The 56,479-nt window shown below is 39.8% G+C and carries 64 protein-coding genes and 2 pseudogenes (2 of these 66 running past the window's edge); 11 read left to right on the top strand and 55 right to left on the bottom strand.

Features of this window, described 5'->3' with window-relative positions:
- The 4 genes in view from VS868_RS12005 to VS868_RS11990 are tightly spaced (at most 14 nt apart) and all read right to left on the bottom strand, a layout consistent with a single transcriptional unit that may run on beyond the window.
- On the bottom strand, positions 1 to 199 hold the 5' portion of the coding sequence (locus VS868_RS12005) for a hypothetical protein (protein ID WP_345597788.1). Its footprint begins 110 nt before the window's first position; only the first 199 of its 309 coding nucleotides appear in the window; it begins with the start codon at positions 197 to 199; its stop codon lies off the left edge, out of view.
- 14 nt (positions 200 to 213) lie between these two features.
- A complete protein-coding gene (locus tag VS868_RS12000; RefSeq protein WP_345597786.1) occupies positions 214 to 1,218 on the bottom strand; it encodes a DUF6712 family protein in 1,005 nt (334 codons plus the stop codon).
- Between the two features lie 3 nt (positions 1,219 to 1,221).
- Positions 1,222 to 2,595 carry a hypothetical protein gene (locus tag VS868_RS11995; RefSeq protein ID WP_345597784.1) on the bottom strand — a complete coding sequence of 458 codons (1,374 nt, stop codon included), beginning with the start codon at positions 2,593 to 2,595 and terminating at the stop codon, positions 1,222 to 1,224.
- A complete protein-coding gene (locus tag VS868_RS11990; protein WP_345597782.1) occupies positions 2,585 to 2,869 on the bottom strand; it encodes a hypothetical protein in 285 nt (94 codons plus the stop codon). The genes VS868_RS11995 and VS868_RS11990 overlap by 11 nt, the downstream gene beginning before the upstream one ends.
- Before the next feature lie 515 nt (positions 2,870 to 3,384).
- Between VS868_RS11990 and VS868_RS11985 the strand changes: the two genes are divergently transcribed.
- From VS868_RS11985 to VS868_RS11975, 3 genes are read left to right on the top strand one after another with little or no spacing between them, the layout of a single operon-like run.
- Complete coding sequence (locus VS868_RS11985; protein ID WP_345597780.1) at positions 3,385 to 3,768, top strand: hypothetical protein; 384 nt, start codon at positions 3,385 to 3,387, stop codon at positions 3,766 to 3,768.
- Between the two features lie 59 nt (positions 3,769 to 3,827).
- Positions 3,828 to 4,049: a hypothetical protein gene (locus tag VS868_RS11980; RefSeq protein ID WP_345597779.1), complete on the top strand. Its 222-nt coding sequence runs from the start codon at positions 3,828 to 3,830 to the stop codon at positions 4,047 to 4,049.
- Positions 4,050 to 4,061: 12 nt separating this feature from the next.
- Complete coding sequence (locus tag VS868_RS11975; RefSeq protein ID WP_345597777.1) at positions 4,062 to 4,520, top strand: JAB domain-containing protein; 459 nt, start codon at positions 4,062 to 4,064, stop codon at positions 4,518 to 4,520.
- Positions 4,521 to 4,608: 88 nt separating this feature from the next.
- Here VS868_RS11975 and VS868_RS11970 read toward each other — a convergent pair whose 3' ends face one another.
- From VS868_RS11970 to VS868_RS11810, 33 genes are all read right to left on the bottom strand, one after another.
- On the bottom strand, positions 4,609 to 4,761 hold the full coding sequence (locus VS868_RS11970; protein ID WP_345597775.1) for a hypothetical protein: 153 nt from the start codon (positions 4,759 to 4,761) through the stop codon (positions 4,609 to 4,611).
- 11 nt (positions 4,762 to 4,772) lie between these two features.
- On the bottom strand, positions 4,773 to 4,964 hold the full coding sequence (locus tag VS868_RS11965) for a hypothetical protein (protein ID WP_345597773.1): 192 nt from the start codon (positions 4,962 to 4,964) through the stop codon (positions 4,773 to 4,775).
- A 70-nt stretch (positions 4,965 to 5,034) separates the two neighbouring features.
- Complete coding sequence (locus VS868_RS11960) at positions 5,035 to 6,741, bottom strand: hypothetical protein (RefSeq protein ID WP_345597771.1); 1,707 nt, start codon at positions 6,739 to 6,741, stop codon at positions 5,035 to 5,037.
- Entirely contained in the window at positions 6,719 to 7,372 is a 654-nt protein-coding gene (locus VS868_RS11955; RefSeq protein ID WP_345597769.1) for a hypothetical protein, read from the bottom strand. Before VS868_RS11955 ends, VS868_RS11960 begins: the two co-directional genes overlap by 23 nt.
- Positions 7,369 to 7,704, bottom strand: a complete 336-nt coding sequence (locus VS868_RS11950; RefSeq protein ID WP_345597767.1) for a hypothetical protein — start codon at positions 7,702 to 7,704, stop codon at positions 7,369 to 7,371. Before VS868_RS11950 ends, VS868_RS11955 begins: the two co-directional genes overlap by 4 nt.
- Positions 7,697 to 8,086 carry a hypothetical protein gene (locus tag VS868_RS11945; RefSeq protein ID WP_345597765.1) on the bottom strand — a complete coding sequence of 130 codons (390 nt, stop codon included), beginning with the start codon at positions 8,084 to 8,086 and terminating at the stop codon, positions 7,697 to 7,699. Before VS868_RS11945 ends, VS868_RS11950 begins: the two co-directional genes overlap by 8 nt.
- A 269-nt stretch (positions 8,087 to 8,355) precedes the next feature.
- Positions 8,356 to 8,991 (bottom strand): hypothetical protein, encoded by a 636-nt coding sequence (locus tag VS868_RS11940; protein WP_345597763.1) that lies wholly within the window; start codon positions 8,989 to 8,991, stop codon positions 8,356 to 8,358.
- Complete coding sequence (locus VS868_RS11935; RefSeq protein ID WP_345597761.1) at positions 8,991 to 9,194, bottom strand: hypothetical protein; 204 nt, start codon at positions 9,192 to 9,194, stop codon at positions 8,991 to 8,993. The genes VS868_RS11940 and VS868_RS11935 overlap by 1 nt, the downstream gene beginning before the upstream one ends.
- Positions 9,195 to 9,487: 293 nt before the next feature.
- Entirely contained in the window at positions 9,488 to 10,393 is a 906-nt protein-coding gene (locus VS868_RS11930) for a hypothetical protein (RefSeq protein ID WP_345597759.1), read from the bottom strand.
- 128 nt (positions 10,394 to 10,521) lie between these two features.
- On the bottom strand, positions 10,522 to 11,358 hold the full coding sequence (locus VS868_RS11925; protein ID WP_345597757.1) for a hypothetical protein: 837 nt from the start codon (positions 11,356 to 11,358) through the stop codon (positions 10,522 to 10,524).
- 19 nt (positions 11,359 to 11,377) lie between these two features.
- Entirely contained in the window at positions 11,378 to 13,564 is a 2,187-nt protein-coding gene (locus tag VS868_RS11920; RefSeq protein WP_345597755.1) for a hypothetical protein, read from the bottom strand.
- Positions 13,565 to 13,594: 30 nt separating this feature from the next.
- Complete coding sequence (locus tag VS868_RS11915) at positions 13,595 to 14,530, bottom strand: S49 family peptidase (protein WP_345597753.1); 936 nt, start codon at positions 14,528 to 14,530, stop codon at positions 13,595 to 13,597.
- Positions 14,531 to 14,596: 66 nt separating this feature from the next.
- Positions 14,597 to 15,112 carry a hypothetical protein gene (locus tag VS868_RS11910; protein ID WP_345597751.1) on the bottom strand — a complete coding sequence of 172 codons (516 nt, stop codon included), beginning with the start codon at positions 15,110 to 15,112 and terminating at the stop codon, positions 14,597 to 14,599.
- Positions 15,113 to 15,381: 269 nt separating this feature from the next.
- A complete protein-coding gene (locus VS868_RS11905; protein ID WP_345597749.1) occupies positions 15,382 to 15,882 on the bottom strand; it encodes a glycosyl hydrolase 108 family protein in 501 nt (166 codons plus the stop codon).
- On the bottom strand, positions 15,879 to 16,424 hold the full coding sequence (locus VS868_RS11900) for a hypothetical protein (protein ID WP_345597748.1): 546 nt from the start codon (positions 16,422 to 16,424) through the stop codon (positions 15,879 to 15,881). The genes VS868_RS11905 and VS868_RS11900 overlap by 4 nt, the downstream gene beginning before the upstream one ends.
- A gap of 502 nt (positions 16,425 to 16,926) precedes the next feature.
- Positions 16,927 to 17,442 carry a hypothetical protein gene (locus tag VS868_RS11895; protein ID WP_345597746.1) on the bottom strand — a complete coding sequence of 172 codons (516 nt, stop codon included), beginning with the start codon at positions 17,440 to 17,442 and terminating at the stop codon, positions 16,927 to 16,929.
- A gap of 34 nt (positions 17,443 to 17,476) precedes the next feature.
- Positions 17,477 to 18,055, bottom strand: coding sequence for a UvrB/UvrC motif-containing protein (locus VS868_RS11890; protein WP_345597744.1), 579 nt, complete (start codon positions 18,053 to 18,055; stop codon positions 17,477 to 17,479).
- A 6-nt stretch (positions 18,056 to 18,061) separates the two neighbouring features.
- Positions 18,062 to 18,301 carry a hypothetical protein gene (locus VS868_RS11885; protein ID WP_345597742.1) on the bottom strand — a complete coding sequence of 80 codons (240 nt, stop codon included), beginning with the start codon at positions 18,299 to 18,301 and terminating at the stop codon, positions 18,062 to 18,064.
- Between the two features lie 11 nt (positions 18,302 to 18,312).
- Entirely contained in the window at positions 18,313 to 18,579 is a 267-nt protein-coding gene (locus VS868_RS11880) for a hypothetical protein (RefSeq protein WP_345597740.1), read from the bottom strand.
- Positions 18,576 to 18,950: a hypothetical protein gene (locus VS868_RS11875; RefSeq protein ID WP_345597738.1), complete on the bottom strand. Its 375-nt coding sequence runs from the start codon at positions 18,948 to 18,950 to the stop codon at positions 18,576 to 18,578. Before VS868_RS11875 ends, VS868_RS11880 begins: the two co-directional genes overlap by 4 nt.
- Before the next feature lie 2 nt (positions 18,951 to 18,952).
- Entirely contained in the window at positions 18,953 to 19,126 is a 174-nt protein-coding gene (locus VS868_RS11870) for a hypothetical protein (RefSeq protein WP_345597736.1), read from the bottom strand.
- A 19-nt stretch (positions 19,127 to 19,145) separates the two neighbouring features.
- Entirely contained in the window at positions 19,146 to 19,634 is a 489-nt protein-coding gene (locus VS868_RS11865) for a hypothetical protein (protein WP_345597734.1), read from the bottom strand.
- A 2-nt stretch (positions 19,635 to 19,636) separates the two neighbouring features.
- Positions 19,637 to 20,143 carry a hypothetical protein gene (locus VS868_RS11860; RefSeq protein ID WP_345597732.1) on the bottom strand — a complete coding sequence of 169 codons (507 nt, stop codon included), beginning with the start codon at positions 20,141 to 20,143 and terminating at the stop codon, positions 19,637 to 19,639.
- 1 nt (position 20,144) lies between these two features.
- Positions 20,145 to 20,360: a hypothetical protein gene (locus VS868_RS11855; RefSeq protein ID WP_345597730.1), complete on the bottom strand. Its 216-nt coding sequence runs from the start codon at positions 20,358 to 20,360 to the stop codon at positions 20,145 to 20,147.
- A gap of 26 nt (positions 20,361 to 20,386) precedes the next feature.
- Positions 20,387 to 20,533, bottom strand: a complete 147-nt coding sequence (locus VS868_RS11850; RefSeq protein WP_345597728.1) for a hypothetical protein — start codon at positions 20,531 to 20,533, stop codon at positions 20,387 to 20,389.
- Positions 20,533 to 20,712, bottom strand: coding sequence for a hypothetical protein (locus tag VS868_RS11845; protein ID WP_345597726.1), 180 nt, complete (start codon positions 20,710 to 20,712; stop codon positions 20,533 to 20,535). The genes VS868_RS11850 and VS868_RS11845 overlap by 1 nt, the downstream gene beginning before the upstream one ends.
- Before the next feature lie 15 nt (positions 20,713 to 20,727).
- Positions 20,728 to 21,024, bottom strand: coding sequence for a hypothetical protein (locus tag VS868_RS11840; RefSeq protein WP_345597724.1), 297 nt, complete (start codon positions 21,022 to 21,024; stop codon positions 20,728 to 20,730).
- Positions 21,025 to 21,251: 227 nt separating this feature from the next.
- Positions 21,252 to 24,476, bottom strand: a complete 3,225-nt coding sequence (dnaG, locus tag VS868_RS11835) for a DNA primase (RefSeq protein WP_345597722.1) — start codon at positions 24,474 to 24,476, stop codon at positions 21,252 to 21,254.
- On the bottom strand, positions 24,477 to 24,689 hold the full coding sequence (locus VS868_RS11830; protein WP_345597720.1) for a hypothetical protein: 213 nt from the start codon (positions 24,687 to 24,689) through the stop codon (positions 24,477 to 24,479). It abuts the gene before it with no gap.
- A gap of 157 nt (positions 24,690 to 24,846) precedes the next feature.
- A complete protein-coding gene (locus VS868_RS11825) occupies positions 24,847 to 25,083 on the bottom strand; it encodes a hypothetical protein (protein WP_345597718.1) in 237 nt (78 codons plus the stop codon).
- Between the two features lie 67 nt (positions 25,084 to 25,150).
- Positions 25,151 to 25,435, bottom strand: coding sequence for a hypothetical protein (locus tag VS868_RS11820; protein WP_345597716.1), 285 nt, complete (start codon positions 25,433 to 25,435; stop codon positions 25,151 to 25,153).
- A 122-nt stretch (positions 25,436 to 25,557) separates the two neighbouring features.
- Entirely contained in the window at positions 25,558 to 26,136 is a 579-nt protein-coding gene (locus VS868_RS11815; RefSeq protein WP_345597714.1) for a hypothetical protein, read from the bottom strand.
- Positions 26,137 to 26,152: 16 nt separating this feature from the next.
- Complete coding sequence (locus tag VS868_RS11810; protein WP_345597712.1) at positions 26,153 to 26,431, bottom strand: hypothetical protein; 279 nt, start codon at positions 26,429 to 26,431, stop codon at positions 26,153 to 26,155.
- A gap of 123 nt (positions 26,432 to 26,554) precedes the next feature.
- Between VS868_RS11810 and VS868_RS11805 the strand changes: the two genes are divergently transcribed.
- From VS868_RS11805 to VS868_RS11795, 3 genes are all read left to right on the top strand, one after another.
- Entirely contained in the window at positions 26,555 to 26,848 is a 294-nt protein-coding gene (locus VS868_RS11805) for a helix-turn-helix transcriptional regulator (protein WP_345597710.1), read from the top strand.
- Between the two features lie 374 nt (positions 26,849 to 27,222).
- A complete protein-coding gene (locus VS868_RS11800; RefSeq protein WP_345597708.1) occupies positions 27,223 to 29,223 on the top strand; it encodes an ATP-binding domain-containing protein in 2,001 nt (666 codons plus the stop codon).
- The gene (locus VS868_RS11795) at positions 29,223 to 29,888 is read left to right on the top strand and encodes a hypothetical protein (protein WP_345597707.1); all 666 of its coding nucleotides are present in this window, start codon (positions 29,223 to 29,225) and stop codon (positions 29,886 to 29,888) included. The genes VS868_RS11800 and VS868_RS11795 overlap by 1 nt, the downstream gene beginning before the upstream one ends.
- Positions 29,889 to 29,924: 36 nt before the next feature.
- Here the strand turns inward: VS868_RS11795 and VS868_RS11790 are convergent, their stop codons facing one another.
- The 7 genes from VS868_RS11790 to VS868_RS11760 all read right to left on the bottom strand — a co-directional run bounded on the left by VS868_RS11790 (position 29,925) and on the right by VS868_RS11760 (position 40,059).
- Positions 29,925 to 30,872 (bottom strand): DUF6371 domain-containing protein, encoded by a 948-nt coding sequence (locus tag VS868_RS11790; RefSeq protein WP_345597705.1) that lies wholly within the window; start codon positions 30,870 to 30,872, stop codon positions 29,925 to 29,927.
- A 68-nt stretch (positions 30,873 to 30,940) separates the two neighbouring features.
- The gene (locus VS868_RS11785; RefSeq protein ID WP_345597703.1) at positions 30,941 to 32,590 is read right to left on the bottom strand and encodes a phage/plasmid primase, P4 family; all 1,650 of its coding nucleotides are present in this window, start codon (positions 32,588 to 32,590) and stop codon (positions 30,941 to 30,943) included.
- A 68-nt stretch (positions 32,591 to 32,658) separates the two neighbouring features.
- On the bottom strand, positions 32,659 to 32,955 hold the full coding sequence (locus VS868_RS11780) for a helix-turn-helix domain-containing protein (protein ID WP_345597701.1): 297 nt from the start codon (positions 32,953 to 32,955) through the stop codon (positions 32,659 to 32,661).
- Between the two features lie 157 nt (positions 32,956 to 33,112).
- A complete protein-coding gene (locus VS868_RS11775; RefSeq protein WP_345597699.1) occupies positions 33,113 to 34,039 on the bottom strand; it encodes a hypothetical protein in 927 nt (308 codons plus the stop codon).
- Positions 34,040 to 34,196: 157 nt separating this feature from the next.
- Positions 34,197 to 37,301 carry a type I restriction endonuclease subunit R gene (locus VS868_RS11770; RefSeq protein ID WP_345597697.1) on the bottom strand — a complete coding sequence of 1,035 codons (3,105 nt, stop codon included), beginning with the start codon at positions 37,299 to 37,301 and terminating at the stop codon, positions 34,197 to 34,199.
- Entirely contained in the window at positions 37,298 to 38,515 is a 1,218-nt protein-coding gene (locus VS868_RS11765) for a restriction endonuclease subunit S (RefSeq protein WP_345597695.1), read from the bottom strand. Before VS868_RS11765 ends, VS868_RS11770 begins: the two co-directional genes overlap by 4 nt.
- On the bottom strand, positions 38,512 to 40,059 hold the full coding sequence (locus tag VS868_RS11760; protein ID WP_345597693.1) for a type I restriction-modification system subunit M: 1,548 nt from the start codon (positions 40,057 to 40,059) through the stop codon (positions 38,512 to 38,514). Before VS868_RS11760 ends, VS868_RS11765 begins: the two co-directional genes overlap by 4 nt.
- A 591-nt stretch (positions 40,060 to 40,650) precedes the next feature.
- Between VS868_RS11760 and istA the strand changes: the two genes are divergently transcribed.
- Positions 40,651 to 42,204, top strand: coding sequence for an IS21 family transposase (gene istA / locus VS868_RS11755; RefSeq protein WP_345597691.1), 1,554 nt, complete (start codon positions 40,651 to 40,653; stop codon positions 42,202 to 42,204).
- Positions 42,205 to 42,223: 19 nt separating this feature from the next.
- Positions 42,224 to 42,961 carry an IS21-like element helper ATPase IstB gene (istB, locus tag VS868_RS11750; protein ID WP_345597689.1) on the top strand — a complete coding sequence of 246 codons (738 nt, stop codon included), beginning with the start codon at positions 42,224 to 42,226 and terminating at the stop codon, positions 42,959 to 42,961.
- 483 nt (positions 42,962 to 43,444) lie between these two features.
- Here the strand turns inward: istB and VS868_RS11745 are convergent, their stop codons facing one another.
- The 9 genes and pseudogenes from VS868_RS11745 to VS868_RS11705 form a co-directional block, all read right to left on the bottom strand.
- A complete protein-coding gene (locus tag VS868_RS11745; protein ID WP_345597687.1) occupies positions 43,445 to 44,224 on the bottom strand; it encodes an endonuclease/exonuclease/phosphatase family protein in 780 nt (259 codons plus the stop codon).
- Positions 44,224 to 44,607 (bottom strand): hypothetical protein, encoded by a 384-nt coding sequence (locus tag VS868_RS11740; RefSeq protein ID WP_345597685.1) that lies wholly within the window; start codon positions 44,605 to 44,607, stop codon positions 44,224 to 44,226. The genes VS868_RS11745 and VS868_RS11740 overlap by 1 nt, the downstream gene beginning before the upstream one ends.
- Before the next feature lie 113 nt (positions 44,608 to 44,720).
- Positions 44,721 to 45,284: a hypothetical protein gene (locus VS868_RS11735; RefSeq protein WP_345597683.1), complete on the bottom strand. Its 564-nt coding sequence runs from the start codon at positions 45,282 to 45,284 to the stop codon at positions 44,721 to 44,723.
- Between the two features lie 88 nt (positions 45,285 to 45,372).
- Positions 45,373 to 45,975: a tetratricopeptide repeat protein gene (locus VS868_RS11730; protein ID WP_345597681.1), complete on the bottom strand. Its 603-nt coding sequence runs from the start codon at positions 45,973 to 45,975 to the stop codon at positions 45,373 to 45,375.
- Positions 45,976 to 45,984: 9 nt separating this feature from the next.
- Positions 45,985 to 46,470 (bottom strand): hypothetical protein, encoded by a 486-nt coding sequence (locus VS868_RS11725; protein WP_345597680.1) that lies wholly within the window; start codon positions 46,468 to 46,470, stop codon positions 45,985 to 45,987.
- A gap of 11 nt (positions 46,471 to 46,481) precedes the next feature.
- Entirely contained in the window at positions 46,482 to 47,039 is a 558-nt protein-coding gene (locus VS868_RS11720) for a hypothetical protein (protein WP_345597678.1), read from the bottom strand.
- 1,627 nt (positions 47,040 to 48,666) lie between these two features.
- Positions 48,667 to 49,245, bottom strand: a pseudogene (locus VS868_RS11715) (helicase-related protein); the annotation flags it as partial.
- A gap of 72 nt (positions 49,246 to 49,317) precedes the next feature.
- A pseudogene (locus tag VS868_RS11710) lies at positions 49,318 to 51,276 on the bottom strand (DEAD/DEAH box helicase); the annotation flags it as partial.
- A gap of 7 nt (positions 51,277 to 51,283) precedes the next feature.
- A complete protein-coding gene (locus VS868_RS11705; protein WP_345597676.1) occupies positions 51,284 to 51,541 on the bottom strand; it encodes a hypothetical protein in 258 nt (85 codons plus the stop codon).
- Between the two features lie 319 nt (positions 51,542 to 51,860).
- On the opposite strand from VS868_RS11705, the gene VS868_RS11700 reads away from it, so the two are divergent.
- Positions 51,861 to 52,916, top strand: a complete 1,056-nt coding sequence (locus VS868_RS11700) for an FKBP-type peptidyl-prolyl cis-trans isomerase (RefSeq protein ID WP_345597674.1) — start codon at positions 51,861 to 51,863, stop codon at positions 52,914 to 52,916.
- Between the two features lie 54 nt (positions 52,917 to 52,970).
- Positions 52,971 to 53,672: a hypothetical protein gene (locus VS868_RS11695; protein WP_345597672.1), complete on the top strand. Its 702-nt coding sequence runs from the start codon at positions 52,971 to 52,973 to the stop codon at positions 53,670 to 53,672.
- 124 nt (positions 53,673 to 53,796) lie between these two features.
- Here the strand turns inward: VS868_RS11695 and VS868_RS11690 are convergent, their stop codons facing one another.
- A complete protein-coding gene (locus VS868_RS11690; RefSeq protein WP_345597670.1) occupies positions 53,797 to 55,062 on the bottom strand; it encodes a phage integrase SAM-like domain-containing protein in 1,266 nt (421 codons plus the stop codon).
- Between the two features lie 556 nt (positions 55,063 to 55,618).
- Between VS868_RS11690 and VS868_RS11685 the strand changes: the two genes are divergently transcribed.
- The gene (locus tag VS868_RS11685) at positions 55,619 to 56,200 is read left to right on the top strand and encodes a phage integrase SAM-like domain-containing protein (protein ID WP_345599832.1); all 582 of its coding nucleotides are present in this window, start codon (positions 55,619 to 55,621) and stop codon (positions 56,198 to 56,200) included.
- Positions 56,201 to 56,345: 145 nt separating this feature from the next.
- On the opposite strand, the gene VS868_RS11680 is transcribed toward VS868_RS11685, so the two are convergent.
- Positions 56,346 to 56,479, bottom strand: the end of a protein-coding gene (locus tag VS868_RS11680) for an amidohydrolase family protein (RefSeq protein ID WP_345597668.1). The gene runs 1,300 nt beyond the window's last position; the window shows 134 of its 1,434 coding nt (coding positions 1,301-1,434); its start codon lies beyond the right edge, outside the window — the gene reads right to left on this strand; its stop codon occupies positions 56,346 to 56,348.

Raw genomic sequence — 56,479 nt, 5'->3', positions numbered from 1 at the left:
TGGGAATGTATTTTCCGGAGGCATCTTTACGAAGATATTTGCGAAGGTAGAACCTGAACTCCTGGAGGAACTCAACGCGCTCTTTTTCCTGTTCAACCACGGCCTGTTGTAGGGTTTTATTTATTTTTTTGAACTTCCTTTCCCTGCTCCATGGCCAGAGGTTAATAAGAAATTGCCCGATTGTTTTTAAGATTTTCATTTTATGTGTGGTGTTTACGTTGATACAAAATTATCGTCATCATCAAATTCGAAGTTGGGATCTGTGGTGAACTCAGTGGCCGGTTCATCGATTGTATTAAGAGCCTTGATGTGGATCTCAATAGCCTGAAGCACTTTTTCCGCATCAGCTTCAAATGACTGGGCGGTAAGTTCTGCTTCCATCTTTTCCGGCACTTTACTGTTTTTAGAGTTGACACGTTCGCCGCTATACCGCTGCAAAATACCTTCAGGCAGGATCGACACCCGAAGCCTGCGTACTGCCCATGCCAGGGCGTAGAAGACGCAAGCTTCTTTGATAAGCGCAAGTAAATCCTCATCCAGGCCTTCTTCAGAATTTGATTTAAGTGCCTCCTTTAATGCCGTGTCTCTGGTTTTTCCTATCCTTGGCACTATATGAACCCGCTCACATTGTGCCAGCCCCGGTTGAAGCTTAAGCAATAAAAGTCGGGAGTTGATTGGGAAATACTCATCAAAATCTTTAGTACTGCGCACGTACAAGCGGTGCGTTTGGAGATAAGCATCTGTAGCTTTCCATTTCACCTCTGCGGTTTCGCCATTTAGGGGCTGGATTACAGGATTAATCTCATCAAGCACATCCAGTAAAGCATCTACGGCCCTGTAGTAATCTTTCTCCAGGGCTTCGTCGCTCCTGTTGATCATCCACTCCCATGCTGCGGTCTGGTTGTTTTCATTGCGCATCTTTCGGCCATTCTTCGTAAAATTCACATCCCCGGAAGGAGCATAATGACGAATGGCATCCAGCATGATAGCATACCTGGCATTGTACAGCAAATAAGCCTCCTCTTCGTTTAAGGGGTTTTCCTCTCCCTTTGAGTATAGCGTGTGGAAATAATCGTAGGTAGGTTCGCCAATGATCAGCTTAATTTCCCTGGTTGCAGTGAACAGCTGACTTTTAATCTTTTTGATCTCCATATCGGCATCCAAAAAGCCCAGAAGCTCCTTAGGCTCCCCTTTACCGTCTGTAAATAGTAGTTTCATAGCTTAGATCTGGTTTTTTTCGCGGTCGCGTTCACTTTTATCCTGTTGCCTTTCGATAGGAGTACGGTAAAAGCCGAGCTTGAGTTTTTTATCGGGGAAATTTGCCTTTAAGGCGTAATTGATAGGCTTCATCACGATCATTTCGGCAATGTTTACGCCAGTCTTCAGGTAGTTGAGCAAAGCATACAGCTGCTCGCTACCGGAGTCTGATCTTCCGGAGACACCGGTACCGCCAATGGAGGTATGCACCCCAACACTGGCAGATGCATTTTGATCTGCAGTCTCCCCAATCTTGATCTGGGTATCTACAAATTCCTTAATGTTCTGGTCAATTGCTTTGATCTCCCATCCTTCTTCTATGATGTTAGATCCATCAACGTTCAAAGTTTTAACGGTATGCCAGTACTTCCCACTCTGGATCTCTCCTGAGAGTACCTTGGATATCTTCCGGAGAAATTTGGTCTTGTAATCACTGAGCATCTTAGGCTCATAATCCTTATTCTTATCTGTACACTGCGTTTGCAAATCACGCTCTACTTTATCCCAAAAGCTTTGAGGTGAGGTGATGTGATACTTGGCATTGATAGAATTTTTGGAAAGTGCCTTGAGGATTAGCGGTACTGCAGTAGATCTTCTTATCCACTCCAGGGAACCATAGATGTCGGGCACCGTATAATAGTCTGTACAAAAGCTGTACATGTTTGAATAGTAGATACTGTTTGGATGCTTAAAAGGATCCATGAAGTCAAAAAGGTCATAGACTTTAAAATTTGTAAGGTGATCAATGTGGGAAATGGTAAAATCATTGATCATTACATGGGTAGGATCTGGCCTGCCACTGTCTAACCTATATGCAAGACGTGCTTTTTCTGAAGACACATGCTCCAGTTTGGCAACCTTCGCCGAGCCAAAACGGCCTCCTTTATTGCGATAGTATTTGGTGAAGGCCCCCTGGATGTGCGAGACATCGGTAACGCACTTCTGAATGTATTTTTCACAATCCCAGCTGTCGAGCCATGCCTGTGCCTCGGGGTCATCCTGCCAGCTGCGCACAAGGATATTATCTTGAAACTTCTCGGTGTACAGCTTTGGGCCTTCTCCCCAAAGCATACCCTCCTTCTTACGCATGATACCCGGCACCTTAGGGTTGTTCTGGATGACATCCTTAATTACCTTAGGTATGTTGTCATTGTTACCGTATGGGTGGATTCCCCAACCGTCTATATGATGGTTGATTACCGTATTGCTCCAGTCCAATGATTCACCATTTCTTACCTTACTTTCATGCAGGTCTCGTGGGCTCTCGGCCACCTCAAATGAAAAGACATTGTCTTCTGCCTCGACCAGGGCATTCTGCCCAAAGAATTCAATATTCATCAATAAACTTGTTATTAAACTTGATTAGTAGTGGTAAGTAGAACCAGCGGTTCTTTCCGTCCCTGATATATCCTACCAGGACATCGGCTTTATCACTGTGGGCTTTGCTCATACCGGTTCGCAACTGGATACCCTGTACTTTCTTCACCCCTTCGGTGACACCTGCTTTTTCCTGGTACGAGATGTACTCTATATCAAAGGGCACACCTGCTTTGGTTAGTTCCCTCATTCGCTTAAGGACAGCATAGAGCCTGGCAGTTCTGGTTGCTTTCATATTACAAGTGTAACCATAGCAACTGGTTGAGGGTGTGACAGCGGAAACCACCTGTAAATACTGGTGGTTGCAGGCTATTGGTTGGACGTGCCACCACAGGCCACAAGAGTCGATTTAAGGCGGGATCTCCTCCAGGGGCACAGGTAAACAAATGGTCTTAAAATAACCTAAAATGACCTGAAAACACCCGCAGGGCGCGGGCTGCGGAGGGGTCAAGGGGTCATATATCTCACCTTTTGAGGGGTTTGCAACTGCCCCCACGGGAGAGAGCGGGACGGGGTCAATCGTCAGACAAACCCTTTTGCACTTTTAGTGCAAAGGGTTTGTTGACTGATTCACAGCATTTTAAAATTTTCACTTTTAAACGGAGGCCGTTTTGAGGTCATTTTTTCCGCTTTTGAGGTCAAAAAAAGTGATTTTTTTTAGTGTAAAACGCTAAAAATCAGGTTAAAAAGTCGTTTATTAAGCGACTTTTTTGTATCTTTAAGTATGTTTAACAATCAAATCTTTGAGTTATGAAAGACTTAAAAATTGCAGCAAAAAAAGAAGCTGCCAAAGTGGAAAAGGCGCAGGAGAAAAAAACCGCCGAAGTACAAAAAGCATCTACCACGGTAGACGAAATTTTGAACCCTTCCGCAGACGGAAGAATCAAAAAACTGGAAACCCTTAACCGCCTTGCGGAAAAGAAAACCAAAATTGACAGGAAACTGGATGAACTGGTAAACTTCAACGCCAGTAACGACTGCACATTGTCAAGAATGGAGTTTACAGGGGATAGCTCTTACAGGTTTACCATAAGCAACCCTGTAACAATCGGGAAACTTTTGGGGCAGGTAGAGCAGGAACTACGGCAGCTTAAGGAGCAGACCGAAAAAGAAATAATCGATTTTCAAATTTAATTAATCAAAATACCCCTGAAGCTCGCACGCAACAGGGGTATTAATCAAATCTTTGAGCTATGACTAAACAACTCAACACAAGCAAAAGTAATTCTTTAAAGACTAGCGACCAAGTAAAATTAATTCTACAGGAGCAAGGACTTTCAAAGGTTTTTAATTTCAACGAATACCGACTTTTCAGAAAGAGAGCAAAAAGAGCATTTAACAAAGCGCAGGCAGTTGCGCAAATGTTTATCGAGGAATACCAGAACGAAAGCGACCTTTTAGAATACGAATTTTAAAACCTCTCAAAAATGACAAATACACATCCCCTTTTTGATATCGCTGAAGTATCTATCTCCTACAAGTTTGGAAAGTACACAGCCGACCGCAAAAAAATTTCTTCTTCCGCCTGTGTTTTTGAAGTAGGCATGGAAATAGCAAAAGACCACATTGAGCACCACGAATGTTTTTATATTTTGATGCTCAACAACAGTAACAGGATTTTAGGAGTCTCCAAACTTTCACAGGGAGGCATTACCGGCACTTTGGTAGATATGCGCATTATGTTTCAAAATCTCATTAAAGCGAACGCCACCGCTTTTATTATGCTGCACAACCACCCAAGCGGCACCCTGCGCCCTTCGGAAGCTGATAAAAGCCTCACAGCAAAAGCAAAGAAAGCAGCCGAAACACTGGATATAAAATTATTAGACCACGTGATCATTACCTCTGAAAGCTATTTCAGCTTTGCAGATGAAGGAATAATTTAATTGTACGAATTTTCCCTGAATGGTGATTTTGAAATAAAAATCGCCCTTCGGGCGATGGCCTGTAACTTACTTCACCAGTAAGTTTTTTTTATTCATCATTTTTCTTCACCCATTTATGGTTTACATACTCAACCGGGAAAACTTTGGCACCTGGATAAAGCGGTAGCATCTCTTCAGCCTTTTCCTTACTCCCACAAACTATCTGGAGATTTTCACCTCTAAAAATTGCATGATCTTCCATTTATAAAATCATCACTCCCATATCCCCTGGCTTAAGAATTTCCCATTTTGATCAAAGTAAATTTTAGTATAAAAACCGTGATAACCATCAACACCTTCAATATTATTATCCAGTTTGATCCAGGTATTATCTCCCCTCTTTTCAACTTCCGGTTCAACGCCTACAGATCTGTAGAGCTCCAGGAATTTGTCAAGATCAGTCATAGTCTTAATTTGATTCTACCAAATATAATCAATTTACTGCCTACTGAGCACTGAGCACTGCTCACTGATTTTAAACCACTTCCGGCAACACCAGTGCGCCCCCGCCTCTTTTATCTGCAATACGAAGCCAGTCCGGCCGCATGACCAGGTATTTAAAAGCGTCAGAAAAGTTTGTCGAGAACATTGGAAGATTCTTCAGCTGCAGGTTCTTTTCAGAACTCTTGTCTTTCTCAAGCTTACTGGATCCATTCCTGTCCTTGGACATTTTTGTCTTGGTAAGCTCGAGAGAGCTCTTCAAGTGTTTGCATTGGTACTTATCAATCTTCATCATTGGAAGACCCGGATAATACTCTCCAAAAAGCTTTTTTACGAAGGTATATTCAGCTTCCTGGCTAAGCGTTTTTTGGTTACGGGACTTCAGGTTGACCGTCCAGCCAGTAGAAAAACCATCATATTTCTCGATGTGATCTTTGATCTCTGTGGCCCAGTCTCTTTTCACCTGCTGGTATTGGTTCCCCGAGCGATCGTAATACATATCGAGCACTTTCTTTTTATGGCCTTTAAAAAAGTCAAGGAACTGTTTTGCGAGTTCTTTTGAAGATTCCGGGGCCAATGTGTGCAGATCTTTTAAAAGATAGTAATACCTGCCGTTGGGCTGCCCCAAAACCATAGAACACTGGTTCCCGAAATCCACCCCGCACTCCAATGGCTTATTGTGCTGGATGTACCGAAGCCCCTGCGAGCTGCCAATTCCAATTTTATCGGTAAGCTTGTAATTGTCCTGGTAATATTCAATTAACAGTCCGTCATCATAGTAATGGTGCTCACCTAGGTTGATGTAAAATTTTTCGCCGGCACGCAGCTCTGCCTTCAGGGAAAGAATTGCGCTCTTAAATTCTTCGATTCCCAGGGAAACAAGTGCATTTTCAAAATAAACCTTCCGAAGGATCTCTGCATTGGCAAATGTGGAAACGGTAAGGAACATGGTAAGATCCATTCGCGAACGCACCCACAGTTCATACCACATCACGTATTGGTTGGTAAGACTTTTTATCCTGGCTTTGTTCCTCTGCTTCCTGGCTTTGATCAGTTTTATTTTGATCTGGTTGAGCTCCATTCCCGCCTGCAGGGCAGCAAGAACCCGCTCTTTATCCATTTCTTTTTCATAATTCAGGATCCAATCATGTTCGCCATCTCCCACGCGAGGCATGTCACTGGTGATGGTCATGCCCAGGAAATATGGAGAATGACCAAAAGCAGTAAAATCCCCCCTCAGCGCCGGGAATAATTTCTTCAGCTTATCAAAGTTGCAGTTCTTGGCTTCATCCACAAAGATGTGCTGGTAAGAGTTACCTGCAAGGGAGGAAGGCTGCATTAAACTTCCTATGTTGAAAAAATGCCCGGTATATGTAGAAATAGTGTGCTTATACGTCATGGGCGGCTTAAACGGCTGGTCCCACTTCTTAGGCGGCCGCTCATCGGTCACGTAATGCAGCCCTTCTTTCCAGCCTTTCCTTATCCATCCCTCGATCATCGAAGGGGCGATGTTCCTCACGGCATCATCATAAGTGTTAGCCACAAAGGCAGAATAAGCCCTGGGCATTTCCCTAACCACATCCATTGCCCTCTCGGCAACAATATCTGTGGTTTTAGCGGTACCACGCCCGGCCAGGGCAATAAGCACTTTAGGGGAAACCAGGTCTATGGTCTGTTTTGCCCAGCTTCCAAACCTTAGTTCTGTATCTTTTGACTGTTTAAGACTTTCGGGGATCCTCATTCTCTTCCGGGAATATTACATAATGATCTTCCAAACCTGCTTCCTGACAGGCCATCAGTTTTACTTTTTCTGAAACTTCAGGCAGTTTCATAATGAAATCCCGAAGCTCTCTTTTAGGCAGTGGCACCTTGCCCAGGTCTTCCATAGAAAGCGTGTAGATCTTGTACGGCTTATCATAAGCCCCCTCAGGTACCGGCTCAGGATCTGGAAGGTGAAGACCGAGCGCCTGGGCCATCTCGATATACATTTTGTTTACCTTCGATGAATCGGCAACATCTTTTACCAGCTGCTGAGCCAGGGCAATGTTTTTCTCCATGCGCTGCGCCAGGATATTTCTCCAGGCTTCCTTGGAAATATCATTATCGGCATAGAAATATTCCATGGACTGGTTGTAAGCCTTATTTGCCAGGTAGCGGCTAAGGCCTTCCACTTTCATCAAATGGTTTACGATCGCATCTTTGCTGCCGTAACGGTCAATGCGCAGATGCATTGCCCTTATTTTGTCCATGAGATCCAGGTAATCGACTACTTCCTGAGGTGCCCGACTACGGTCGCCATTGTCTATAAAATCATAGATTGCGTCAAGGTCGATGTCCTGAATATTTTTGTATTTCTGCAGTGCTTTTTTCATTCGTCATCATCAAGATTTTCACCGGCAAAAAGGATCTGTTTTTTTAAATTCTCTACGTGAACAGTCTCCCTGTTTTTCTGGTACACCTGCATGGCGGTAAGGTTCCCGGCTTTTGCAGTCTCCAGCGCCTTTTGATTGATCTCCACATCTGCGACCAGCTGGCCACGATCATAGTGATGCCGCACCGGGTGCCGGTGATTGTACCAGGCAGCCATAAAATCTTCTTTCCTTATATCCAGGTATTTTGCAATTTGCTCGGGAGAGTAATTGCATGCGGCCAGATCTTCTATCTGCTCAAATTCCTCTTGGGAAAGTCTTACTTCTTCAGGCATACTTTTTTGATTTTTCAGCAGGGAATTCAGGGAGTTCATGATCATCCGCATCACATCCAAAACCGTGATCGTAACACAGTTCGGTCTCTTTCAAAAAGGCCTTAAACTCTCCATTATGGTACATCGAAAGAACATGATACACCTCGTTGATATTGATGTATAAAGGAAAGGCTTCATTTTTATGGCAGTCCTGAATAGTCTCGTAATTCTGTGCCCTGGTCTCCAGGAACTCATAAACATCCTTAATCGAAATTTTCTTCTCCGGAGACGGCGGCGGATTCCGCATTTTTGGCACCCTAGAAGGTCTATTTGCCAGGGCGTAAAGCCTTACAAGGATATATCCCACGGCAATTAATAAAAAGATTATTACATAAAATTTCATAAATTTTTCCACAGCTCTAATCTTGAAATCGTTTATAGGATTGCCACATTCTGAAGAATGCAACAAATAGAATTACCCCGGGAATCATTGCCAGTTTGTACTCCTGGAGAGTTAGAAGACTAACCAAAACAATTGAGGCACAGACAAGGAAAAGGCAAAACAGGAGTAGTCCTCCTCCTTTTGCGAACTTGAATGCTAGTAAGGCCAGGAGGCCAATGATTGAAACTAAAATGACTGTATGCATAGTTTTAAAATTTACTGCCCACTGATCACTGATCACTGCGAACTGTTTTCAAATAACCGCCCGCAGCAACCTGCCTGGCTTTTTCCGGAGCGAATATGTCCATCCTAAAATCATAGAGTCCCCTGCAGTTTGCAAAGGTGTATTGCTCCATTTGTGCATTATCTGCCCAGTTCCCCGATCCTTCAATTACAAAATATCCGGAGGCGGTCTCGAGAAGGCAGACTTTAGAATGGTTCCAGCCGAATAACACTTTAAGATTTCCATTCGTGGCCGCTACAGCCAATAACACATCAATGGTCATCGGGTTTCGCTTTACCATGGAATCTGAAATCAAAAGAGTTATTTCACCCACAAGGCCCGTGCGCTGCAATTCCATTAATGCTTCTATCACCTTACGGCTAATACTGTACGTGCTGGCAAAAAGCCGGCGCACTGTTACGTATTTACAGACGAAGGGGATAAAAGTGAAAGCATTAAACGAATTGTTTGTTTGCAGGAAGAAAAACTCCTCCTCACTGGGGAGTCGCTTGAGATTTCCCTCCAGCTTATTTACATTCTCAAAATGGGCAAGCAGGAACTTCGATTTGTAATGACGCCCGGGATCTTCCACAGGGGTAGGATCCTTAATAGCCGAAAGATCAAAAAACCTGTTTTTTGCCATTATTTTGAGCGCTTAAAATCAAAATTCCTCTCTATGATTTCTTTTTCCAGTTCATACTGCTCCAGCTTTTGAAGAAATTTTACCTTGGTAGGTCCTTCCGGCATTTTCTTCAGCTTGGCATTATCTCTCGATATGTTAGCTCTTAATGTATTTCTTCGGCGATACGCCTTGAGCTCATCATATGTTTTTACTTCCTGCTCCATTTTTAATTTCCACAGCTTAGGATGTTTTCCTAAAACTTCCCCATTTTCATTGTAGAAGTTCAGCTCATCAAAAATTGCCTGGTTAAGCTGGAAACTTTTCGCAGCTGCTTCGATTTGCGGGAAATCCTTCTGGGTAACTGGCTGCCCGTTTTTTATACGCTCTGTGAGCTCTTCATGAAGTTTCTCGAATTTCCTGTGGGCCGAAAGTTTATCGGCTACCAGGATCTTGAATTCATCGGGGCAGTCTTCTTTGTCCAGGAAAGGGAATTCCTCCCTAAAGGAGGAACTCTTAACTAGCTCTCCAGATACTTTTTTTTTGCATCCAGAATAAAAGCCTTCAGGGTTTCGCTTTTTTGGTCCTTAGGATCCTCATTGATGTAATCTGAAAGCACGGCAGCAAAAGATTTGATGGCATTGTATTTTTCAGCTTCCACATCAAAATCGGCAAGATCCTGCTTCAGGAATTTTTCCTTCTCTGCAGCAGCTTTTTTCTCCTGGTAATATTCATCGCTACCAAAATCCACTGGTGAAGTTGCTTCTAAAGTGTTCTGTGTTGCTTCTGAACTTTCCAATGTTTTCTGGGAAGGAACTTCATTAGTATTTTCAAGGGTTACCGCCTTACTTTCATTACTTGCTTCTGAAGCCTCCTGTGTTGCTTCTGAAGTTTCTTTTACAGGATCCACAGGAGCTTTATCTATATCATTTACAGGAACCAGTACAACAGGCGCTTTTAGATCCTGGTTATCGGCATTTTTTACAAAATGGTCTTTGATAATCGCTGCAGCTACTTTATAGTCAATATCTTCAGGTTTTTCTCCTTCAAATAATTCATGAAAGCACTCTACTATAGCTTTGAGTTCATCTTCGCTACGCTCCTCCAGGTTTTCAGCTACGATGTTTTTTGCGAATTCAGCAATTAACTCCTCCCGCGGTGTAGGAACCGGTTCAATAGCTTGCTTAAAGGCCGCTTTTTTTGCATTTCTTGCCTTCGCCACTTCAAGATCTGTGATGCTGTGAAGTTTCTTGAGCTCGTAAAGAAGGATCTCCAGGCGTTCTTTAGAATAGCCCTGCTCATTTAAAAATCTCACCTGCGAAGCAGAATGATTTTTGGATTTGCGGTAAAGTTCCAGGGCTTTGTTGAACTGCTCCGAACCCGATTTCGGGAGGTTCCCCAGGAATGCTGTGACTTTTTCTTTCATTTTAATAAGTGTTAGTTATTTATGTGATTGTAAATATTGCAATTGCAGTTTATTAAGCGTGTGACAACAAAAAAACCCTGCTTTCCGGGGGCAGGAAAGCAGGGTTTACCAACACATAAATGAAAGACCTAACTTCGGGATCTCTCTATCAAGTAGGTTGTTGCACCGGCCACAAATACCTCGAGGGAAATTGTAGCATTTTGAAGTGCAGTCCAGTTGGTTCCTTCTTTAAGGATCACTTCCACATTCGCAGCTCCTGTGGCAGCACCACCTGAAAGTACTGCAGGCTCATCGCCACCGCCTCCAATGATACTTACTACACTTCCATGAGCAAGGTCAAGGGATGCAACATCAAGCGCAGTTCCAAGTTCGTCTGCAAAAGCAGGAAGCTGGTAGGCCGTACCATTAGCCTCAAGCAATGGAAGGTTGTTATCTGCCACCGCAAAAGGAGCATCAAAGGTCATGGCACCTGTATAGTTGTAAGGTACCTGGTCTGTCCTCATATACTGCTCAAAAACGAAGGTGTGCGTAGTGCCGTCTGAATTATCTGCAAATGTTGGCTTCAGCTTCATTGGCGAACATTTGGTTCCATATACCGTTTTATTATCATCCCTGCAGGTTCCCTGCAAAATGATAAAGCTTTCACCTAAAGCGGCAAGAATGAATTCGCGGATTTCCACGCTGTTACCAGGGTGGCTGGCATCAACTTTTTGCATTACGCCTACTGCATCCTCGTCTCCTTCAGATTCAAAACCTGATCCTATTTTTGAAGGAGTTGAATATAATTTGTGCATTGTGGCACCAGGCTTCGTCACGTAGTTTCCAAGCAGGTTCACGCCGCCGGCATCTGGCGCAGGCCAGGCTAATATGTCACTGGTTTTAATAAGTACCAGATCGGGATCTTTTGGGGTAGGTGCCCCCGCAGATCTTCTCTGCGGTGCGGGCACACTTTTTATTCCTCTCATTTTCTTTTTAGAATTTTAATTAAACTGCAGCTATGGTTCTGCTTACCTCGGTCCATACGCCGTCAATTCTCACCAGCTCGATAAAATCGGCTTTCGTGGCCAGTACTGCATCTGCAGTAACATCAATGTTGTTTGCTACATCTGTAACAGTAAAGCTCACACCGGCAGCATCATTTCCGTAGATCTTGATGGCCTTGTTATCAACCCCGTTGATGATCTCATCAAGCGTGTCGCTGGCAGCACCTACATAGTAGAATTCATTTGAAGACTTGGCATCAATGATTGGATCTGCAAACTGTCCTTCGGCCTGGGCAGAAGAAACTTCAGGCTGGGTAGTTCTCTTCAATTCCTTCAATTTGCCATCTGGCTGCACATAAAGGGTAAGGGTACCTCCGGTTTTCAAATTGAAGTCGGCACCACCGGCAAGAACAATGTTCTCATTATTCTTGATGTTAGTGGCAGCTGCCAGCTTGGTATTACCGGTAATTCTCAATACCTGCCCCTGCTTGGCTCCTTCAATCGCAGCGATGTCTGTTTTGAAATCTTCGTCAATTTTGATGTTGGTGTAGTTCACCTCAAGGATTCCGTTTCCTAGATCGAACCCGGGAACGGTAACAGAAGAATCAAAGATTGGCACATCATTACTCCAAACCACCTGCTTTTCAAAACCTGCAGGTTCACCAGGTAACAATTTTGTTCCTACGAACTGTAGACGGATCCCCAGCCTGTAGTCTGCAAAAATGTTGGTTTCCCTCTTGTCATGAGTAAGGGTGAACCTTGTCTTTTCAGAAGTCTTGTAGTCCATGATCTCCACGTTCTTAGACTGGGTAACAGCCATGAAAGAAGTGTTGGTCATATCCACGATCTCCTGGAAGATGATGTTCGGGAAGTTCACCGGGTGGTTCCTGTTGTAGATAGTTCTTCCTTCATCGTCGCTCAAATGCATTTGGTAAAGGATCCCCGCTTTTTTACGGTACCATCCAAGTTTCTCTGTAGAGATTTGCAGCTCCAGTCCCGGACGCTTTCTGTCAACCTCTGGGATGGACTTGATAAGGGTATCAACATAATCCACAATGTTAGCCTCAGTCACCTCTCCTAAATGGAATGGACGGTATTTTTTCAATACGTCACGGTACATCCAGTACAGATATAAAAGACCGTTTTGGGAGTTTACTGCAGCACCGGCTTTACCAGGTCCATCTGGAGTCTTGGCATAGATCCCATTGATCTGGGCAATTCTATCGTCCAACTTCTGTTGCTTTACAAGCTCTGTAAGAAGGAAGCCGATAAATGACATTTTCCATGGGTGAGATCCATCTTTGTTGTAGATCTGTCCAACCCAGGTAGTTTCTGCCTGCTGAAGTTCGTAACCATCAAAGGTGATATCTATTTTCTTAGGGTAAACACGACCTTCTTCGGCAGCGATCTTAAAGTTGTTCTTAGGAGCCCAACCTTTTTTTCTACCCTGTACGATCTCATCTGGAATGATTCTTCCGGAAGAAGTCCTGTCAAGAACACCAGTTTTTCTAGACCATTGCTTTGGCAGCTCGGCGAAATCATTAAAAAGACTTTCAATAACCTGCGGGTTTTCGCGCACAAAATGATCCATGTCATCCTGAAGCAATGGAATAGCACCAGACTCATTAAAATCTGTGGCTTTCATGCCACCATCTTTTAACCTGGCGTTCCATGGGCGGTTTTCAAAAGCATCCCACTGTTTCCCGGTACCAAAAAGGTGTGTAGCACTGTGCTTCATATCCAAAACATTCTTTTTTACAATGGCGGCAGGGGTATCTCCTTCAGGATCTGCCATCAGTTTTTTGATCATTTCATTCTGCTTCTTTTGAGCAGCTTTTAAAGCGTTAAGGCTTGCATTGATGTCTCCATCTGCAGATTTTTCGCTGCCGTCAAGAAGTTTCTCTTTTTCTTCATTAGAGAGCGAAGTTTCATTTAGCATTGCCTCCACTTCTGCCCTAACCTTCTTAAGCTCGGCTTCACGGGCTTTTAGATCCTGGTTATCGGCATTCTCTTTGGCAACATCTGCCAGCTCTTTGTTTAGCGCGTCAACAACCTGCTGGGCTTTTTCTTCTCCCAGTACTTTCTTTAACTGGGCGTGCTGGTCATCTTTAAAGTTGACCTTACCTTCGGTAACCGGGATCTCCGATATACCCAGGTAACTCATTAAAAATGCGACGGTGGTCGCCATCTTTTTCCACATGGTTTTTGGGGTTTTTAATTAGTATTTAGATTGGGTAAAATTTTTAAGGTCAAGCATAACGTCTATATAAGCCAGTGCATCCTGCAGGCTGCCTATGGCGTCTATCATTCCATATTCCAGGGACTGGTCTGCAGTAAATGTTTTTCCTGTGAGCACGCCCACTTCTTCTTTAAGGTTTGGCCTTCCTGCCCTCACCGCTCCCTGGAATTTTTTGGCAGTGGGTGAAAGGTGCTCCTCTTTGATCATTTCATATTTCCCCTCCAGGGCAAGCCGAAACGCCTCGTTTTTGTGCGGGCTTTCATCGGGATAGATCTCGTGGAACTTGTAGCCTAATTTCTCATATACGGCTTTGGTGTCCTGGAAGGTGCACATCACGCCCACACTTCCAAACCTGGCCGATACATCATTGTCGGCAATGATCCAGTCACATACAGAGACCATTGCCCAGTAGTGCAGGCTCATGGCCGCATCTACCAAACCTATCACCGGCTTTTTCTTCTCTTTGGCAAATTGAAGGAACGGGCCAATTGCAGAGACAGCCCCCCCGGGACCATCAACATGAAAGACAATGCCTTTAATGTTTTCATTCTCATTAGCGAAGCGCATGGCGTTCACGATCTCATCGGCCCCATAAGTACACCAGTCGCCGTATTTCATCACGGCACCCATCATGTACACATGGGCTACAGTTCCTTTTGGAATGCCTTCATAACCGCCCTCTTCATTCCTTGCAACCCTGCGGCCGTTCTTATCTACAAGCGTGAGGATTGCATTGGTATTGACAATCACGCTCCCGTCACTGGCGATCAAAGTCTTATGAACTCCATTATTGCCCAGTACCAGCTCTTCTCCACTAATGATCTTTTGCACTATGGGCGCAAAGCCCGCAATGCTGTGCACATCAATGAGCCACTGCGCTCTGAATAGATCCTGTAAAAGGGCATTAACCTTCATGATTTTTGATTTTGAGCTAAAGTATAGTTGGAGCTGCGTTTAAGGTGTGACAGGTTTTTGACCTTATTAAAATGGAAGCTGTTTTCTAAAGTAGAAAAAGGCACCTACCAGGAGTCCGGCGGCGATCAAACCCCAGATTAGTGCTGGTGAGGTGCCTTTCTTTTCAATATTTCGGCCTTTTTCTTTGGTCACGGTCTCTTTTTCTGAAGTCTTTTTTTCTTCAGTAGACCTACCGGTAACCGTCTTATCATTGATCTGCTCGCTGGAGCTCGAGGAATTGATATTTACCCTGGCATTGCTAAAGTGCAGCGTATCTTTCCCATTGATCACCTGTACAGGTTTCGAATTATCAAATGGCGTAATGATCACCCGGTCATTTTTGGTGATCCTGAGGATGGAAACATCGGCCTCTATCTTTTCCGAAGTCTTAATATCGCGCTGATCGAGTTCAGAAACTTTTTCAATTTTCTTGTGGCTGCTCTTTTTGACCGATTTGCAGGAGGTGCACATAAGACAGCTCAACAGGAAAAAGGCCAGCAGCAATAGCCTGGCGCACCAGCGAACAAAAATATATTTATTCATATCCCAAATTTTATCTGGATGATCAAGGCGGTTATGAGAAAAAGGAATACGCCAAGCGCCAAACCTATAATAATGCAGTAGTGTTTGATTTTGCCCATAACAACCCATGTTTAATTGAAAAAAAGCCTGTCTTTCCAGGCTGTCAATCTTGCCGTAATTTGGGGCGTATGACTCGTATCTGCTTACCCGCACCCCTTTGACTCACGCATTACAGCGGCCTACATTAGCGATAACTAAGGATCAATAATCGGGTAAGCCCTTGTATGTCTTCAAACTCTCTTCATCCAGCCATTGAAATACTTTTCCTGCGCCGGATCTCGCTCGCAGATCTCCACATATCTTCGGAATTGGAGCCCGTTCAAAACCTTGAGCAGGATCCTGTCATCCACTTTTTTATAAGCTGCAATGGAAACCGGGCCAATTTTCCCGTCTACTTTGAGATCTGCAAAATCGCGCTGGTTCCTGTTCATTAAGTTCAATGCTTCCTGAAGGAAGCGTGGGGCAACACCAACGCCCATGTTCACTCCAGTATCGAACAGCTCCAGGGCCAGTTCGTACTTTACAATATTGTCAAGGCCGTTTACCTTCCAGAAATCCCGGTAATAAATCTCCTCTGCCTGCTGCAGTGTGAGGTTCCTGATATCGAGGTGAGGATAGGACCTTTTGGAAATTCCGTATTTGGTCTCTCCCCCACGATCTGTAGGATCATTCACGTAACCGCCTTCTATTCCTATAAGTTCAACAAAGGCTTTTTTGAAATTTGGGGTCATGGCTGCGGGGTTTTTGGTGTGTCTAAAAATTCTTTGAGGTCGCCGGTCTTTTCAAAATCGAAGAGTTTCTTCATGATCCATTCCGGCGGGTACTTTCCTTTGGAGAGGATATGCACGTTCTTGGCGATCTTGCTGAACGGGTACAGTAGAGAAGTCATCTGGAGGGCAGCCCTGAAGCCCGAGGTAACATAGTTGTCACCGCCGTGGCTAATGATCATCTCAAGGCCCAGGTAGATGAGCGTGAGGCTTATGATCATTTCTGAAGTCTTGTTAAGGAAGAGCTTAATGTTGAAATTCCTTTTTTTCCAGTGCATACGGCCACCAAAGACCATGTTGATGATAACCAGGATGCTCACCGCATAAAAGAAGTGTTCATTTTCAAGGTACCAGGCATGCACCGCGCCCAGGATAAAAGCGACAGGCGAAAACGCCAGGAAGGATTTGACAAAGCTCCAGAACCTTTCTGTCCAGGAGAGTTCCCTGTAGCCAAGCAAAATCAAATTGCAGTAGATCTTCAGGGTAAATATTTTTAGGGTATTCATTTGGGGGCGTATTAATTACCCTCCAAACATAGATGTGAAAATCTTGGATTCGTGTGACAGGTTATTTTTCTGAAGATTTGTGTCACCAGGCTGAAGTTCACTAAAAAAATGTAATTCTGTAACCGGCGGGGAAAAACAGGCCTTAGAAGCCGTATTTGTTGGAAGTGAGAAACTACAACCGGTTTGTAACTATGGGAAGACTGTTTTTGTAACTTTTGTAACCCCTTCTTTTGGTTACATTTTTTTTGTAACCTATTTAATAGTTACAAATAAGTTGTAACCTGTAAAGTATAGAGTTTTCAGCCTTTTGCGCTTGTAGTTACAAAGTTACAGTTTTTTACAGGTTGATAAAAGGGAGGGAAAGGAGGGTGAAAATCCTCGTGTGACATACGCCCGCCTGATGTGGTCAACGCGGCCGGAAAGAATTAAAAGGAAGTATCTCAGCTTTGGCCACAAAAAAACCGCCTGGAGGGGCGGATTTTAGGGTTAAAGGTTGGAAGGTTCAATGTTCCAGGAGGCTGTATTGGTTCGATTTCGCTATTTCGTCGAATACTTTAAAAGTGGTTTCTCCGGAGAAGCCTTTCTCGAGCTCTAAGATCATGGTGTTGATTCTGACATATTCAAAAGTCTTCCTAGGAAGAGAGGTGAGGGATTTTAAACCAAAGCTCTTAATCCTTCTTAATCTTACATCTGAGTCTGCTATCGTGCACCAGGGCATTAATGCGATTACGTTAGCGGAGATAGACATCATTTCCAAAAGCATCTTGTAGCCAAATTTCATTCCTTTTTCCTTTTGCCATTCTACTGGAGCATTATCCATGAAAGCAGATTTAGAGCTAAAAGGAGGATTCATTATAACGCAGTCCCAGCTGGATTTCAAATAGCGATCTCTCTCTTTAAAATAATCCTCCGGAAACTCTGGAGAAAATCCTCTACGAAAAAGAGCTTCAACAAGATTTCCAACTCCGGGTGTAGGCTCCAGTATCTGAACACTTCCTTCCGGTACCATAGAGGCCATGTATCGGCACACTTCCTTGGGTGTTTGGTATTGACTATCTAACTGCATCCTGAGTCATTCTAATGATTAATTTTCCATCGGGATCTTCAATGATCACATGATCCTGTGCCTGGATCCTGTCTCTTATATAGGCTGCAGCTTCGAAATTTTCCCTCTTTACGGCTTCCCGCAGCGCACTCTCCAGCCCTGGAATGTTCAGGTTGTCAATAAGGCGCTTCTCGAGACCACTCACTGCAGGAGGATTTTGCATGTGTGCCTGAATAGCATAAGCCATTGCATCTGCCATATGATCTGAAGAATCAGCGGCTTTTTTTGCCAGGTCCTTTGTTTTTTCAAATGCCTCATTCTCATCCAGGATCATAAAAAACAGGCAATCAAACTCCTCACAGCTCAATTCCTCATAGAATTTAAAATAATTGTTACCTGCATCGCCCGTTTTAAAACGCGTCAAAGGATGCCGGTACAAAGTTTCCTGGTATATGATAAAGCACGGCCTGAAACGGCGGCGCAATCCTGGATTGTTTTTAAACGTGCATACATGCTCAAAAACTCCAAAAAACAAAACGGCTTCGGCACTTCCGGTCGATAATACTACGTGTGGCTTTGGTTCCATAACTTTTCAAATCTGCTCCTTCCAGAATTTTTGCACCTGGGAAAATAATTTCTCCATTTGCGTTACTGCAGTGTATTCATCTTCAATAGTTCCAATATTGTCACGGAACAGTAAAAGCATCTGGCCACAGGCGCCGTAAAATGCCCTTTTGGTCTCCAGCCTTTGTATATAAGACATCTTTAATTCATCAAGCCCAACTTTACTAAGGTAGAGCTGGTACTGGTATTCTATATCAAGTTCTTTCATGGTTTGAAAATTTATGTCCATTCAGTTGAAGCGACTATGCAAAACATATCTCCACAAACTGCATCGTAAAGGGAAAATTCTTCCATATCATCCGGATCGTTTTCATTAAATTCGGGGTTACGAAGCATGATTAACTTCGCTTCCTCCTCAGAAATCTCTTCAACCTTCTTGGCTTCTTTAAAATCACCAAATTCGGCTTCATAATTTTCTGAAAGATCCTGCTCATTCTTTGCCTGAGCATACTCTGTTCTATCCTCAAATTCAAGTTTAAATATCATAGGTTTGTTTTTTCAGGTTCAGCATTTTCAGCGCAGGCGCTGCATAAATCCTCAGCTACCCAATGACAGGGTTCGCCGGTGCGATCGATGCACTGCCGGCAGTCATCATCTGTACAGCCGCACTGGTGACATCTGCGCACTTCTTTTTCCGGAAAACTGTCCAACAATTCCTGCGGAATTGGCCCGGCCATGGGAAGGTTCTCAAACTCTTCCTGTGGCCACTCGTCCTCAATCTCCACCTCATTCATTTTCTCCCGGTACCTGGGAGAAGACAACAGGAGCTCCAGTTCGTTAAGCTCTGTGCTGTCACAGGCATTGAGGAATTTCTCCGGAGTAATATCTATTACGGTATGGCTTTGAATTTTAGGCATGGCTAATGGATGTTAAGGTTAGGATCTACGTTACTGCCGCCAATGGCGCCACCGCCGGTATCAATGGAGACCACCAGGTCACAGGGCTGATGGCAGTTAAGGCAAACGGCGTGCTGTGTTGTGCGGCCAACAGAGGTCACGGCGGTACCGCAGCATTTTGAAGTTATTTTTTTCATGATTTTGATTTTAAGTTGATTAAAATTTGAATCCAATCCCGCCAAAACCTGAAGGCTTCAGCATGTTTAAATCGGTTCGCAGCCTGCCCTCCCACCTTAGCAGAAAGAAAAAACTGCCGGTGTGGTACTCAAGCTGTGCCGAGAGGCTGGCAGCGGGGTAAAGCACTTTTTGAAGCCACTCCACATTTCGCTGTATCCAGCCAAGGCCTCCCAGGAGAAGGTAGTTCCATTGCCGGCCATGGTTAAAAACATGCCCGGCCCTCAATTCGAAAGAATAGAAATCTATTGCTTTAAAATTTTCATAGCTTGCCTGCACCTGGAAACCGCGGTTCCTGTATCCAAAATTAAAAATGCCATCATAAGCCCGGTCGTTTACCGTACCTCCAAAAAAGGCATTTTTGACATCTATTTCTGTGGATGCGAAAAAGAAAGCTTCTTTTTCAAACCAGTTCACCTGGGCAGTACAAATGGCAGGGATAAGCAGGAATAAAAAGAGTAGGTTTTTCATGCCTAATATTTCAAGTTTGTCCAGTGAATAATCTTGCCGGTGAAGTCTTTATTGAACCAGGAGAAAAAATCTTCCACAGAATCGAAGCCGTCATTTTTGGCTAGAACTTCTATCTCATTAAAAGAAAGCTCCCTGCCATCTACTAAAACATCATTCATAAATGATATCTCAACCTTCTGAACGCTCACACATTTCACCACCGGTGCAAACTGGAAGCGCTGCTTTGTGCGGTTATTGATCACAAAATGAATATCGCGACCAGCCTTCCACAGGTCCTTGGAATCTTCCCGGATGGTGTGGGCTTTTTTATGATTCCTCGCCCAGCCGTACTCTAATACTCCTTTTTCATAAGCCTGATTGAGATGAGCCTGACAAGGGGCAATAGGACCATCTATAGAAGTAAATCCATAACTAATACACCGCATTATTTTTGCAACAAAATTTGTGGGTTGGCTGGCCATATGTGCAGGCATATGTTTTGGCCATGTGGTTGAAAATGCTAATGTCATATCAATTACTTTCTAAGGTTGGTAATAATTCCCGGCGCTCAAGTTTGCCGGCAGTTTCGCGCATGGCCAGGACAGATTCTTCCATAGGCGCCGAGGAGATGTAGGTTCCAAAACCTTTTCCCGATTTTGGAAAGATCACCACGGTAAACTGATGATCTGGCGGCAGAAGCTTCTTTATCTGCCGTCCAATTTCCCGCATTGAATTTGATGTAGTCATAGTGTTAGATTTGATTATTAATAATTCTAATTGAAACTGTCCCAGGGATCGAGGTCTGGGTCTTCGTCATCGAAACAGCGGGTGGCCACAAAGTACATGGCACCGTAGATCGCGGCCCCAACGCCTACCCCTATCACTATTTCGGTAAATCTTTCGGTCAAAAATGTGATCATTAGTTCTGTTTATATTTCAGGTATTCAATTCTTTTGTTAGACATGTTGGCGATAAAGAACATGTTGAGCGGGGCAACATGTGAGTGCAAATACCTAAAGCGGGTGCAGGCTTCAACAACCTCTTCGCGGCTTTGGCAGGCTCCAATTATTTGTGCGATTTCTAACGGAGTGTAGTTCATGGTTATACTGTTTTTTTAAGTTTCCCGTGCGGTTATTTTTGAAGTTATATAATCACTATCGTTACATAGTTGCTCCTCGTTCTCCTGGATCCATTCAGAAAAATTAGGGTCGTTTTCAGGCACTAAAAGCCATTGGTTTTCCAGATAATATTTTAAGATAAAAGGATCTTCATCGCCCCGAAGTGCGAAAATCCCCAGGATCGTTTTCCCTTCATCTGTAGTAACAGCATAGGTTTGCCCCACTTTTAGCGTTCTGGAATCTACTTTAAGATCTTCGGGAACCGCTATTCTGAATGACACATTTACTTTCATAAAAAAATTTTTGTTGCTCGCGCGTTATACTCATTTTTAAAATCGTGTTTCAACACATCCACACACCTCATTTTCAATGAATTATATTTAAATATGTGTTGATTGTGTTTGAAACTCAAAACAACTTCCAACACAATCCAACACAATCAACACACTTTCAACACCTCTTTTTATACTTAACTTTTTCATTCTTAATTACTTAATAAATGTGTTGATGTGTTGGAAACTCAAAAAGGCAAATCTGTCTGCGCCTTAACATTATTTTTTTCTTTGGGGGTCACAGGGGGTCGCGATGAATTTTCATCGTCATCGTCCTGATTTGCAAAAAGTGAATTTTCATTAAGCTGAAAATCAAGGGCGAACTGGAGCTCTTCCTCTACAGGTATTTTGTGGAGGTCTACCACATATACACTTGTGCTCCTGGAATCTCTTCCCGGTGCCAAACGTTCCCCTTTTTTCTTTTCGATCCAGGATTCATCATTTTGAAGCGCCTCCATCATGACGCTCTTGCCTGGGGCACTCTCTTTATATTGAGAGAACCACTGTCTGGATATCCTGTTATAACAACTGGTGAAATTGAAAAACACTTTGTCTCCAGACACTTTGAAGTCGTGGTAAACCCTAAGCTGATCGGCCATAGTGCCGCGCATGGAAGCAAGCCAGCAATCCCACCAGCGGTTGATAATGCTTGCACTACTCATCTTATTCATTTGCTTGTCTATGGTTTCTTCAAAATGCGCCATCATTTCCTGGTGCGTAAAGGTGAAATTCATTTCATTCTGAAACATTTGGTAAAAGGTGCCCAGCACAGCCAGGTTGGCCACCATCCTACTCACCGCTTCCGGCCTCCTCTGACCGAGCGTGGCTTTAAATTCCCGGAATTTGTATTTGAAATTGTTTTTTACGGCCGACCTGTGCTTCAGGAATTCATCGGTAAAAGCACTAATTCCTTTTTTTGTCATGTCGCTCAGCTTCTCATATTCTTTGATCTCATCATCGCTGAAGGTGGTTTTATCCATAAATTCCCAGATAAACCTGGTAATAAGGGCTTCCTGGTCTGGAGCATAGTTACCGGTCATTAATACTGCAGAGAGAATGGGAATACTTTCGGTTCCCACATGGCTGTCTATATTTCCACGCTTATAGCCACGGCGGTCCCACAATCCTTTTAGGACACCGTCAAGTTTTGGATCACCGTTTTTGTATTCTGAAAGCTGGGAAATTGTATTCATGAACTGGGCAAATTCTCGCACCTGTGCTTTGATAGTGCTTACCCCTCCTTCCAGGTTTATGGCCGTTTGCGGGAATCCAAAAAAACTCTGGCATACATCGGCCAGCTGATCTTTTCCGGAGGAGGCGGGGCCAAATAAAAAGAGCATAGGAAAAAAATTGAGCTCGCTCACCACGATGTCCTGGAACATGCTCGCTACAGAAAATAAAATCCCCATCATCCCATGCTTGCGGTGAACTTTTAAAACCTGGGAAGTATAATTTTCAAAAGTGACAACCGGTTCTATATAAACTACCTTCTTCTGAGCCTCATATTTGTAAATATTTGAACGATAAATGGTATTGGCAGAAGGAATGTAGTAGGAAACGCCATCTTTTTCAAAAACTCCATTTTCATCCAGTTGCACATTTTCTCCAGAAGGAACTGAAATTCTATTGTTCCAAACCCAAAAACCTTCAGGCTGCCATCCCAGAACATCAATCTTTCTTCCGGTTCCCATGCCGTCAAACAAATAAGTCTTTAAAAGTTCGTGCTCGTTGCGACCACCTTTCCATCGGAAATTTCCATGTGCTGTAACTGCATTTTCAAAAGCCTGCGGAGAGTTCATATCTGACGACTGCATATCAAAAATGCGCTCAAGCCCGTGTACATTCTTGATCCGCACCAATTTCATCGGAAATTTTTCATCCTGCATATGCTGAATGATTTCGATGGAAAAATTGGAGACAGATTTAAAAAAATAAGGTGGCCCGTCTTTACCCTGTACCCAAATTTGATTGTTGGCCATGAACAACTGATACTTCTCTATTACAGGCTTTAATTTCTGCAGAGGTTCTTTTACCGTCGGGGGGAGACGGTAAAAATCATCCTCTTCGGGGGAAAGAACTATTTTTTTAGTTGGTTCAGTATTCATCTTCAGGTAAGACTTTACCTGGGTAAGTTTCACGCCGCTTTCTTTTGAAAGCCATTCAGTATATAGCCAACGCATTGCTTCATCTTCAATCCTGGCAATAACTCCAGCCAGTTCTTTTGCTTCCTTGGCCACGTCAACTTCATCTTTGCCTTTGAAGTTTTCCTGCATCAGGAATTTAAAGCCATCATCACGGTAATCGGCATTGGTACCTAGATCTGCCAGCGTGTATTTTTCTACGGAAGGTGCCCAGAACCTCACAAAGTCATCGGGGTCAAGCGTTGGATATAAAAAAACCATTTGCACCCGGAAGCCCTGACGGATAAATTCCGGAATATATTTCAACATGGCTTTTTTGCCGGCCCCGTCGGGATCAAAACAGAAAACAATTTTATCACATAGCTTCTTGAGCATTTTCATTTGTTTTCTGGCAATCGCAGTTCCGCAGGAAGCAATGGTATTAGGGATCCCGTTCTCCTGCCAGGCGATCACATCATTGTACCCTTCAACCAACCAGGCTTCGCCACGCTTAGAGATCTCGTCACGGGCTTTGTCCATCCCGTACCAAAAAAGGTCTTTTTTGTAAAGCTCACTATCGGCCGAGTTCATCCACTTGGCGTACTTTTTATCTTCAGACAACCTCCTTCCGGCAAGCCCCACAGGAAAAAGAACAGTACCTTTACGATCTATAAGAGGGTATATCACCCGGTCATACCACTTATCACCATTCTCACTTATAAGGCCCAGCTCAATGGCATCTGCCTTCCTCCCACTCTGCACGCACAGGTCGTAAATGAATCTTCGGCCTGGAGCGTAACCTATTCGATAGCGGTCAACGATCTCGGGTGTGTACTTTCTCTTCTCAAAAATTTCGACCTTTGCAGGATGACTTGCAGGAAGCTTTTCAAATTCTTCTTCATACTTCCTGATCACAGACTCAAGCAATGGGCGCAGCTCTTCACGCTTTTCTTCTTTTTCCTGGTACTCTTTTGCGAATTGACTGTCGTCGTATTCAATCTCGATTGAATATTTTTTTGCAAGCCACTCTATTGCCTCTATATAGGTCATACTCTTATTAGGCAGGGCTTTTAGAAAAGAAACAGGATTGTTGCCGCCCTTGCCACTAGAAAAGCACTTCCAGATACCTTTAGACGGGGAAACCATAAAGGAACCCGACTTTTCACTCACAAAGGGGCTTAGGCCTTTCCATGTGGAGCCTGATTTCTTCAGCTCCACAAAATCTTTGATTACTTCAACAAGATCTGAAGCTTCAAAAACTTTTTCTACTATTTCGGGTTTGATAAAGGGCATTTATAATTCTTGCTTTTCGGGGGTTAAAGCTTCGGTTTGGATATTTCTCTCCAGGCTTATTATTTGTTCCTGTAGATCCTGAATTTGGGGGAGGATAGGAGCTACCAGGGCGGCAATCTCTTCGGGGGAAAAGAGGCCGTTATCATGGAAGCTCGCTATCTGTGCATTCAGGAAATGTATTTTTGATTTCAGTAATCGTATTTGTACAGACATAGTGCTGGTTCTTTTCTTAGTTGGTGAAAAACTCCTGTGGACCGGGTTCGGAGTTTTTATTTTTCTTACAGTGGCTTTCCCATTTTTTGGCAGTTAACCTTAAAAACCTGCCTTTTATCTACTTTCTCAAAAAGCACCCGGAGCAAAACCATTCGAACTATTTCTTTTTGATAGAGATGCAAACATCTCCCAGTGTTACGTTTACACCTGACTCGAGATGTTTCCAAGCTTCTACCTTCATTCTGGCTGAATTATCGGCGTCACTATTGAAGAAGTCATCAAAGATCTTCTCAGCTTCTTCTTTAGTGATTTTTTCCTCTCCTGAAAGAAAATTGAGATCCTTACCACCAGGGCCGTTAGGAATTTGACTGACGTTTGACTTATAGAAATTCATATCTGTAGTTTTTTTATAATCCCCGCCGTAGGGGGAGACGGGGATTTGGCAACAATTGCCGGGGGCATTAATTATTTTCTTTGGTGAACAAAACCTTGAGACCGGCACCAGATCTTGACAGTACCATATTGAGGTTCCACTTAGCGGTGTGGGCAATGAGCTTCTTGATGCTTTCCTGGTCAAGAGCCTGGTCGGTATTTACTTTGGCCTGCACTACATTACCGGTAGAGTCTGGGTAGATCCTGGCACCAAAGCCGGGTTTGAGGATCTTCTCAAGGTCCATAAGGAACTGTACATCTTTGGCCACGGCTTTGCCGGGAAAGACTGTTGAAGCATGTGTTGTTGTAGTCATATGAATTTGATTTTGAATTAATACTCTTTAAAAAAGGCCCGCCGTAGGGGAACGGGCCAGGTTAGCAACAACGCTTATTAAAAAGCGAGGGTAATTGAAAGAACGTAGTATTTAGCCTGTGGCTAAATGAGGTTGAGATCACGGCTTATAAGGGCCGCTTCCGGTTTTGTTTGTATCCCTAATTTTTGATACAGGTTTTTCTTAGCCAGGTGAAAAGAGCCTAATGGCATGTTCAGCTGGTGGGCGATATATTCATTGGTATCATGGGTGGCGAGTGCCTGCAGGATCTTCACTTCAAAAAAGGAGATCTCCACATTCTTGTACCGGGGGGCTTGGCACAAGATCCCTGCGCCGGGACAAAAATCCCGCGCCTCACATTCATTGTATTCTCCCTGCTGTAACTGGAAATCGGTCACATCTGGAGTAAAATCAAGGCCGCCAAACCTGCAGCTGCCAAACTGTATTCTTTGTTTAAGTTCTGAGTGCGGGTACCACTCATTGAGGATCTTAAAAGTTTCAGGCTCTTTTTCAATGGCCTCTTTTAAGATGATGTGGTGCGAGTAAGGTGCATCCTTAAACTCTTTCACTTTGCCCCCGCTCATCACTTTGAACTTGCCATGGGGCCCGTTAAAAAATTCGATCGAGTTGCAGAGGAGTCCGGGATAGACCCGGAAGCCTGTGGTTGTTGATGTGGTAGTCATAGTCATTAAGATTTGATTAGTTTCCTGTTGCTAATTGCTCCAGCTTCCTTTGCGCTTTTCGATTCTCGCGTGCGAATTCGAGGATCACGTTAAGGACGCGGACGTTTTTTGTTCGGAAAAGTTTTACATCCTTCACAACATTGTCTGAGACAATAATTCCGTTCTTCTTGCAGCGCTCTATGATCACATCGGTGTAAAGCCTGGGGATATGATTTTCAATTAATTCCACTATCCGCTCTGCTTTATGCGACTGCATTTTGTATAGCTGCGTTAACTTATTTACTTTTGTGTCCATGCGTGTTTGAATGTGTTTTCAAATGTAAATACATATTTGCATTAAAAAAAGAAATTAATGCAAAAGTGCATTAATTTATAATTGTTCTAAATAATGGATTTCGGGAACAGAGTTAAAATATTAATGAAGCAGCGCAACCTGAAGATTACGGAGATGGCTGCGCAGATGGAGGAAAACCCAACATCGGTGACCAGTTACCTCAATGGAAACCGGAAGCCCAGGGTAGAATTTATCTGGAAGGTAATTCACTTTTTTCCTGAAGCCGATTTGAACTGGCTCTTTAGGGACGATGCTTCGGGCCTTCACCCCTCACATGAAGAAAAACCGCAATACTCGGTGCCCAAAACACCCGACACGATCATATCAAATATTGAAGGAGATTTAAAGGAATTAAAGGCGCTTTTGGCACAAAAATGACACAAAGCCGCCGCCAAACCCCGTGTTTACTAGCCGTGCTGAATCCTGGCGAGGTCACATAGTTAATCCGCAACACACTGAAAACAAAGTGGTTGCGGATTTTTTTATGCTTTTGTACCGCCCAATGTGTGGCCCTTATGGAGTTCTTTTATCCCTACCACCTAATTAATGAAACAAGGAGATATCCAGAAGCTTCTTTGGTCAATACTGTTATGGTCAACAAAGAGTTTTTTAAATTACTTAAATGGAGAGAAATCTAATTTATTGTTAATAGCAACGTATTTTCTTTTAGCTTTGAATCTATAATACTATTACAGAGAAAATAGCACCCTTAAACATCTTTTGATCGCTATTTAATTAAAAATAAAAATTAAATGGAAAACGCTTTATTTTACAATCATGTAAAAATTAGTGCAGTAAATAAAGAGAAGATCAATTTGATCGAAAATTACTGTAAAGCTCATCTTCAGGAACAGATTTACCTCATTTCTTCCCCACTAGGGGAAAAATATACTTATCCTTATGAGGATAAGGTCATCATAATTTTATCACCAAAACATAAAATTATGGTTATTGATTTGTTTGGTGATAAAGAGGCATTTGAAACTTTTTTTGAAGACTTCATAGAAGATTTGAGTTCAATCTCTGACAAGTTCGAATACAAGGAACATATTGGAAGATCCCGGGAATGGAAGAAAAACAATATCATTAAAGTAAATGGTGAAAAAGTCGCTACTGAAGAAGACTTAGAAAAATTACTTAGTGAGACCATACTACCGAAAGAACTACAAAGAATTAGTGAACTGTTAATTTCTTTATTAATAGGCAGTATTAATGATATTGAAAAAATAGGAGCTGCAGTCCCAGAAACTTTATTAGAAAAAGTAAAGAAAAATATTGTTCTCTTTGATGGTGATCAAACGCGCTTCATTTATAAGCAATTTAATAATAAAACAGTATCAATTCAGGGATTATCTGGTACTGGTAAAACCGAATTGCTCCTTCATAAACTTAAGGACATTTACATTAAAGACGATAAGAGTAAAATATTTTTTACGTGCCATAATATTGCTCTTGCAAACACCCTGAAAGCGAGAGTTCCAACTTTCTTCAATTTCATGAAGGTTGAAAAGCAAATTGAATGGAATAAACGCTTGTGGGTTAATAGGGCCTGGGGTTCAAGAGGGGATTGGAATTCAGGATTATACAGTTACTTGTGTGCATTCTATTCGATAAATTTTTTGAGATACAGCTATAATACCAATTATACTACTATTTTCTCTGAAGTTTTAAAGCATTTAAATTCAATCGAACAAGAAAATTTCGAATATGCCTTTGATTATATTCTGATAGATGAAAGACAAGATTTCCCTAAGGTGTTTTTTGATGTTTGCGAGAAAGTTACAAGAAAGAAAGTTTTTGTCGCAGGAGACATTTTCCAAGACATATTTGATAATGTCAAGGAGGACGATGAACATAATGTTGATGTTGTTCTCAATAGATGTTATCGAACTGATCCTAGGACGTTAATGTTTGCACATGCAATTGGAATGGGCCTTTTTGAAAAGAAAAAAATAAACTGGTTCAAGGATGATGAATGGAAAATCATCGGGTATGAAATTGAAAGACTGGAGGGTAGGGAAATACGTCTATCAAGAGAACCCATTAGAAGGTTTGAAGATTTAGATTTGGAGGATTTGGAAAGTGTAGTAATAAAAGAAACTACACGTATTAATGATGTCTTAGGGGTACTTAAACAAATAAAAGATGGTAATAAAAACATAAATCCCGATGATATTGGAATTATTTTTCTGGACGATTCTAAAGAAATCTACGCCTACATAGATAACCTGATTTCAATGATATCGAGAGAGTTTAACTGGAAGGTAAACAGGGCTTATGAAAACAAAGAAAAAATTCATGGGACTGTATATCTTTCAAATCCAAATAATGTAAAAGGTCTTGAATTTCCATATGTAATCTGTATCACAGGAGCAATGAGAAATAAAATAATTTATAGGAATATTTTATATACTATGCTTACGCGCTCATTTATTCAATCTTACCTGATGATCACCAATATGAAGAACAAGGAAGCTTTATATGAGGGGCTAAGACTTATAAATGAAAATAGATACATTAAAACAGATGAGCCTACAGATGAAGAGAAAGAAGATATAAAGAACCGCCTTGTGAAATTTAAACAACGGACGAATATTTCTTATGATGAGTTCCTAACTAACATTTTTAATGAATTAGAAATAGATAAAGAGAAGCGACACACATTAAAGCAAACTCTTTTATTGGCCAGTATAGAAAAATTTAATAAAGCAGAAACTGTAGAATATATCCGTTCGGTGCAAAAATTCTTTTAATGAAAAGATACGAATTTGAGGTAAAGGAATTTGATTTACAATTATTTTTTCCAGAGCATAGGTTAAAGCACAAAACTCATTTGATAAACATTTTGTTAGAGGCATGTAGATTTATGCTTGTGCAAAAACCCTCTGAAAATGTAGAATCGGAAAATAAAATTGTACTTAACATCGATAAAATGAGTCGAATCTTTTTCTTTAGAAAAAACAAGTATTACACAATTTTTTTTCCTTTCAATGTTTTAGAAGAAGAAGAGAATGACATCAGTTTTAATTACAAAAACATTTTAAATATCGACTCTGAAAGTATTTCTGCTTTAATTACTATTATTAAAGATGATCAATTCAATAGCTCATCCTGTTTAGACTTTGCAGATCCTATTGACAGTTTAGAAAATCAGCTTGATAGCAATTTTTGGATAGTCCTAAGAGATTTAATTTTTGCCGAAGAAGGTTATTTAAGATACGACGTAGATCTTGAAGGTTGGAAAAAAGCAAAGGAAAAGGAGAAAGAACATACGCATCCTGAACATCATTTTGACATTTTTTATACCAATACTACCTCTGTGAAATTTGGACTGGTTCAGAAACTTTTGGAAAATGAATTTATTGAATCGGTTAATATTCAATCTGATTGCTTATATCTTCGTAGGTTTCAGGAGTAACCATACGTTTTGCGTCAAAACGTTCAATATTCCAAACTAGACCTGCTTAGCACCATAAATCTTTATGATATAATCCGCAACATCCCATCCCTCTCGTTTCTCCTGTGCAGTAGCTTTCTTCTCCACCAGGTCGGAAATGAAATATTGAATGTTTTTAGGCAGATCAGCAACCTTTTTGTTCCAGGTATCATAACAGCCTGCATCAGGAAAAAGAATCACCTTTCTGTTGGTTAAAGGCCTAAGCATTGAAGCTTTGAAGTTCATTAAACCGCCGGTAGCCATCCAGATAAATTCAGGAAAGGCAATAGAGGCAATCACAGCTGTCTTCTCACTTTCCACTATAGCAATTGCCTTTTGCTTCTCAGAATTCAGCAGGTGAAGCCCAAAGAGGCATTGCTTGAGATTAAAATCCTGGAGCTTCAAAACTGAATGCACCCAGTTCACTTTCTTTTTCTTTCCTGTGAGCTTGTTGTATAACATCATTTTCCCGGTGCGGATCCTATTTTGTTCGTCAATCTGCCAAAAGACAGTCGCTCCTTTCCATTTTTTGGAAGTACCTATCTTGTACTTCTCCATTACTTCTGCTATGGCAGCATTGCCTATAATAGATTCTAGAAATATTAGAAAGTTATTCGGGTGTAATCCTTCGAGGCTTTTAAGAAACAATTCTTCATTAATAAAAGAGGCCGGTTGCATTTTTTGTTTTGCCCGGAAAGCCACCTGCCTTAAAACTGCAGGATTTATAGTTGTGTTCTGGTGCGAATGATCAATTGAAAAAGGTGTCTGACTCTTGAAGAACTCTTTCGGAGTTAGGTGATAGCCGCATTTTTGCTCCCTATCGCATTTGCCAACTTCTAATCCAACGTACTTCTTTTTTTCTTGGTCTATATACCTTGTAAATGTATGTTTCTCACCACAGGAAGGACATTCATACCTGTTCTTTGAGGAGATGTAAGGTTCTAAGGTAAATCTATATTGGGACATAAAAAGGTTTTAAATGACTTGCATTAAGAACACCTTCTACACGGTTAGTGTAGAAGGTGTATAAAATGTTACTCTTGAGAAACTTTTTTTTCTGCAAAAACTACCCATCCGGTGTTACGGCGTTTTGCTTCATATCCTCCATTTTCCAATCGTTTTCTAAAGGTTCGATTAGAACAAGGTCGATTGCTATTTTCCAGACAATATAACTTATACTCATGGTACAAATCCTTTACAAGAACTTCTTCTGTAAACGAAGAAAAATAGTTAGAATCATCAAGAAAGCTCAGTACAGAGTCACTTTCCTGCTTGAACCGAGCTACTTCATCTTCTACTATTGAGCTTGAGGTCATCTTTTTGTTTAGAAGTAATCTTTTCATTCCGTCCAGGATCCACATGAAAACGCCAGGTAAATCATATGTGATAATTTTAGTAGAAAGATTTCTGTCCTGGTCCTCTTCTTTTATAGTTATCCTGAAGGGAATAATTAAAAACCGACGAAAGAAGGAGTGGTTGTGTTCAATGTCAGTGGGTAATTCATTAGCATTAAACATTAGCCGGGCGTAATCCTTCATGATAAAAGAGTTCTTGTAAAGTTTACGTGCATCAATCGGTTCCCGGGAGACGAGCTTTTTAAAGGTTTCCGACTGAATAGTCGCACTCGTTTCACTACAGTAGTTTAGAAGCTTGTCATCGATCATTGCCCTTGAATCCTTGTCCTTTGTAAGGCTGTCAAGGCTGTAACTGGAAAAGTTTTCATCGCCAAGAAGGGCATTAATGATATCAAATACAACACTTTTTCCGTTAGAACCACTACCATATAAAAACAATGCTTTTTCAAGCTTTAGAACTTCATTTTTTATAAATATAGATCCCAAGTATTCTGAAAGGATCAGCTGTAGTTCTTTTTCTGGTAAGACTTCATTTAAGAACTTTGAAAATACTGGAGATTCTGCAGATTCGTCATAGGTAAACGGTAGCTGATAGGTAAGAAAATCTTCTTTTCTGAATTCCCTCAGTTGCTGCGTATGTTCTGAAATCTCAAAAGTTCCATTTCTGAGGTTAATTAATGTTACCTGGTGATCCTTTATTGGCGCCTCTTGAAGTTTACCTTCGGCTACAAACTGTTTGAAAAGGTCTTCTTTAAATTTAAAAAACTTTGCATCAAATTTATCCACCCCCAGAATAAAAGCAGCTTCTCCAAGAAAATACCTAAATTCTTCTTCATTAACAGTTTCCCAATATTCCTTGTTATACAAATAGATGGTCCCATTTCTAAAAATGATATCTAACTGCAGCTCCCTTGCCTTCTCCAGGATGAATTGTATACTTAAAACAATATAATGTTTGCGCGGCAAGGGTTTATCTTCCTGATTCCATTCTGCTTCTTCTTTAAAATCCATTTCTTCTAAATTCCGTAAAATAAATTCCAGGTTTCCTGCAATGGATACTTTTGAATTCAGCTGTTCAGATTCATTGACCAAATCATCGATTGTGATGTTGCTCTCCTCGGTTGAGTTCCCGTTGCAACCGTCAGGAGTATCTGCGGTTGATTCTAACGGTTGCTGTGCAGTTGCACCTTTGTTTTCCGGTTCTTCTTCAGTTTTTTTGCCTTTGCTTGTGGGTTCAGGACTTTTGTTAACCGGTGCTTCGTTTTTCTGATTAGTCTTTGCCTTTTGAGAAGAATTGTTCTCGTCGTTCTTTTTGGGTATATTTGTCATATTATGTGATTATTTCCGGACTGCGAATCCGGGAGTTAAATAATTGAGCTTCAAGAATAACTGGCAGGTTATTTTGAGGCTCTTTTGTTTGAATTAAGTAGGATGTTTTCTATATCAGATTTTTTGAATCTGATACGGGTACCAATTTTATGGGCATGAATTACCCCTTCTTTGGTCCAATTGTGAATAGTAACTAGTGAAACACCGATTAGGTCGGCTGCTTCCTGCCTGGTGATCCAGGTGGTAGGTTCTTTAGGAGTTAAACTTTTCGCCAGCTCTTGTAGCTCCAGCCGGATGTCATTTCTAATCTCTCTTCTCAATTCTTCGGGAGAGATTTCGTGTAATTGAGTGATGGTTTTGCTCATAATTATAATTGTTTAAATTATTGTTATGGCAAATGTTTAGCTTATTTGATTTGTTTTACGGTTGAAAAACAACAGTAATCCAACAGAAACACAACACTTTTTCGTAATTAATTGGTAATCAATAGAATAAGAAATTGGAGTTTGAAAAATCGCGATATTATTTTGAAAAAAAACTTTTTTTCATTGATTCATATTCCTGACGTTCTGATATATCCTTTGAAGAATAAGGCTCAATTCGAGTCATCGGTATATTTATTTCTTCCCTAACGAATTCTAGGTAATTTTTGAGTTTTACTGCCTCAAGAATAAAATCATCATTTTTAAAAAATTCAAAATATTTCGAAAGCAGGGTTTTTGTTATATCCCTTTCTTCATAGTTTTTGATACAGAAGATGAAGAATTCCTGAGCCTCCGGATTCGAAAACACTAACAAATAAAATTTCTTGACAGGAGAATTTTCTGAACCTTCTACAACGTGATTTTTAAGAAATTTAATATCAAAAGCTGAATCCTCTTTCTTCGAACTAATACCTTTTATCTGTAGCTCAGAAAAAAGAGTTTTTAGGTAAAGGAATTCAATAATTGCTTCATTGTATTCATTAAATTCTACCATTTCATCATCGATTAACATACTTGATTCAGCAATGTCTAATTCCATTTTTCCTATTTCTATAATTTTGTCTTTAATTTTTTCTGGAAGACCGTTAAAAACTATTTGTGGATGACGAGAGTAGGAAATACTAAAAAGATAACTTGATGGAGAGGGAGATGCCAAAAGGGTTTTCTTTTGCAAAAACTCTCTTAAAAATAAAAGTCGCTCTTCTACTGTCTGAATTTTTTCATCAGAACTTATGCAATAAAACAACTTATCTGCCCATTGAAATAAGTAGCTTTCGAGCTTGCTTGTTAAACTATCATATAAAATGTAATCTAAATAATCTGTCATTAAACGCATTCCAAGCTTTTGTTCGGTTGACCTTCTACTCCAGGTTGTAGAAAACTCCTCGTAACTTTTTGCTTTTACATTTTCTTTCCAATTTCTTTCGCAATCTTCAAAGGCTTTATATAATTCTCGATAAGTCATTGATTAAAATAATTGTATAAAAATTATAGGGAAGCGCATCAGAGCCTCAGTCGCCTACTTTTTATATTGTTTCTCGGTTGTTCTACTACTTCTTTTAATAGGTTGTTCTTTAGGGCAGAACACTTTTGCCGCGTAATCTTCTTTTTACTGTTGAGTTTTATACATTACCTCCAACACCCTTAAATTTCTCGACAAACGAAGCAATTTTTTGAAATACGGTCTGCTTTTTTGTCAAATACCGTGGATTTAACGGACTCATCTTCGGTAAGACAGCATTAAGTTCTGTTCCATTTTCACTGGCATATTCCCTTTTTAAGGAAGCTGTTATATATCGTTTTGCCTCTTCTTCATTTAGATTTTCATCCTTGATGATTTCAGATGCCTCTTTTTTCTGTTTGCTTTGTGCATAAGTGAAGAACGAATCTATAATATTCGCTTTGTCCTGCATTTCATCAAGGTCTGTTTCGTTGATGAAATCGACTACCAGACTTTCTTTGGCTCTACTGCCAACACTGGCACGAATGACCCGGCGGATCTCTTCGATTAAGGAAGCTTTGTCTTTGTTCTTTTTGTTATGCTCAAAAATGAGCTCAAGAATATAATCCAGGTTGATTTCCTGTGATTTAAGCAGGTCTATTTCAAAGACGACATCATCCCAATCAATATCTGACTCTTCGGCTTCTTTCCCTTTTTTCTCTCGTCTCAGCCAGTCACGAATATCATTATAGGTAGATCGATAATCCTGTACAGTTCTCTCCGGCAGCACTTCGATCTTTTGCATTGCCGCTATATCTTCATCTGACACAAAATGAGCCTCTTTAAAAGCTTCAACGGCTTCAGGATCTTTTAGATCTATTTCCTGAAGAGTTTTGAGGTTGACGAATTCATCGTAATTCTGAAGTATATTTTCTACACGAAGGTATTCTCCAAACAACTTTGAAAACTCCTTTTTATCTTTTTCTGTGGCTATCTCGTCAGGATCAGGGAATTTCTCATTAAGTTCTTTCACCACATCTGTATAACCCCTTCGGGCTTCTCCAGTGACGACATCTGTAAAGCCTTCCAAATATTCCTGATAGCTCTTTTCAAGGACTACATTTTTGGTGTTCTTGTCTCCAAAGAGCGTTATGGCATCAATGGTAGGTTGCTCCAGATCACGGAAAGTAATGATATTCCCAAACGTTTTGGTAGCATCATAAATGCGATTGGTACGGGAAAAAGCCTGCATTAGCCCGTGATAGCGAAGATTCTTGTCTACGAACAAGGTATTGAGGGTAGGAGCATCAAAACCCGTTAAGAACATCCCTACTACTATTAGCAGGTCGACTTCCTTATTCTTTACCCGCTTCGCCAGATCGCGATAATAGTTCTGGAATTCCCTGCTATCGACTCCATAGCTGGTTTTAAACATACCATTATAGTCACTGATTGCTTTGGATAAAAACTCTTTTGCACTGCTGTCCATGGCTGAAGGTTCAAAACTTTCATCCAGTATCTCTCCAATGGCGCTCTGCTCTTCATTGGCAGCAAAGGAAAAGATGGTTGCAATTCTTAGTGGCTTTTCCCGGTCTTTTTGGAGCTGGTTCAGCTCCTCGTAATATAGCTTGGCCGCATCTACACTACTCACGGCAAACATGGCATTGAAACCGCTGTTTCCGCTTCTGGTTCGATGTGTTTTCTGGCGATAGTGATCTAATATGTACTGAGAAATTTCCTTGATCCTGGTGGGGTGAAGCAAGGCTTTTTTGTTTTCTGCTGCACTTAACTTCTTTTCATCAATCTCTGTCTCTATACCTTTGAAGTGGGGGCGTACATCATTATAATCCACCTTGAATTTCAGCACCTTTTCATCCCTGATGGCATCTGTTATCACATAGGAATGAAGCTCCCGACCAAATACGCTGGCAGTGGTTTCTGAACCTAAGGCATTTTGAGGAAAAATAGGAGTTCCCGTAAAGCCAAACTGATAGTATTTTTTGAACTTCTTTTTGAGATTTTTCTGTGCTTCCCCAAATTGAGAACGATGAGCTTCATCAAAAATGAAAACTACTTGTTTCTGATAAACGGCCAAATCATTTTCATTTTTCATCAGGTTATTCAGTTTCTGAATCGTTGTGACGATGATTTTATTATCATCTTTTTCAATATTCCTCTTTAGACCCGCAGTACTGTCAGATCCGTTCACACTATCAGGCGAAAAGCGCTGATATTCTTTCATGGTCTGATAGTCCAGATCCTTACGGTCTACCACAAAGAAAACTTTATCAATAAAATCAAGCTGCGTGGCTAATCTGGCAGCTTTAAAGCTGGTGAGGGTTTTACCGGAACCGGTGGTGTGCCAGATATAACCACCCCCCTCTGAAGAGGACCATTTCTTAGCCTGATAGGAGCTTTCGATCTTCCACAGGATCCTTTCAGTGGCTGCAATTTGATAAGGCCGCATCACAAGAAGCGTGTCACTGGTATCAAAAACAGAATAATTGAGCAGGATATGTAGAAGGGTGTTTTTCTGAAAGAATGTTGCCGTAAAATCTTTCAGGTCCCTGATCAGGGTATTGTCAGCCCTGGCCCAATTCATGGTAAAGTCAAAGCTGTTTTTATTTCGCTCCACGGTATTGGCAAAATAACGGGTGTCGGTACCATTGGAGATGACAAAGACCTGTAAGAACTTGAAGAGGGAAGCATTGGTGTTGAAACTCTCTTTTGAGTACCGATGTACCTGATTGAAGGCTTCCCGTATAGCCACCCCCCGCTTCTTTAGTTCTACCTGCACCAAGGGCAGACCGTTTACCAGGATAGTGACATCATAACGGTTTGCGTGGGTTCCTTTTTGTTCAAATTGCGAGATCACCTGCACTTTATTGCGGGCAATATTCTTTTTGTCAACTAAGTAAATGTTCTGAATATGACCATCATCAAAGACGAAATCGTAAATATAATCGTCGTGCAATTTCCTAGTTTTATCAACCAGATTGTCGCTTGGCTTATCCAAATACTCCTCTACAAAACGGGTCCATTCCCCATCTGTAAACACCATGTTATTGAGCGCCTGAAGCTGTATTCTTACATTGGCCAGCATTGCTTTAATAGAAGTAAGGTTGGGCTTCTCATAACCCTGATTGATCAGGTCCTGGACAAATTCCTGCTCCAGTGCCGCCTCTGTCTGATACACAGCAGGAGCTTCGTGAGCTTCAGAGAACTTGGTGTATTTGTCTAAAACAATAAAGTTGTTGGATTCGGCTATGGTGTTATAGGTACTCATGCGCGCTCTTGTTGTGGGAATGTTAGTAACCTCTCCCGGTAATATTCATACTGTTTTTGGCGGAGTTCTATCTCCTTTGGAAGACCTTCACTGATAGAAGTGGCGAGGGTGTCGAATTTGTCGAGAATGGAAACTATTCGCTCTTGTTCTTCAAGGGGAGGGATAGGGATTTTGATTTTTGCTAAATTATCTGCATTTACACGTCGAACCTTTGTTCCTGTTATATAAGGCCTTTTTTGTTTTTGAAATTTTTCTGTTTGAAAAAAATAAGCAACATATTTTGGATTCAAATTATGTTGGTAAAAGCAGGCATCGCTGCTAACCGCTACTTCTTCATTCCCTAACCAAGCGACTGCTTTACATAAATCTTCATCGTTTTCACTTGTTGTTGCAATAACTAAATCTCCGTGCTTAGCCTTTCGTGCTTTCTGCGCAAATTCTTCAGAAACAAAAGTTTTGGTTTTATCAGTGTAAGTGCCGTAGTGCGTATAAATTTGACCATAATGAAAACAACCTACACCTGTATCGGTAAAATCTTTTTTCTGTAATCCACCACCTCGAATAAACTTACCAATATTTTCCTGGCCCATTGGTAAATATTCAACTTCCCCTTCTTTAAAACTAAATAATTGCTCCCTATAATAGCTATACTGTTGTTTACGAGCTGTAAACTCTGTGGTAAGCTCTGTTCTAAGCTCTGTTGTAAGCTCTGTAAATGTATCGAGAATACTAACGATTTCTTTTTGAATGTGGAGGGGTGGGATGGGGATCCTAACGTCTAATATTTGCTTCTTACGTAAATTGGTTTGGTCAATCCCGTTATTAAATTGTAATAATTGAGGTGTTCGATTCAAGTAATAGTTAAAAAATTTAGGTAATAATGTTGTTTTGTTTTTAATAGTTATACTGCCAATACGCTGATTGAGAGTGTATTTTTCATTTTCATCAATAAGGAAAGTCTTTGCAAGAGCTTTACCATTAGGTAAATCACTCATAACAATTAAAACATCATCTATAAATAGCGGACAAATTTGCAGATCAGTATACTTAACAACTTTACCACCTGTTGATATGAATTTTGAATTTACCACAATGAATTGTCCATCATTATTAATTGCTTTCTCATGTCCTTTGCCATTGGAGAAAATTGCGATATCTTCCAAACGCTTCCACTCCATATCAACACCTTCTAACCATTTCTCTAAATAACTCATGCTTCAATTGCTTTTACAATGTTATCAATATCAACACGTAACTTGTCAATTTTTGCCACAGTTTTGGAGATCTTCTTATTCAACTCTTTTATATCAATCTTCTCTCGAGTATCTTCAGCTTCCACATACGAGCTAACGGAAAGGTTGTAATCATTTTTAGCAATTCCTTTATTGTCCACAGATCTAGCAATATGTGGCACATCTTCTTTGCTGTCAAACAGCTTCATAATCTTTTCAATATGCTTTTCGGTCAGCACATTATTATTGGTGGCTTTTTTAAAGAAACCTTCCCCACTGGCATCTATAAATTGCGTGGTATTATCCGTTTTATGTTTTGAGAGGACGAGAATATTCACCGCTATAGAAGTTCCAAAAAACAGGTTTGGTGCTACAGAGATAACAGTCTCTACAAAGTTGTTATCTACCAAGTACTTTCTTATTTTTTGTTCTGCGCCACCACGGTAAAAGATACCAGGGAAGCAGACAATAGCTGCCCTTCCTTTGCTTGATAGGTAACTCAGGGCGTGCAGGACAAAGGCAAAATCGGCTTTTGATTTAGGTGCAAGCACCCCGGCAGGAGCAAAACGCTCGTCATTAATTAAAGTTGGGTCATCACTCCCAATCCATTTAATGGAATAGGGCGGATTTGACACGATCGCATCAAAGGGTTTATCATGGCCTAATTGTGGATTAAGAAGGGTGTCGCCAAGAACAATATTAAACTTGTCGTAGTTGATGTTGTGCAAAAACATGTTCATACGCGCAAGATTATAGGTGGTGTGGTTCACCTCCTGCCCAAAAAAACCTTCTTCAATAATATGGTTATCAAAGTGTTTTTTGGCCTGTAACAGCAATGAGCCGGAACCTGCTGCAGGATCATAAATCTTATTTACGGAAGTCTGTTTGTGCATGGCCAGCTGCGCAATAAGCTGGGAAACATTTTGGGGAGTAAAAAACTCCCCTCCTGACTTCCCTGCATTAGCGGCATAGTTTGAAATTAAAAATTCGTAGGCATCACCAAAAAGATCAATTTTGTTTTCTTCAAATTTTCCAAAGTTCAACTCATCCACTCTTTTTAGAACTGATGCCAAACGGCTGTTCTTATTCTCTACGGTATTCCCCAGTCGGGAACTGGTCGTATCAAAATCGGCAAACAATCCTTTGATATCCGATTCGGATGGATAACCATTCGCAGAGCTTTCAATAGCGTCAAAAATTGATTTTAGATCGGTGTTGAGATTGGAATTGGTATTGGCTGTTTTGGCAACATTCGCGAAAAGCTGACTTGGATAGATAAAATATCCCTTCGTTTTAATGGCATCATCCTTTATTTCGGGGGTTATGACATCATCTGATAATTTTGCGTAGTTCACACTCTCATCGCCGGCTTCTATATAATTTGAAAAGTTTTCACTGATAAAGCGGTAGAAAAGTGTTCCTAAAACAAATTGTTTAAAATCCCATCCATCCACCGAGCCACGAACATCATTGGCTATTCTCCATATTTTTGCTTGTAATTCTGCTCTTTGTGCTGTGCTTGTCATTCTGTTTTATGCCGTTATTTTTAATATTTAAATCAGTTTCATAGATCTACCAGATACTGTGAAGTGTACTTCACCTGGCAAATTCCAAGGTTGTTTTTTGAAAAAAAGATGTGCTTAGCCATTTGTGGACACTGGTAGTTCTTTTTGTTGTTGTAGTTGAGACAAATTAACTGCAATAAAGTTAAGATAATTTTAAGAGACCACTGCTACAGTTGATCACAGTTGCAACCGTACGGTTGATAATTGTGCAACTGTACGGTTGATTTACGGTTGATTCACGGTTGCTACCGGTTGCTGAAACATTCTTAAGTGTTAGATCGATCTATAAATCAACAACTTGACGATCATGCAATCGTGCAACCGTGATTCCTTCAAATCCAATAAAATTTTAGAATTAGACGGAGGCTGGCTATTTCGGTTCGAATTGTGCCAGTGATTTCGGTCGGTTAGTGCCAGGTATTTCGGTTTGAATTGTGCCACTTTTTGGCAATACTGAAAGTCATAACGGCTCAAATTGTGCCAGTCGTATCGGTTCGTTTTGTGCCACTTTGAAAGATCAAGTAATATCTTGTTGCAAAACTGTAATAAGATATGGCCAACACCCTTGATCCGATGGACTTAAAACAAATTATTACCTTGAGCCTGGATGGTTTTAGCAATCGTAAGATAGCTACCACTCTAGGCATCTCCCGCAACACGGTCAACAGCTATATGAAATTTTTCACGGCCAGTGACTATTCATTTAAAGAACTACTTTCCTTTGACAATGCACATCTGAGTGCGCTTTTTCCTTCACATACTACTATTGATAATGAGCGGCATGATGAACTGATGCTATATTTTGAGGGGGTCAATAAGGCCCGGAATCATCCTGGGTTTACTTTTCTGTACCATTATCAGGAATATGCGCAGCAGGCTTCCCAGCCGTACAGCTATACGCAGTTTATGGAGCATTATCGGCGTAAATATGCCAAGGTCAAAGGTTCCATGAAACTCGAACATGAAGCCGGTAATGAAATGTACATTGACTATGCGGGTAAAAAATTACATGTCGTTAATAAAGAAACCGGAGAAGTCATTCCTGTAGAGGTATTTATAGCAATTCTTCCCAACAGCCAGTATACTTACGTAGAGGCTAGCTTAAGCCAAAAACGGGAGGATCTTATTACTTCTTGTGGTAATGCATTACAGTTTTATGGAGGTGTTCCAAAAGCCATAGTCTCAGACAACTTAAAATCTGCAGTGACCAGAGCCAGCAAATATGAGCCGGAGATCAATCGGAGCTTTAAAGATTTTGCTCGCCATTATAACTGTGTGATCAATCCCACCCGCAGTTATGCACCGCAGGATAAAGCTCTGGTGGAGAATGCAGTGCATCTTGTTTATCAGCGTATTTACTATCCCCTGCGGGAGATGACCTTCTTCTCTTTACAGGATCTAAACCGGGAGATAAAGCGCTTACTTGTTGGCTATAATAATCTACTGTTCCAGCGAAAGGAAGCCAGCCGTAGAGAACTGTTTCAATCAGTAGAACGTGAGTACTTAAAACCCCTGCCAACATCTGCCTATGAAATCAAAGACTATAAACGGGCAAAGGTGCAAAAGATGGGATATGTATACTTCTCTCCAGATAAAAGCTACTACAGTGTTCCCTACCGCTACATCGGTAAAAAGACCCTGATCCATTATACCAAAACTGTGGTCGAGGTTTATTACAATCACGTTCGAATAGCCCTGCATCATCGAAATCCAAGTAAAGGAAGCTACAATACAAATACAGATCATTTAAGTAGCACCCATAAAGGTTATACCTCCTGGAGTCCTGAATACTTTAAAAACAAAGCCGCTCCTCACGGAGCTCACGTAGTGAATTGTGTAGAAAAGATACTTGCTGACAGTGAGTATCCTGAAACAGGCTATAAGCGGGTGATGGGCCTTATCCAGCTCCATAAGTCTTACGGTTCTAAAAGACTTGATAATGCTTGTAAAAGAGCTTTACAGGCAGATGCGACTTCTTATATGCGTATCAAGAATATCCTAAAGAACAACCTTGACCAAAGCTCTCTTTTTTATCAGGATCTTGAAGAAGATAAAACTCATATCCCATCCCATCAAAACATCAGAGGTGCCGCTGCTTATCAATAAATCATTTTAATCCAGAAATATGAATAACAATCAGACTATTGAAAAATTAAAACAAATGCGACTGGGGGCTATGGCTCAGCTACACCTTCAGCATGTAAAGAACAACCAATTAAACGATATCACTGCCGATGAATATCTGGCACTACTCACAGACCATGAGTGGGAGGATCGCCAGAACCGGAAGATAGATCGTCTTTTTAAACAGGCAAACTTTAGGCAGAAAGCAAGTCTTGCTGAAGTGAACTATTCTTCCAATCGTAACCTCGACAAGAACATGTTTGTTCGTCTGGGATCCCTGGATTTTATAGCTAAAAAGGAAAACCTTATACTGACCGGTGCCTCCGGAGTAGGCAAAAGTTATTTAGCACAGGCCTTAGGTCATCAGGCCTGCATGATGGAATATAAAACCATCTACTCAAACACTGCCCGTCTATTTAAGAAGTTAAAACTCAGTAAAATTGATGGAACCTATCTCAAAGAATTAAATAAACTACTTAAAGCAGATCTGCTCATCCTTGATGATTTTGGACTTCAAGCCTTCGACAATCATGCAAGAGAGACCTTAATGGATATAATCGATGACCGATACAATAAAACATCTACCATATTATCCTCTCAAATACCGGTATCTGCATGGTACGATATTATAGGGGAAGGAACTATTGCTGATGCAATCCTGGACAGGATAGTAAACTCCTCACATAGGATAGATCTCAAAGGAGAATCATTAAGAAAAGGAGTTCTGAAAAACGAGTAACATTAATTTTTTATATAATTGCATGATCTTTTAAAGTGGCACTGTTTGAACCGAAATCAGTGGCACGGTCCTTCCGAAATAGCCAGGAGACTTAGTCATTCCTGTAGGGAGGGAATGGAGCAAATATAATTGAATAAAGTAAAAGCCAGTTAGCTCTTGACGTATATATGGACCTTCTGAAGAAAAAATTTTTTGATGTAGAGTTACTAGTTGCTCCTTCTTGAATAGGACCTTTTAGAATTAAGGACTCTTAAGTGAAGTAAGCAAAATATCCTTTCGATCAAGAAGTAGAAGCCGTTGCTCAACCGTTGCAACCGTGAAATTAAATGCCGTTGCATTAGCCGTTGCTGAACGGTTGCTGGAGCCGTTGGCATATTTAAATTGACTCAGAATTTAATATGCAAGAAGTTTACAATCAGATGTTTAACAAAAACAACGTACGGTTGCAACCGTGAGCTTTAAAAAGTGCTTTTATAGGGTTTTTTAGAGAAAATCAACATAGGTTCCGTTATGATCTGAATAGGCAAACCCATCTTCTGAAAATTGATTCCAGGCCCCTGCTGTGATATTTATTTCTTCACATAAATTTTTAGAGATGCAGATGTGATCAATATTCCTTCTTTTTCTTCCTTTAGAATCGGCCGTAAGAAAACCGGAATCGTAAAAATCTTTTTCTGTCAAACAACATAATTTATTGTCGGACAATTTCTGCGTCAGAAGTTTTCTCCCCTGAATAGTACCGTAACCTTTTGGCAGTCCGTCCCGGGTTTGGTTAAAATCTCCGGCCACGAGAAAAGGAATGCTAGGATAATTTGCCATTATGTTTTTCCAATCTTCCGATTGATCGAGAATGTCCTCCGTATGCAACTGCCACATTTTTTTTCCCTTTTCAGGATATCGGTTACCGCTCACTCCGGCCATATGGTAAGGTATGATTGTCCCGTAGATAATGATAGGGCCAAAAGGAGCTTCAACCAAGCAACAGGCAGTCCGGAATTGATTAAAAGTCTCTATTTCTTCTACAACTTTCCACCGGGACCAGATGGTGATCCATGGTTGATCCTTGTATAACTCAAATTCTTGTGATTTGACAGCTTGATATTCCGGGTGAAGATTTATAAGCTCCGAAGTCTCTGTTAGGACGAAGATGTCTGCAGCAATATCGTTAAGCTTTGCTTTGATCCCATTGGCTTTTGAATTACTCCGGGGCCGGTCGAGATTCCAGGTTGCTATTCGATACTTCTGGTTTTTAGTTGGTTTCATTATTCTTGCTCACCTCTAAATTCAACTTTTCCTTTTTTAATTTGCCGTGTTTTATCGGTGAAGAAATCGTAGTAATCTTGTTCCCATTTGCCATTCCGGTAGATGCACGACATGTAATCATAAAGATCCGGGCGTTGTTGTCCGCTGAGACTTTTATAAACATATTCTTTTCTGACTTCCAGGTTATCCCCTTCATAAGGTGAATATTCAAAATCAAATCGGTTTTGGGAATTGAGTTGCTGAAGCAGATATTCAGACGTCATTTCCCCACCAAGACTTTCGACTGGCATAACTATTTCTCCCATCATCATATCATCTTTTTCTCCCAGATATTTATAGAGGGTCCAGATGTAATGAATCTTCTCGTAATCAGCTATGTCCACTGTTGCGTTCCTTCCAGTGGGCAACGGAATTTTCTTGATTGAGGCACAGGTGCAGAAATGGAGGTTGGAGTTGCTCTGACACATTAAAATAAGGTTCTGTTGTATTATTACTCTTAAATACTAATTGGTGGACAGGCATCAGAAGTCCAGTAAATTGCATTAAATTCTTCTAGAAATTCAATTGTATACTTCCATTCTTCAGCATTAAATTTTATTTCTAAATCACTCCAGTTTAGAATAATGGGATTGACAGAAGCTTCCTCGGGATTATGCCATTCTTCAATCCAAAACAGTAAAAAATCTTCTGAGCCCTGTTTTTCATTTTTTTTGAGCCACTGCATCAGGGCCGGATAATCATTCCGAATATTTTTCAGTGTCTCTAATTCACTTTTGAAATATTTTTCATAGTGGTAAAGATCTACAATCTCTTTCAGGGCTGAGTATATATCACTGAACCGGCTTTCAGGATTATTCCATGAACAGGAACAGCCCATTCCTTCAAAGCATGAGCCATTATGGCGATTGTCGAAAGCATAGTGATAAAGTTCCTCATAATGCAGAAGCCACCACGATAACTTGGGAACATTATAAAAGATGTCTTTCCGAAGGTTTTTCAGTGTTTCTATAGCTTCTTCTATTTCCCGCCTGTAAAGCTTTTTCTGATTTTCTGGTGTCACTACTTTTTATATAAATGTTTTAAGTTATTGATCAAAAAAATGAGTCAAAGTGATCTGGGTTGAATTGCTCAGAAAAACTTCGGAAGTATTAAAATATTCCAGCTGACACTAAATAAGATTTTGCTGACTTGTTTCCTAATTGAGCTGAAATCTTCATATTCTTAATGGCTTCACTTTCATTACCAGCTTTAGAATAAATTTGGGCTAATAGCAGGTAAGGATTAGAATAAGTTTTATCGTAAGATAATGAAGCTTGACAGTCTGTAAGAGCCTCATTTAAATTACCTTGGTTCATTAACGCATTTGCTCGATTGTTATACATCCGCTTAAAAGGAACTCCTAAAAGAACTCCATTATCCAAACCTTCCAAATCTTGCCCCTGAACTTCTGACTTCAAATCGATTGCGTAAGTATAAAATTGGGACGCCTTTTTATCGTTTCCTAAATTAAGATAACAATAACCAATTTGATGATATAAAGCATAAACAGTTTGATCTTCGCCTGCCTTATCTATAGCATTTATGTATTCTGCAATGGCTTCTTGAAATTTTTTAATATCCTCAAGAAGATTTGCTTTATAGGCAGATTTTTTCCAATCACCTCCCGCCTTAATAAGCCCCCATAAATTCGATAATTTGTCTACGCTTTTAGATCTTTTTCTTTGAAAAGCTTTTTCAAAAACTGTATTCATACTTTTAATTTATTGATAAGTGATTAAAACGTCCCGATCCTTTAATAGGAGATTAGCCACGCCTGGTTGACCGGTAAAAGTAGATCTTGCATTCATACTAAATTGAATACCATAATCACTAAAATCGGAATTCCACCTATTGTCAGGATCATTTTCAGGTAAACCTTCTAAAGTAATTTTCACACCCTCATTTTTAGCAATTTTCATCGCTTTTGGTGCCATTACATATGTATCATCTTCTGGATTTTTAATTGAAACGTGGTATACACCAGGATTTTCTACATCCTTAGTTGCATACACGTCTCTTGTCGCTTCCATTGGACTATCATCAGTCATGTCACCCTTTTCAAATCTAAACTGCATGGAGGAATTTAAAACCACATTTTTCATACTTGAATCCAAATTTGCCTTTGGTACTGAAGCAGTCCGTGGTTGTGGTTTTGTTCTTGTTTTTTGTCCTTTATTTTTAAATAAATTCTTGAACCAATTCATCATTTTTCAGTTGTTTAAATTATAATACCAGTTACAGCTCCAATGATAATCAAACCACATATCACATATAATAATGTTTTGTGCAATTTTATTTCCTTTTCCTGCAGCTCTAGTTTTTTCATTAACATCTTATGATTTTCACTTGAATTTGAATCCATATTATTGATCATAGAATCAATTTTTGAAAGTCGTGCAGGAAAATCTATTTGAGAAATTTTTGTCACAAGACCATCTGTAGCCTCAGAAATTTCTTTGTGTTGATCTAGGAGCCTTTTTGTTTCCGTAAGCTTCTGCCGATTTGTAGTGTCAATTTTGTTTCCTGTTGTCTCAAATTTATACACCCCCTCATTTATTTGTGTCTCTGTTGACGCTTTGAGGTCGGTGATCTGCTGTTTATAGAGCTTAAAAATTTTATCTGTATATACAGTATAGTTCTGCTGAATATTTCCAAGTTCTGAAATAATATTTACTGAATTATCTTTTACTCCATCCAGGTAATCGGTAACTTTTTTGAGCTTATTTAATTCCTCTTCAAGTAGCCCTAATTGGGCGTTGATCTCTTGGTCTAGCATAATTATCTATTGTATGTTTCTTATTGAAATCCTGGATCCATCCAGTATGTAATTTTAAAAATAATGCACTTTCTACATCCTCGATATGTTCTATAGCTTTCCAGTCGTACCTGTAAAGCCTTTCTTTGAAAAGTTTAATTTTAGCAGTTACGGACTGAATATTTTCATTAGGAGAATTGAAAATAAGCTCAAAGCTTTGAACAAAGTATTCTTGAGCTTTCGAGATAAAATTAATGTTCTCTTTCTCTAGAATGAGAACTGAGAATGCGTTCAACAAAAGGAAAACGTAGTTATCAGGACGCTGGACTAGTAAAAGAGCTGTTGCTCCACGAAGGTGTTTAAAGTTATTAATTTCACCAACTTCTGTCCTTACCAGATCCATGTATTTCAAAACGATGTCGAAATCAGCCTTAAGACCTTTATCTGTATCGGCAGGTAAATATTGTGGTCGAGCATATTTTGAATTCATATATAGGTTAATGAATTCCTTGAATTTTTTGCTACCGTCCTTTTCTAAACCTATAATGCAAGCCTGCTCCATGGCATCTATTGATGCTTTTCTTCGGACTGCCGTCTCCTCGTAGACAAATTTTATTAAGAATCCTAAGCACTTCTGAATCTCCGACTTTCCTTTAAAAAAAGGTAATCTCTTTAGTTTTTCATCAGTCTTTTCAGGACTATTGTACTGTAGTAGATATTCTTTTAACTTCTGGGTGTAATGTCCTTTTGGTTTTTTTGTTATATGTAAGACAATTGTTTTTGAATTGTAATCAACCGTGTAATCGTCTACTATTCCTATTATTGAAAGCCTGTAAATAGCTTTGTAAGTATCTTCTTCTTTTCTTATTTTATGGAAAAGATCGTGAATTCGAGGTTTTAGATATTCTGGTATTTCAATTTTATTATTGAATTCTTTTGAATATTCTTTTTCCAGTTTCAGAACAAATTCACTTTTATCCAGACAAAATTTCTGCGCCTCCAACACCATTCGATCAGTAAATGTAAATCCATTGGAGCACAAGAAATTAGCTATTGCCTCTATTCCATTGTTGGTAAACGGAACAATTATTTGAAAATCGTTTTTAGTTTTTGAGTTTTCTAATAGTTTCTCAATTCCAGGTTGTGTTTCTGCTGGTGTGTGTTGTGAGAGCCAAGCGAAGCTATCAATTTCGAGAGGTTTGTTGGTGTTTATTAATTCTTTGATGTAAAGGGCAATTTCCTGAGCTAATGGATTATTATCTTTAGGATAATAAGGTAGTTCAGCCCTGTCCAAATAAATACTCCCCAAATCTGGATTTAAATAAAGTATTTTTCTTCCATTAGGACGGATAACTGGGTTGAGTCGGATATTAATAGCAAATTGCTCAAGTATTTGGTCCTCAACAGAATTTAAAATCTTGTGGGATGGAAATTTTATTTCTGTTAGCAACTCGGCTAAAAGATTTTTTTCCTTGGCAATTCCCTTAAAGTTGTTACGGTGAAAACTTTCAAGAATATCTTTATCAATTGAAGTGAAACTGGTTTCTAAAGTTTCTGATATTTCTCCGTCCTCTGTTACGCTTTCTATTTTTTCAGAAGATTTAATTTTCTGATTGTTAAACAAAATTAATCCTAATGCTAATTTTCGATCCCTTCCAGCTCTTCCAGCTTCCTGATAATAGCTCTCAATTGAACTAGGATAATTATTATGGATGACATACCTGATGTTTGGCTTATCTATCCCCATACCGAAAGCCTTGGTCGCAATGAGAAGATCTAATTCATGATTAACAAAACGATTTTGACTATCCTCATTTTGAACATCTCGGTTTTTTGCTCCATCACTTCCAAAGAAAGTTCCTGTTTTTAAAATAGGGAGTTTTTCATTAATAATGTTGGCATTATCGATTACCCCAAAATGCCATTTGCGATGGGGACAAAAAATCAGACCTGCGTTGCTCTGCCTTCCTTTTTGAAGATAAAAGTTTTCATTACTAAGATGTCTCAATCGAATATCCTTACCATCAAAAGCTTTCCTTGCCTTTTCTATTACATCCTCATCTTTACAGAATTTTTCATAATGTTTAGGAATTACTTTAAGCTGGTTAATTAGAGCATTTTTTTTAGCTTCACCTAGAGCTTTTTTATTATCCCAGTCAAGTCCTAAATTTTCATCAATATCTGCCGTTACTTCTATGATTTTGAATTGAATTTCTGGCCTATCCATATCTTCAAGTCGAACCACAGCCTCTTCCTCAGGGATCTTGAGCTCTCTTTGAATATCAGCCAAAACGTCGTAGGATGCAGTAGCTGTTAAAGCAAAGAATGGGATTGGCCTTTCTGTTTTAGTTAAACAATAATTACGGGCGTTATCCCCCATTCTTAAATATGAGGTTCTGAAATCATGGCCCCATTCAGAAACACAATGAGCTTCGTCAATTACACAATAGCTGAAAAAGTTTTCATTTACATTACTAGTTTCTAAAAGATCATTTCTAAACCCGTTATCCTGTAGTCTTTCGGGTGAAACAAATGCAAAGAGGGTTTGTGCAGCTTTAATTTTTTCAAGAGCCAGATTCCTCTCCTTCTGATTAAGGGAAGAATTAATGAAAACTGCACCGTCAATACCGTTTTTTAGCAACCCTTCATATTGATCTTTCATTAAAGATTTGATTGGATCAATAACAAGAGAAATTCCGGGCTGCAAAAGTACCGTGAGCTGGTAAGTAAGTGATTTACCTGAGCCTGTTGGAAGAAGACCGATAACACTTTTACCAGAAAGTGCTCGATTCATTATTTCTAATTGTCCTGGTCTAAAAGATTTTTTTCGAAAAATATCCTGAACAAATTTTTCCAGGACTTCAAGCTGGGTAGAATCAACAACGAATTCATTAGTGGAATTGTTTTTAATACCTAATTTTTTGTACCTGATTAATGCCGCTGTTTTAAAAGAGCGCCTAGTTTTAGCGGAATGTGCAGACCGCACTAAAACTTTCGTTTTGGCATTTATATCTTGTGGAGTTGAAGTTAAATGGCTTCTTTGTAGTATTGAAATATCAATTAATAAATCATACTCCAATCCTCTTTCTATTACTAAAGATTCCTCTCCCGGAAGAACAAATCGGTCATTTGATTCTACTGATAAATTTATTTTTGGAAGGTTGATTTTTTCACCTTTTAAGGCACTTAGGGCTTCTAATAAATTGGACAGATCCTCAAAGGCTAATTGAGCGCACGGTATGTCTCTTTCGAGAATGGCTATGTTCCATTCCCCCGCTGAAAGGTCGAGATTGTTACCTAATATTAGTTGAATAATAGTTTTCTGAATTCTTGCAATTGCAAAGGGAGTAAGAGACAACCTGCAAAGCTTCTTACCAATAAAAGTTTGATAAACTGGCTCTTCAAAATTCTCTTTAAGATATTTGAAAAAGGAAGAATTATTCCAAGAAGAATAGATTCCACTTAACTGAGAGTCTATAGAATTCCAGTCTCTTGTCTTGATCCGATAAGCTCTACCCCATTTAGCTTTTTCGGTAGCACTGTCTCTGTTAGTATCAATCTTTTTTTGCTGCTCCTCTTCATGCTGACTACCGTCTATTTCTATTATAAATCCTCTTCGTCCGTCCACTTTATAAGGGAACTCAAGTGTAAAGTCTAAATTTTGTTCATTAAATAGCTCTATTGAACCATTGAGGTATTTTTCCACCTCGTCTTTAGTTGTAGTTGAATATCTCAGTAGGTTTTCTAACTCCCTCTGTGGCTCTAGGAGTTGGACCAAATAAGGAGAGGTACTCTTCGGGAGCTTTTCGTATAAAAAATCTTCTTCAAAAGAACTTCCAAGATTTTCCCATGCCTTTATTTCATTTTTATTTATTCGACTCAATTCCAAACCAGGATCAACTATATGCAGAGATCTAAAAATTTCTCTGATCTCTTCCTCTTTTATCCTTAAAAGGTTTTTGATAGATCCGATTTCTAAGGCTTCATGATCGGGATTATAAAAACCTAAATCTTTTACAATTCTCTCTTCTACCGATAAAGATGATCGTGTAGGCAATCCCCGGGATATTAAATTATGAGCAACTGAAAAAATAGGATTTTCAGGAAGAGAAGGAAACTTCTTAGACGAAACATAAATTAGGTCAAAAAAGGAAAGTTGATTCAGTAATCCTTCTACTTCTTCAAAAGGGAATTTGGATTCCAGACATTCCCGGACACAATCAAAAAAATAACCAGCTTGTAACTGTTTTACTTCCATTTGATTTTTATCGGTTTACTACAGGAAGTACCATGTAATCACCATCGTGATCCTCATAAAAAGCATTACGATGGCCGTTTATTTCGTGAATATTTACATCTATAGTTTCATCTATCTGAACTGAGCCAGATACATCCGCATTTAGAGATCCACCATTTACATAAACATCCTGCTGTGTAGAAATAACGCCAGCATTTTGAAGAACAATTGCCCATATGCCAATTGTTATTGCAATAAGACAAAATTTACTCGTACTTGAATTCATTTAAATTTAATGTTTAATAAAGATTTTTGATTTACCCAGAAATAAAATGTTTAAAAAATTATAGAGTGGTACAGCTCTCCACCAGTTTAAAGTTGAGTCGGATGTAATTCCGATTTCAAATAATTGAATGGAGGCATTTGATTCTAAACAAAAGTTTTTCCTGCGTGTAGGGAAGGTGAGCAGAAAAATCTACTGCTAATATAATGTTAATCTTAATTAGTTAATAATAAAATTTCTAAACTATAACTAAGGATATACTCTATATGTGATGCTCAATAGTTGCCTAGAATTTAACAGGGTGTGTTAAAAAAATCAAAAAATGATATATATTAGCAGATCCATATACTCATCATACATGAAAAATGTTTTAAAAGGTATTTTCTTCTTAGGATTCGCATACCTGAATTATCAGATTTCTCAATACATATTTGGAGATTGGCCTACAGATGAACAGCTCGACCAGGCATGGGATTATATGAAGGATACATTTGATAATCCAGATAAGGCCATAAACGATGTGAACAACCAATTGGATGAAATTAATCCACAGAGCGACTTAGATCGGATGCAGTCAGAAATTTTAGAAAAATACAAGGATGAAAAAAAATCATCCTATTGGGGGAGTTCAGAGTCAGAGGCCATTACTATTGAAGATGGAATAAAGATATACACCTCTCCTTGGGAAAAAGGAGAAACTCCTGTCAAGGTGGGAGATAAAATATCAATAGGTTATTCAGCACATTTTTACGACGGAAAAGTCTTTGAAACCAACATCGATTACGTTGCTGAAAGAGAAGGTCTTTATGAGGCAAATCGATTTTATGAACCCTTGGAGGTGGTAACAGGAAAGTCAAGTACTTTAGTTCCAGGTGTAATAAAAGCTTTGGATTACATGAATGTAGGTGATAGATCATATGTATTTGTACCTGCTGACGAAGCATATGGTAAAAAAGGAAATAATTTGGTACCTCCAAACACAGACTTAGTTTATGTGGTTGAGATCTTAGATAAAGATGATCTTATACTATTTGGAAGTCGTCCTTGGGATTTTTGTTTTAAAAAGGAATTTTTTGAAAATGGTTACTTGAGCGGCACTCCCACACTTCTTTTTAGGAATCTTCCAAATAAAAGAGTGGAAGGTTATTACATTTGGGAACCCCCAGTGGAAAGAGGTACCTGGGGTGGAACATTTACCGGCAAATATGTTGAAGACGATTTCATTGAGGCATCTGGCCGGTGGAGCCAAGAAGGTGAAGATTATGAAGTGGCCTTTAAAATAAGGATTAACGAGGGAACTGCTACAGTAGACCATCCTAATAGAACTGATGAAAGTTATACATTAGATACAGCGAATTGTGAGGATCAACTATACTAAAATAATGAGCTGGCAATAATTGAGCGCCTCAAATTTTTAATGAGCAGATAAAAAATGAAAACAACCCAAGGAATCGTAAGTGTACTGTTTGAATATGACACTTTAAAAAAAGCGAAGGCGCAATTTAAATCTGGTGCCGAAAAAACTCCTATTGATAGTCAAGACCTGTCTTTCCGCCTACTTAAAACCAAATACGGAAACATAAATTTAGAACTACTTTGCAGAGACAATAGCGGGATGTATTTTAAGCCAGTCGGCTTTTATGAATTTGAAAAAGGTGGATTTTTTAGTTCCGGAAAATTAGTAGTTACAGTATTAAATGAGTTTCAAGAGGACTACAACTCGTGGAGCGGGACTGTTCCTAAGAATGTCCTCAAGGTTAAATTTATGAATATTCGAGAAAGCGGAATTATAGCAGCATTTTCAAGAGAAACCATTGAGACAGTAAAAGAAATGTACCGACTTAAAACAAAAGGACTTCCCCAGTCTGTAATTGATCAAATAGGACCATTTCCACATTTACACGCTATGCAGTTTGATAAATCTCTAAATTCCAACGGACTTAATATTGATCTGCTATTTTCGATGGAAGGATTTCCACAATGTTTTTTGGATGATGATTACGGAGTTCAAGGTGCTTTTGGAGCTTATTTTAAAAATGATAATGGCTATAGTTTAAACCCAATAATCGAACATAAAACTAACTATAACAAATTCTACCGAATGGGGCTGTTATCCGCGTATAAAGGAATTTAGGATAAGGAAACCTGGGGTAAATACCAGACGTAGTTTAACCTGTTTATTGAAATCGTTCGGATACAACCGCACCAGTAAAAAAGCCGGGAGGATTGTATGGAGATCTTGGTTTGTTTTTGCCTATCTAGTTAAAAAATGCATGACCAGATATTTTCTCCAGTCTTTCCAGGGGCGAAGCTTTTATATAATTGTAAAAAACCTTTTCAGAGCTATGCCCACTAATAGCCATTATATCGATTACAGGCATATCAGCTTTATATGCATTGGTACAAAAGCTTCGTCTGGCGGTGTGATTGGTTAAGAGTTGATGTTTTTTAAATGCAGTTTTGGTGCGAATTCCACCTTCAGTACGCTCAATAGTAATTTCCTCATTGAGTTTGGCTTTCTTGCCAATGCTTTTTAGTGCTTCGTTTATCTTTTGCTCCGGAATCATCTTAGGGAACTGCCCGTCCCGCTTTTTCAGAATGTCTTTTATAAATGGATGAAGGGGTATGTGCACTATTTTACCTGTCTTCTGTGTTTTAATTTCCAAATAGCTGATACCTCTAAAAGCTTTGATGTTTGAAGTTGAAAGGCTTTTGTAATCGGATACTCTTAAACCAGTTACTGCAGCTATGACAAAAAGATCCCGGGCAATATCTAAATGTGGGCGCTTTGAGTAATTAATTTCCTTGATGCTTTTTATTTCATCCATTGTAAGGTAAATATGGTTTACCTCCTCTTTGGGTTTGGTAAAGGCTGATTTTTGATAGTCCAGACTCTTGTGAAGTCCTCTTTCAAAAGCATCATGCATGACCGTCTTAATGTTCTTTATTTGGGTTCCAATGTAATTATCGGTATATCCTTTGTCCTGTAGCCATTGGATAAATTCGGAATGGAAAGTCAGGTTAATATGCTGAAAAGCTAATCTGCCGCCGATGTGTTCCTCATAATCCTCCAGAATTCTAAGGGTGTTATTGTATGGTTTTAAGGTGCTTTTTGCTAGAGGTTTCCCGGTGCTTGGCCGGGGTTTACTTTTATAGTAATTGGTAAACCATTTATAGTGATCAGTTAAATAAGCAACCTCTTTCTTTTCGCCAGTTTTATCCTTCCACTGGTTGATTCGCTGCTTAAGTATCCTGTTGTCAATCGGAATATCTTCTTTTTCTAAATCTCTTAATAATTGCCGGGAAAAAGTTAGAAGCTCAGCCAGGTCTGCATTAATATTACTACTATCCGGTTCTGCTAATATGTTCTTTACTGCATTATTTTGTTCATCCCAATGTGCAGCTTTCTTTATACTCAATCCGGTTGCATATCGGTACTGCTTCTTTCGGCCATAATTGAAATGAATGTAGATATTTTGTGTAGTTCCTGTTCCTTGACGTAGTTTGACTTTGACCGATCCCATTTTTTTAGAGTTGATTTTGTACCGCCCAATGTACCGCCCTTTTTTGAATTTATCGTTATTCAGCTTTGATTTTTTATGAACATCATCCTTTAAAAACAGCTTAAAAGCTGCGTTAACAAAGGGATTTAGGTAAAAAAAATATTAAGAGAGATTAAGAGAGTATCAACTAAAAGTAGTCCTGTCGAGGTCACTATATCTACTTCAACAAACCCTGTAATTCACTGATTTACAGGGTTTTTTATTTTTTAGGATGTTAATTAATGTTAAAAAATATTGATTAATATTGAATTGTGAGGTCAACAAATCGGTCAACAAAAATAGTTTTAGAAATTTGTTGACCGCTTTGTTAAAATCATTAACTTTCTTATATAGTTGATTTGACTTTCGTCTTTACTGATTATTCACCTTTAAGACGAACAACTATGACTTCAAAACAGACATTTTCTATCCTGTTCTGGATTAACTCCTCCAGAGCCAAAGACAATATGGCAGAAATTTACGCCCGAATTTTCGTCAACCGTAAAAGAGTTAATATGGATCAAGAACAAAAGTTGACATTAAAAAATGGGATAAAAACAAAGGACGATTAAAATCCAAAGATCCAGGTTCCATCCAGATAAATCGGTTCATCGAACAAACAAGGACGCAAATTTTTCAGTCTTACATGGACCCCCAAGCCAACAATGAGTCAGTTAGCGCTACATCCGTAAAATCTCGTTTTTTAGGAAAAGATGAGCATCACACCTCAATAAAGGAATTAATAGCATATCATAATGAAAAGATGCAACACGTTCTGAATCCTGCTACTATGCGCCACTTCAAGACGAGTCAAAACTATATTATGGAGTATGTTCACAAAGAGTATAAATCTAAGGACTACCTACTTAAAAATCTTGATTACGGTTTTATAATTGGTTTCGAAAGCTTTTTGCGCTCCTATAAGCCGAAACATTATCAACCACAAATTGGCAACAACACCATCATGAAACATATTCAGAGATTGAGAAAGATGGTAACCATGGCCTTCCATATGGAGTGGATTACAAAAGATCCATTTGTAAAATTCAAACCTAAAATAATCAAGGAAGAAAGAGATTTCCTTACACAAAACGAACTAGAAAGATTAGAGAAACTATAACAATTAATATTTTAGGAAGTTCTTCATCTCTATTTAAATTGTGAGAGTCAAATCCACTAAAATTTTAAGATAATAAACAACCAAAGAAATCAATTATTATCCATTACCAGCGCCATTCAAATTTTATAACGGCAGTAAACAACAGCTAATATTTTTTTAATAGGAATTCAGCATAGCGTAAGCCTGAAACAATCTTATTATTACGGTTTTTCGCTTTGTCTTCAAAATTATCCAGTGTTCTTTTCTCAATTTTTCTTCCTTTGATAAAAAGCATGCGTA

Source organism: Salinimicrobium sp. 3283s, from assembly GCF_039602225.1.
GTDB classification, from domain to species: Bacteria; Bacteroidota; Bacteroidia; order Flavobacteriales; family Flavobacteriaceae; genus Salinimicrobium; species Salinimicrobium profundisediminis.
The sequence above is the reverse complement of the archived record's forward strand: the minus strand, read 5'-3'. Positions and strand labels throughout refer to the sequence as shown.

Coding starts and splice junctions, on each gene's coding strand:
- VS868_RS12000 (WP_345597786.1), bottom strand. CDS start 1,218: ATGAAACTACTATTTACAGACGGTAAAGGGGAGCCTAAGGAGCTTCTG.
- VS868_RS11995 (WP_345597784.1), bottom strand. CDS start 2,595: ATGAATATTGAATTCTTTGGGCAGAATGCCCTGGTCGAGGCAGAAGAC.
- VS868_RS11990 (WP_345597782.1), bottom strand. CDS start 2,869: ATGAAAGCAACCAGAACTGCCAGGCTCTATGCTGTCCTTAAGCGAATG.
- VS868_RS11985 (WP_345597780.1), top strand. CDS start 3,385: ATGAAAGACTTAAAAATTGCAGCAAAAAAAGAAGCTGCCAAAGTGGAA.
- VS868_RS11980 (WP_345597779.1), top strand. CDS start 3,828: ATGACTAAACAACTCAACACAAGCAAAAGTAATTCTTTAAAGACTAGC.
- VS868_RS11975 (WP_345597777.1), top strand. CDS start 4,062: ATGACAAATACACATCCCCTTTTTGATATCGCTGAAGTATCTATCTCC.
- VS868_RS11970 (WP_345597775.1), bottom strand. CDS start 4,761: ATGGAAGATCATGCAATTTTTAGAGGTGAAAATCTCCAGATAGTTTGT.
- VS868_RS11965 (WP_345597773.1), bottom strand. CDS start 4,964: ATGACTGATCTTGACAAATTCCTGGAGCTCTACAGATCTGTAGGCGTT.
- VS868_RS11960 (WP_345597771.1), bottom strand. CDS start 6,741: ATGAGGATCCCCGAAAGTCTTAAACAGTCAAAAGATACAGAACTAAGG.
- VS868_RS11955 (WP_345597769.1), bottom strand. CDS start 7,372: ATGAAAAAAGCACTGCAGAAATACAAAAATATTCAGGACATCGACCTT.
- VS868_RS11950 (WP_345597767.1), bottom strand. CDS start 7,704: ATGCCTGAAGAAGTAAGACTTTCCCAAGAGGAATTTGAGCAGATAGAA.
- VS868_RS11945 (WP_345597765.1), bottom strand. CDS start 8,086: ATGAAATTTTATGTAATAATCTTTTTATTAATTGCCGTGGGATATATC.
- VS868_RS11940 (WP_345597763.1), bottom strand. CDS start 8,991: ATGGCAAAAAACAGGTTTTTTGATCTTTCGGCTATTAAGGATCCTACC.
- VS868_RS11935 (WP_345597761.1), bottom strand. CDS start 9,194: ATGGAGCAGGAAGTAAAAACATATGATGAGCTCAAGGCGTATCGCCGA.
- VS868_RS11930 (WP_345597759.1), bottom strand. CDS start 10,393: ATGAAAGAAAAAGTCACAGCATTCCTGGGGAACCTCCCGAAATCGGGT.
- VS868_RS11925 (WP_345597757.1), bottom strand. CDS start 11,358: ATGAGAGGAATAAAAAGTGTGCCCGCACCGCAGAGAAGATCTGCGGGG.
- VS868_RS11920 (WP_345597755.1), bottom strand. CDS start 13,564: ATGGCGACCACCGTCGCATTTTTAATGAGTTACCTGGGTATATCGGAG.
- VS868_RS11915 (WP_345597753.1), bottom strand. CDS start 14,530: ATGAAGGTTAATGCCCTTTTACAGGATCTATTCAGAGCGCAGTGGCTC.
- VS868_RS11910 (WP_345597751.1), bottom strand. CDS start 15,112: ATGAATAAATATATTTTTGTTCGCTGGTGCGCCAGGCTATTGCTGCTG.
- VS868_RS11905 (WP_345597749.1), bottom strand. CDS start 15,882: ATGACCCCAAATTTCAAAAAAGCCTTTGTTGAACTTATAGGAATAGAA.
- VS868_RS11900 (WP_345597748.1), bottom strand. CDS start 16,424: ATGAATACCCTAAAAATATTTACCCTGAAGATCTACTGCAATTTGATT.
- VS868_RS11895 (WP_345597746.1), bottom strand. CDS start 17,442: ATGGCCTCTATGGTACCGGAAGGAAGTGTTCAGATACTGGAGCCTACA.
- VS868_RS11890 (WP_345597744.1), bottom strand. CDS start 18,055: ATGGAACCAAAGCCACACGTAGTATTATCGACCGGAAGTGCCGAAGCC.
- VS868_RS11885 (WP_345597742.1), bottom strand. CDS start 18,301: ATGAAAGAACTTGATATAGAATACCAGTACCAGCTCTACCTTAGTAAA.
- VS868_RS11880 (WP_345597740.1), bottom strand. CDS start 18,579: ATGATATTTAAACTTGAATTTGAGGATAGAACAGAGTATGCTCAGGCA.
- VS868_RS11875 (WP_345597738.1), bottom strand. CDS start 18,950: ATGCCTAAAATTCAAAGCCATACCGTAATAGATATTACTCCGGAGAAA.
- VS868_RS11870 (WP_345597736.1), bottom strand. CDS start 19,126: ATGAAAAAAATAACTTCAAAATGCTGCGGTACCGCCGTGACCTCTGTT.
- VS868_RS11865 (WP_345597734.1), bottom strand. CDS start 19,634: ATGAAAAACCTACTCTTTTTATTCCTGCTTATCCCTGCCATTTGTACT.
- VS868_RS11860 (WP_345597732.1), bottom strand. CDS start 20,143: ATGACATTAGCATTTTCAACCACATGGCCAAAACATATGCCTGCACAT.
- VS868_RS11855 (WP_345597730.1), bottom strand. CDS start 20,360: ATGACTACATCAAATTCAATGCGGGAAATTGGACGGCAGATAAAGAAG.
- VS868_RS11850 (WP_345597728.1), bottom strand. CDS start 20,533: ATGATCACATTTTTGACCGAAAGATTTACCGAAATAGTGATAGGGGTA.
- VS868_RS11845 (WP_345597726.1), bottom strand. CDS start 20,712: ATGAACTACACTCCGTTAGAAATCGCACAAATAATTGGAGCCTGCCAA.
- VS868_RS11840 (WP_345597724.1), bottom strand. CDS start 21,024: ATGAAAGTAAATGTGTCATTCAGAATAGCGGTTCCCGAAGATCTTAAA.
- dnaG (WP_345597722.1), bottom strand. CDS start 24,476: ATGCCCTTTATCAAACCCGAAATAGTAGAAAAAGTTTTTGAAGCTTCA.
- VS868_RS11830 (WP_345597720.1), bottom strand. CDS start 24,689: ATGTCTGTACAAATACGATTACTGAAATCAAAAATACATTTCCTGAAT.
- VS868_RS11825 (WP_345597718.1), bottom strand. CDS start 25,083: ATGAATTTCTATAAGTCAAACGTCAGTCAAATTCCTAACGGCCCTGGT.
- VS868_RS11820 (WP_345597716.1), bottom strand. CDS start 25,435: ATGACTACAACAACACATGCTTCAACAGTCTTTCCCGGCAAAGCCGTG.
- VS868_RS11815 (WP_345597714.1), bottom strand. CDS start 26,136: ATGACTACCACATCAACAACCACAGGCTTCCGGGTCTATCCCGGACTC.
- VS868_RS11810 (WP_345597712.1), bottom strand. CDS start 26,431: ATGGACACAAAAGTAAATAAGTTAACGCAGCTATACAAAATGCAGTCG.
- VS868_RS11805 (WP_345597710.1), top strand. CDS start 26,555: ATGAAGCAGCGCAACCTGAAGATTACGGAGATGGCTGCGCAGATGGAG.
- VS868_RS11800 (WP_345597708.1), top strand. CDS start 27,223: ATGGAAAACGCTTTATTTTACAATCATGTAAAAATTAGTGCAGTAAAT.
- VS868_RS11795 (WP_345597707.1), top strand. CDS start 29,223: ATGAAAAGATACGAATTTGAGGTAAAGGAATTTGATTTACAATTATTT.
- VS868_RS11790 (WP_345597705.1), bottom strand. CDS start 30,872: ATGTCCCAATATAGATTTACCTTAGAACCTTACATCTCCTCAAAGAAC.
- VS868_RS11785 (WP_345597703.1), bottom strand. CDS start 32,590: ATGACAAATATACCCAAAAAGAACGACGAGAACAATTCTTCTCAAAAG.
- VS868_RS11780 (WP_345597701.1), bottom strand. CDS start 32,955: ATGAGCAAAACCATCACTCAATTACACGAAATCTCTCCCGAAGAATTG.
- VS868_RS11775 (WP_345597699.1), bottom strand. CDS start 34,039: ATGACTTATCGAGAATTATATAAAGCCTTTGAAGATTGCGAAAGAAAT.
- VS868_RS11770 (WP_345597697.1), bottom strand. CDS start 37,301: ATGAGTACCTATAACACCATAGCCGAATCCAACAACTTTATTGTTTTA.
- VS868_RS11765 (WP_345597695.1), bottom strand. CDS start 38,515: ATGAGTTATTTAGAGAAATGGTTAGAAGGTGTTGATATGGAGTGGAAG.
- VS868_RS11760 (WP_345597693.1), bottom strand. CDS start 40,059: ATGACAAGCACAGCACAAAGAGCAGAATTACAAGCAAAAATATGGAGA.
- istA (WP_345597691.1), top strand. CDS start 40,651: ATGGCCAACACCCTTGATCCGATGGACTTAAAACAAATTATTACCTTG.
- istB (WP_345597689.1), top strand. CDS start 42,224: ATGAATAACAATCAGACTATTGAAAAATTAAAACAAATGCGACTGGGG.
- VS868_RS11745 (WP_345597687.1), bottom strand. CDS start 44,224: ATGAAACCAACTAAAAACCAGAAGTATCGAATAGCAACCTGGAATCTC.
- VS868_RS11730 (WP_345597681.1), bottom strand. CDS start 45,975: ATGAATACAGTTTTTGAAAAAGCTTTTCAAAGAAAAAGATCTAAAAGC.
- VS868_RS11725 (WP_345597680.1), bottom strand. CDS start 46,470: ATGATGAATTGGTTCAAGAATTTATTTAAAAATAAAGGACAAAAAACA.
- VS868_RS11720 (WP_345597678.1), bottom strand. CDS start 47,039: ATGCTAGACCAAGAGATCAACGCCCAATTAGGGCTACTTGAAGAGGAA.
- VS868_RS11705 (WP_345597676.1), bottom strand. CDS start 51,541: ATGAATTCAAGTACGAGTAAATTTTGTCTTATTGCAATAACAATTGGC.
- VS868_RS11700 (WP_345597674.1), top strand. CDS start 51,861: ATGATATATATTAGCAGATCCATATACTCATCATACATGAAAAATGTT.
- VS868_RS11695 (WP_345597672.1), top strand. CDS start 52,971: ATGAAAACAACCCAAGGAATCGTAAGTGTACTGTTTGAATATGACACT.
- VS868_RS11690 (WP_345597670.1), bottom strand. CDS start 55,062: ATGGGATCGGTCAAAGTCAAACTACGTCAAGGAACAGGAACTACACAA.